This is a genomic window from Pseudomonas sp. P7759 (assembly GCF_013386445.1).
Lineage (GTDB): Bacteria > Pseudomonadota > Gammaproteobacteria > Pseudomonadales > Pseudomonadaceae > Aquipseudomonas > Aquipseudomonas azotoformans_A.
The window spans coordinates 1-41,407 of record NZ_JACART010000035.1; the positions used below are offsets into that span (position 1 = coordinate 1).

A 41,407-nucleotide genomic window follows, 5' to 3' on the forward strand; every position below is an offset into this window, starting at 1 on the left:
GTTATGCCCCACCCCCGGCACCTCCACCAACTGATGCCCCAACTGCGGATGCCGCTGCTTGAGGTAGTCAAAATAGTTGTGCCCACGAATCAGGCGATACGCGCCCTGGGTTTCGGCCTCACAGCCTTTGTCCAGCGCATGATGGTTTGGGTCGATGTCCTGTTGGCCCAGCAGGTAGGTGATGTCGCGTGACACATACGCCTGTTCAAGCTGTTCGGCGCTCTGGCCTTGGGCGTAGGCCGGCAGGTTTTGCAGGCCGTATTTCCAGTCGTTGAAACCAGGGCAACTGGCAATGTCGAATTTCACCGGACGCTGCGGGGTGAAGTAGGCGTAGGAGGACGGGTTGGCCACCACGTAACGCAGGCGGATGCCTTCGGTTTGCAGTTTCGGATGGTCGTGGCTGGTGAGGGCAAACCGCTGTACCACCTGGCCACCCCCGGAATGCCCGGCCACCACGATTTCTTTCAACGCAGGGAACAGTTTGCGGTTGCCCAGGTGCTTGATGATCTGGTCGAGGGCGCCGTACGAGCTGATTTGGCCTGGGCCGGTGGACGGCTCGCCGGCCATCCAGCCATTGTCGGTCCAGCGCAGTAGCTGATTGTCCAGATGCTCGTGCCGCGCATCCGACTCAATGAGAAACCTTGGCGCGATCACCAAGGTGTTGGCCGCTTGCCCGGCATCTTGGGCGGCTTTCTCGCCGCTCTCCAGATAGGTCTGCGCATCGCGCAGGCGCCCATGCACGATGATCAACGCACGGGTGACGTTGGGCAGTGGCTGGCGCCAATCCTGGCTCAACCCCAGGCTCAAATCCCCTGCCTTCAGGGGGAAGCGATCGAGATTGGCCTCGTTGACGTTGTGCCCGGCGGCCAAAGCGGAACCGGTGACCAGCAAACCCAGCAGCAATCCCAATCGTTTATTCATCTAAAGGCTCTTGGCGGTAAAAGTGTCGCATTGAGTGATCTGGCCCTGGGCAAAGCCGGTCTTGAACCAGCGAACCCGCTGTGCCGAGGTGCCGTGGGTAAACGAGTCCGGCACGACGCGCCCTTGACCCTGTTGCTGCAACCGGTCATCGCCGATGGCGTTGGCCGCATTCAGTGCTTCTTCAATATCGCCCGGCTCCAGCCAGTTCAGACGCTTTTGCGCACGGTTGGCCCAGACCCCGGCGAAGCAGTCGGCTTGCAGTTCCTGACGCACCAGCAGACCGCCGTCACCCTGCATCTGCCGACCTTGCTGGCGTGCCGCCTGGATCTTCGACGAGATACCCAGCAGCGTCTGCACGTGGTGCCCGACCTCGTGGGCAATCACGTACGCCTGGGCAAAGTCGCCAGCAGCCTGGAAGCGCTGTGACATTTCCCGGAAGAAGTCCAGGTCCAGGTACACCTGCTGGTCCGCCGGGCAATAAAACGGGCCGCTGGCCGAGGTGGCACCCCCGCAGGCGGAATTCACCCGGCCACGGAACAAGATCAGTTTCGGGTTCTTGTACGCCAAGCCGTTTTCCTGGAACACCTGGGCCCAGGTGTCTTCGGTATCGCCCAGCACTGCGCGCACGAAATCCGCTTGTTCATCGTTGGCCGGCGGCGCCTGGCGTGATTGCGTGCTCACTGACGGCGCCTGTTCCATCTGGCCGGTCAACTGGCCGAGGATCTGCAACGGGTCCTGGCCGGTCAGCCAGCCGATGCCGACGATCAGCACAATGGCCGTCAGGCTCAGGCCCTTGCCGCCACCAAAGCGCATGCCGCCACCGCCACCACCACTGTCATCGCGGGCATCCACCACGTTGTCGCTGCGTCGGCCTTTTTTCCATAGCATGGTGAAATCCTCTCGATGAACTGTGGAACAGTGTTGTTGGTGCGTAGGAATGGCGCCAGCCCGGCTGTCCGACAGGAACGAGAGCTGCGTAGTATCGCCGCTCTCGACCCTTGCCGGCAGGGGTGCCAGATGAAACTTGTGTCAGCAAAACCGGGTCAGTCGCGGCAGTAACCTTCGCCGGTATCCACCACCAGGCAATCCTTTTTATCTGCCAGCCATTTCAAACCGGTGGCTTCACCGTTGCCGGCGCTCAGCTGCTGTGGGCCGTCCGGGCGGGTAAAGGCGATGCCGTCTTCGTTCGCCTCCCCTTTGAAGGTGCCGGCGTCGTCGTCATCAAGGCCGTACTTCATGGTCAGCAGGTAGTGACCACGGCCGATGCTGTCGTCCTTGGCGATGGTGAGGTAGAGGCCTTCGACGCCGATCCATTTACCCACCCATTTGTCGGTGGGCGGGGTTTCTGGCACCAACGTGGCTTGTACGGAAGCCGGCGCGGGTTTGGGCGCTTCCTGGGTTTCCTGATTGCAGGCGGTGAGCAGGGCAAGGGCAGAAAGAGCAAAGATAATTTTTTTCATAGCAGCAAGGCCTTGGTTGAAAAGTGTGCAACTGGGCGGTCAACGTGCAGCGTTGGACTCGAAACCGGTGATTTAGTGCGCTGTTCGCACGGTGTTTGGTTATGCTCTTGGGGCAGGCTCCGACCCGGCTGCTAGATTACCGGGTTGAGCTCGACCGCGCGCCACACACGAGAATCCGATGACCGTCAGTACCCCTTTATCCGGCGTCAACCATCCCTTCAAGGGCATTTTGCTGATTGTTTTGGCGACGTTTCTGTTTTCCAGTCACGACGCCTTGTCCAAATACCTCGCGGGGTTCTACCCGATCGTGATGGTGGTGTGGGCGCGTTACCTGGTGCACACCTTGTTGATGGCCGGAATTTTCCTGCCGCAGTCTGGCCTGCGGGTATTGCGTAGCAAGCGACCGGGGATGCAGGTGGTGCGGGCGTTGTGCCTGTTGGGCACCAGTCTGTTTTTTACCGCGGCGCTGCATTACATCCCGCTGGCGGAAGCCACGGCGGTGAACTTCCTGGCGCCGATCCTGGTGACTGCATTGTCAGTGCCGCTGCTCGGTGAGCACGTGACCCGTGGCCAATGGCTGGCGGTGATCTGCGGGTTTGTCGGCGTGCTGATCATCATCCACCCCGGCGGCGAACTGTTCACCCCGGCGGTGTTGCTGCCGCTGTGTTCGGCGTTGTTCTTCTGCTTCTACCAACTGCTCACGCGCATCCTCAGCCAATACGACACGCCCACCACCAGCAACTTCTTTGCCGGCCTGTGCAATACCTTGGTGATGAGTGCGATGGTGCCGTTCTTCTGGCAGGTCCCCACGCTGTGGCATGGCGCATTGATGCTGGCCCTGGGCACTTGCGGGATGACCGCGCACTTGATGCTGACCCAGGCGTTCCGCTTTGCGGCGCCGGCCTTGCTGGCGCCGTTCGGCTATTGCCAGATCGTGTTTGCGGGGTTGTTGGGCTGGCTGGTGTTCAGCCATACCCCCGATGTGACCACAGTGGTCGGCATCGGGGTGATCTGCATGAGCGGGCTGGCCGCTGCCTGGCAGCAGCGGCGTAGGTAGAGTTAGACGTCTACGGTAGGAATCTTGCGTGGCGCCATGAAGTACATCCAGGTCAGCGCAATGAAGTACATCGCCGGGATCAGGGTGAACAACACGGTGTAGTTGTTGTTGGTCACGGTCAGGATGTGGCCGACGATCTGGGTCATGAACATGCCGCCGATGGCCGCGCACATGCCCCCGAAGCCAAACACCGTGCTCATCATGTGCTTGGGCGTGTAGTCCATCACCAGGCTCCAGATGTTCGCGGTCCAGGCCTGGTGCGCGCCGATGGCCAGGGAGATTGCAAACACCGCGACCCACAGTTGGCTGGAGCCGGCCGCCATGATCACGCCGACGATGCAGCAGGCAAACAGCAGCATCGACAGCAACCGCGCCTTGATCGAGTTCATGCCACGACCGATCAGGAACGACGACAGGATCCCGCCACCCACGCTGCCAAAATCCGCCGTCAGGTAGATGATGATCAGCGGAATGCCCATTTGGGTCACGTTGATGCCCAGGTTGTATTGCTGGTTCAGGAACGGCGGCAGCCAGTACAGGTAGAACCAGAACACCGGCGCGGTGAGCGCATAGGCGATGGCGAAGGCCCAGGTGCCGCGCATGCGCAGGATGCGGCTGAACGGTACGCCCGGTTGTTCCGGTTCGACTTGCTGTTGCACGTAGTCCAATTCGGATTGCTTAACGGTCGGATGATCTTCGGGGTTGTAGTACTTCAAGCCCCAGAACACCAGCCAGATCGCGCCAAGCGAGGCCATGCACAGGAACGCCGCCTGCCAGCCCCACACGTGCAGGATCAATGGCAGCAGCATCGGCGTCATCATCGCGCCGACGTTGGTGCCGGCGTTGAAGATACCGGTGGCCACTGCACGTTCACCGGCTGGGAACCACAACCGCGTGGTCTTGACGCAGGCCGGGTAGTTGGCGGCTTCGGTCAGCCCAAGGATAAAGCGGCACACCATAAAGCCGACCGCCGACGTCGCCAGGCCGTGGGCGCCGGTGGCCAGGCTCCACAACAGCACGGCGCAGAAGAACACACGTTTCACGCCCACCCGATCGATCAAACGACCCTGCAGCACAAAACCGATGGCGTAGCCGACCTGGAACCAGAAGTTGATGTTGGCGTAGTCCATCGCCGTCCAGCTCATCTCCTTGGCGAGGATCGGCTGCATGACGCCCAGCGCGGCGCGGTCGATGTAGTTGAGGGTGGTGGCGAAAAACACCAGGGCCAACATGCCCCAGCGCGTTTTGCCCACGGCGAGGGCGCCGCGGATCTTGTCGCCGATGCCGGCGTGCGGGGTGCCGTGGCGCGCGGCCAGGGCGGAGTTTTGCAGAGGCATGAGGTCGTACCCGTTTTTTGAAATTTTTATGGTGTGTTCTGGGTCTGTTACGTCATCGATGGTGCGCAGTGGCTAAAAAATCGTCAATTCGCCAAAGGGGCATAGTGTTCGATAATCGCACCAAAAACTAACTGGTTCGTACATTTTAATTGCTGCGGTTAGGCTAGGGGCGAATAATTTGCCACAAACAACAATTGCCGGGAGTCGCCCATGCAACGTTCCATTGCCACTGTTTCCTTGAGCGGCACCCTGCCGGAAAAGCTCGAAGCCATTGCCGCCGCCGGGTTTGATGGGGTCGAGATCTTTGAGAACGACTTGTTGTATTACGACGGCAGCCCCCGCGAAGTTAGGCAAATGTGCGCCGACCTCGGCATTGCCATCACCTTGTTCCAGCCGTTCCGCGACTTTGAAGGCTGCCGCCGTGACCGCCTGGCGCGCAACCTGGAACGTGCCGAGCGCAAATTCGATTTGATGCAGGAACTGGGCACCGACCTGGTGCTGGTGTGCAGCAATGCCTCGGCCGACAGCGTGGGTGACGAGCGTATTTTGCTGGATGACCTGAGCCTGCTCGCCGAACACGCTGGCCGGCGTGGCCTGCGCATCGGCTACGAAGCGTTGGCCTGGGGCAAGCATGTGAACACCTGGCAGCAGGTGTGGAACCTGGTGCGTCAGGTCGATCACCCCAGCCTCGGCGTATTGCTCGACAGCTTTCACACCCTGTCGCTCAAAGGCGACCCGAGTGGGATTGCCGAGATCCCCGGCGACAAAATCTTCTTCGTGCAAATGGCCGACGCGCCGATCCTGGCCATGGATGTGCTGGAGTGGAGCCGGCATTTCCGCTGCTTCCCCGGCCAAGGCGAATTCGACCTGGCGGGGTTCCTTGCGCCGATCATCAAGAGTGGCTACACCGGGCCGCTGTCCCTGGAGATTTTCAACGATGGCTTCCGCGCCGCGCCGACCCGCGCGAATGCGGCGGATGGCTTGCGCTCCTTGCTGTACCTGGAAGAGAAAACCCGCGAGCGCCTGAAGCAAGAAGCGCCGGCGCAGCCTGTTGAAATTCTGTTCGACACCCCGGCCGCCAGCGAGTACGACGGCATCGAGTTCCTGGAGTTCGCCGTGGATGAAAGCCTCGGCGCCAAGCTGACTCACTGGCTGGAACGCCTGGGGTTCGTCAAGGCCGGGCAGCACCGCTCCAAGAGCGTGAGCCTGTTGCGCCAGGGTGATATCAACCTGATCCTCAATTGCGAACCCTATTCCTTTGCCCACAACTTCTTCGAAGCTCATGGACCGTCGTTGTGCGCCACGGCGATCCGGGTCAAGGACAGCGCCAAGGCCCTGGAACGCGCGGTGGCCTACAAAGGCCAGCCCTATCGCGGGTTGGTCGGGCCCAACGAGCTGGAGTTGGCGGCGGTGCGTGCGCCGGATGGCAGCCTGATTTACCTGGTGGACCAGAGTGAAGGCGGCCTCTACGACACCGACTTCAACCTGCGACCTGCCGCGTCGTCCAGCGGCGGCTTGCTGCGCATCGACCATATGGCCATGGCGTTGCCGGCCGACAGCCTCGACAGTTGGGTGCTGTTCTACAAGAGCCTGCTGGATTTCGAAGCCGACGACGAAGTGGTGCTGCCGGACCCTTACGGTCTGGTAAAAAGCCGTGCCCTGCGCAGCCGTTGCAGTTCGATCCGCCTGCCGCTGAACATCTCCGAGAACCGCAACACCGCGATTTCCCACGCGCTGTCGAGCTATCGTGGCTCGGGCGTGCACCACATTGCCTTCGACTGCGCGGATATTTTCGCTGAGGTGCGCCGTGCCAAAGAGGCCGGTGTGCCGCTGCTGGATATCCCGCTCAACTACTATGACGACCTGGCGGCGCGTTTCGATTTCGATGATGAGTTCCTCAGCGAGTTGGCGTACTACAACGTGCTGTACGACCGCGACGCCCAGGGCGGTGAGTTGTTTCACGTGTACACCGAACCGTTCGAAGGGCGGTTTTTCTTCGAGATCATCCAGCGCAAAAATGGCTATGCCGGCTACGGCGCGGCCAATGTGGCGGTGCGCCTGGCGGCGATGGCCAAATCGCGCAGCGGTGCGGTGCGCCAGGCGCGTTTATAACGGTGGGTCAGGTGCTTTCTTTCAGGCCGCATCGCGGCCCATAATCACGGCCTGCATAACACTGGCCGTGAGCGCACCATGACCACCGAGGCACCTCGCAAGAGTCGTAAGAACAATCCGGAAAAGACCCGCGAAAACATACTCCAGGAAGCCATCGTCGAGTTTGTCCAGCAGGGCCTTTCCGGCGCTCGCGTGGACGCGATCGCCGAGCGTATCCACACGTCCAAGCGCATGATCTATTACTACTTCGGCAGCAAGGAGCAGTTGTACGTCGAAGTGCTGGAGAAGCTCTACGGCGACATCCGCAACACCGAAACCCGCATGAACCTCACGGCGCTGGAGCCGCGCGAGGCGATCCGGCGGCTGGTGGAATTCACCTTTGATCACCATGATCAGAACGTGGACTTCGTGCGCATCGTCAGCATCGAAAATATCCACAATGCCGAGTACGTGAAGCGCACCGACACCATCAAGGCGATGAACAGCAAGATCCTTGAAGGGCTGGGTGAAACCTTGCGCCGGGGGGCCGAGCTGGGCTTGTTCCGGGAAGGGCTGGAGCCGTTGGACGTGCACCTGCTGATCAACTCGTTCAGCTTTTACCGGGTGTCCAACCGCCATACCTTCAGTGAGATTTTTCAGATCGACCTGTCGGATGAGGCGGTTAAACAGCGGCATCGGGACATGATTTGTGAGTCGGTGATGCGTTACTTGCAGGCTTGAGCAAGCGCGGCTCTCAAAATTGAAATGCAATCAATGTGGGAGCGGGCTTGCTCGCGAATGCGGCGGGTCAGGCAACCATGTTGCGACTGATCCACTGCATTCGCGAGCAAGCCCGCTCCCACATTTTTTGATCCGGTTTCGGCAGTTAGGTATTCATGGCCTGGAAATGCGCCAACATACGCTGCGCATCCGGCACTTCCCCACTGAACAGCTCAAACGCCTTCACCGCCTGAAACACCGCCATGTTGCCGCCATCCAAGGTACGGCAACCCAAGGCGCGGGCATCGCGCAGCAGTTCGGTTTCCAGCGGGAAATACACGATCTCCGCCACCCACAATTCAGCGCGTAGCCAGGTGGCCGGAACGGGTGTGCCCGGCAGCTTGGCCATGCCCATCGGTGTGGTGTTGACCAAGCCATCGGCCTCGGCCAGGGCATTTTCCAGTTGGCTGCCCACTTGGGCCCGACCGGCGCCGAAACGCTGGGCGAGGTTATCCACCAGGTCGCGGGCGCGGCTGGCGTCCACATCGAAAATACTCAACTGCTGCACACCTTCCGCCAACAGCGCATGCGCCACCGCCGCGCCCGCACCGCCGGCACCCATCTGCACCACGCGTTGGCGTGCCACATCCTTCAGGTTGCGCCGAAAGCCTTCGGCGAACCCCAGGCAATCGGTGTTGTGGCCGATGCGCTTGCCGTCCTTGAACACCACGGTGTTGACCGCGCCAATGCCGCGGGCCTCGTCGGACAGTTCATCGAGCAGCGGTAGGATTGCCTGCTTGCACGGGTAGGTAATGTTCAGGCCGGTGAAGTGCATCAGCTCGGCGGCGTCGAGCAGGTCGGGCAGGGCGTTGGTGTCCAGGTGCAGGGGCTCAAGGTCGATCAGGTGATACAGGTAGCGCAGGCCTTGGGCATCGCCTTCCTGTTCGTGCAGGGCGGGCGTGCGGGAAGCCTGGATGCCGGCGCCAATCAGGCCGGCGAGGATGCGCGGTTTCATCGGGCCGACCCTTTGAGCAACTGGCTGAAATGTTCCAGGGCCAGGTGATAGCCGTGGCTGCCGAAACCTGCGAGGACAGCCTTGGCAATCGGCGACACAAACGAGTGATGCCGGAACGCTTCGCGGGCATGCACATTGGAAAGATGCACTTCGATCACCGGCACTTCACTGGCCACCAGCGCGTCGCGAATCGCCACGGAGGTGTGGGTCCAGGCCGCCGGGTTGATCACGATGCCGGCGCAACGGGCGCGGGCGCCGTGGATCCAGTCGAGCAATTCGCCTTCGTGGTTGGTCTGGCGAAATTCGATTTTCAGCCCGAGTTGTTCGGCGCTGCGGCCACACAGGGCGGCAACATCGGCCAGGGTTTCATGACCGTAGGTGGCGGGCTCGCGGGTGCCGAGCAGGTTGAGATTGGGGCCGTTGAGCACCAGCACGATAGGCGGCATTGGGAGTATCTCCACAGTTCTTGTTAGTTGTGCAGATAAAATGTACTGGTTAGTTAATTTGGTCAATTGATGGCGGCGGATGTGTTCGATTATCGAACTGTTAATCCGACCTTTCGCACGAGCGGATCAGATTAGATATCAATTGAAAATCATTCTCGACAACGCTTAATATGCCCGCCTGTTTCCTTTACATTCCAGGGAGTCGGTTTGTCGGACGTGGATCTCAAAGGCCTGTTTCTCAAGCATGCCGATACCCTGCGCGGGTATCTGGCGCGCAAGGTACGGGACCCGCAGTTGGCCGCAGACCTGGTGCAGGAGAGTTTCCTGCGCCTGGCCGAAAAGCCCGCCGGCGAGCGCATCGACAACTCCCAGGGCTATCTCTATCGAACGGCGAGCAATCTGCTGATCGACCATATTCGCCAGGAAGCGCGGCGCAAGACAGACTCCGTGCCCCATGAGGCGCTGGCCGAGATTGAAGATGAAGTGGCCGGGTTGGAGGCTCAGGCAATGGCGCAGCAACAGCGACAGGCATTGAAGCAGGCACTGGCGGAGTTGCCGGAACGCACCCAGCAGATTTTCCGCCTCAATCGTATCGAAGGCATGACCCACGCCCAGGTCGCCCGCCACCTGGACATCTCCGACAGCTCCGTACAAAAGCACCTGGCCAAGGCGTTGGCCTACGTGATGCAGCGCTTGCAGGACGGCGAAGTGGCGCCATCCGACGAATGAGTTACCGAAATTCGCCACGTCAGACGTCACAGCGTTACATAACGAAAAATTCGAGATTCACACGTGAATAGCCAGGGTCCGCAACAGCACAGCATTACCGAGGCGGCCGCCGAATGGGCGGTGCGCCTGCACGCCGGTGCCCTGACCGAACAGGAGCAGGCCGAGCTGCAGCATTGGATCGCCTGCGACAGCCGCCATGAAGCGGCCTTGCGTTTTGCCGAACAGACCTGGGCGGCGTTGGGCGATGTGTACAAGGACGAGCCCGTGCACCGCCAGCGTCCGTCAGCGGCAACGATGCCCGTGCGCCGCTCCAGGCGGCGAAGCCCATGGCAACGCGCGGCCGCCGTCGCATTGGTCGTGATCGTGGCCGGTGTTGGCTGGGTGCGCGGGCCGGACGTGTTGCTGCGCGTGCAAGCCGATTACATCACCGCGAAAGGCGAGGTGCGCACCGTGCACCTGGCCGACGGCAGCAAGGTCGAGCTGGATTCCGCCAGTGCCATCCGCCTGGACTACGACGGTGTGCAACGGCGCATCAGCCTGCTCCAAGGCTCGGCAATTTTTGACGTGGCGCCGATGGTCGGTGAGGAAACCCGGCCGTTTGTGGTGCAAAGTGCCGGCGGCCAGACCCGCGCGCTGGGCACGCGGTTTGTGGTAGAGCGCGAAGACGACAGTCAGGCGTGGGTTGGCGTGCTGGAACACAGTGTCGAGGTGTCCCTGAACGCGACGCCGAAAAAGGGCCCGTCCGACAGGGTGATCCAGGAAGGCCTGGCCGTACGCTACAGCCCTCAGCAAGGCATCGTGCCCTTGGACCAACTCGATGTTGCGCGCGCCACCAGCTGGCGGCGCGGTGTGTTGATCTTTGATCGCCAGCCGTTGGCCACTGTCATCCAACAGCTCAACCGCTACCGTCCCGGGCGCGTGGTGTTGACCGACTCGGCCCTCGGTGAGCGTGAAGTCAGCGGCGTGTTCCGCCTCGACATGCTCGACACTGCCCTTGCCACGCTCACCCAGGAACTCCAGGTGCAACGCCTGGACCTGGCTGGCCTCAGCCTGATCTATTGATGACCCGGTGGGGGCCTGCTCCCACCGCCTGAAATCCCCCTTCCTGAAAAACTTTCAAAAAATCTTACTGACTTCCTGCGCGTCGCACGTCTTGCTAGGTGAGAAGCATTCGCATAAACAAAAAACGCTCAGCGCAGGGAACAACAGAAATGTCAGCACTCAACAAGGGGCGTATCACCGTTAGCCGGTTAGCCCTGGCCATCCACTTGGGCCTGTTCGCCGTTGCGGCCCCGGTGTACGCCGCGCAACCCCAGGTGAAGGCTGCACAGCCAGCTGTGTTGATGATTGATATCCCTGCGCAATCCCTGGGCAGTGCCGTGCTGGCGTTTGCCGACCAAGCCGGCCTGCAAGTGCTGTTCGACAGCCAGCGCCTGGAAGGTCTGCAGAGTACGGCGGTGAAAGGGCAGTACAGCGTGCAGGAAGGCTTGGCGCGGTTGCTGGGCAACGCCCCGGTGGAGTACCGCTTCAACGGCGAGCGTCAGGTCACCCTGACCCGCGTTGAGCAGAGCGGCGCCGCTTTGGCGCTGGGCACCACCACGATCACCGGCCTGCACCCCAACGATTGGGTGTACTCGTCGCCCCGCTCGGTGAGTGTGGTCGGGCGCGAGCAACTGGATCGCAACCCGCCCCGGCATGCCGCTGAAATGCTGGAGGAGGCGCCGGGCGTCTACTCGGCGGTCAGCCAGCAAGACCCCGGTTTGTCGGTGAATATTCGCGGCATCCAGGACTACGGCCGGGTAAACATGTCGGTGGACGGCATGCGTCAGAACTATCAACAAAGTGGCCACCAGCAACGCAATGGCACGCTGTATGTCGACCCGGAGTTGCTGTCTGAAGTGGTGATCGAAAAGGGCGCCACTTCCACGATGGGTGGGGCAGGAGTGATCGGCGGGGTCGCCAACTTTCGTACCGTGGAAGCGGCCGACCTGCTCAAGGACGGCAAGGAAGTCGGCGGGCGTATCCGCTTGACCACGGGCTTGGGCGGGCGCAGCAACGGCACGCACTTTATCGGCAGCTCGGCGTTTGCGGTGGGCACCGACGTGTGGGACATGTTGGTGGCGGCCAGTGAGCGTCACCTCGGTGACTATAAGCCCGGCACCCAGGGCAGCATTGGCGAGTTGCGCACTGGCAGTTCCTTCCTGCCGGCCAGTGAAGACCGGATCAAGAACTCCACTGTGGAATACACCGGTTCGGTGATGCGCTCGCGACTGCTCAAGCTAGGCCTCAACCTGCCGGTGGATCAGCGCCTTCAACTGAGCTACCTGACCACCGAAGTCGGCTATGACGACGTCAACATGATGACCGCCGAAAAAGCCCAGCTCTGGGAGAAACTCGGCAGCAGTGACGTCACGGCACAGAACTTCGCGCTGGACTACAGCTACACGCCGGACAACCCGCTGATCGATTTCAAGGCCAAGCTTTATTACGTCGATACCCGCAACGATCAGTCCACGCTGACCCGTGGCAGCAGCAAGGGTTACGAGGTCACCTACCAGACCAACACCTATGGTTTCCAGGCACAGAACACTTCGACCTTTGCCTTGAGCGAACTGTCCGTGATCAAGGCCAACTATGGCCTGGAGTTTTTCTACGACAAAGTCCGCCCGGACTCCAACCAGATGGTGGCCGCCGACTCGGCCGTCACCGCCTCGGCGGCGGAAAGCATCACGCCCAAAGGTGACCGGGCGATGGGTAGCCTGTTCGCGCGCCTGGATTTCGACTACGACAACTGGCTGAACCTCAACGCCGGGTTGCGCTACGACCGCTATCGACTGCGGGGCGAAACCGGTTTGAACACGCGTACGTTCATCATTGGCACCACCCGGCAAGTGGGCTTGCCCATGACCTATGACGTGGATCGGGAAGAGGGGCATTTCTCGCCGACCTTTGGCCTGTCGATCAAGCCGGGCGTGGATTGGCTTCAACTCTTCGCCACCTACGGCAAGGGCTGGCGCCCGCCGGCAGTCACCGAAACGCTGGTGAGTGGCCGGCCACATGGCGGGGGCTCGGAGTCGATTTTCCCCAACCCCTACTTGAAGCCTGAGACGTCCACGTCCTGGGAGGTTGGCTTCAATGTGTTGAAGGAGGACCTGCTGTTCTCCGAAGACCGCGTGGGCATGAAAGTGTCCTACTTCAACACCCGTGTGGACGACTTTTCCTATATGGCCCTGGGCGTGCAGCCGCCAGGTTATGGCATCGCCAATATCGGTAATGCGGCGTATGTGAACAACCTGGAGACCACGCGTTTTCGCGGCCTGGAATACCAGCTGGATTACGACGCCGGGTTCGCCTACGGCCAGTTCAACTACACACGCATGCTCGGCAGCAATAAGTTCTGCAGCAAGACCGCATGGTTGGGCGGTGTGACCAAGATCCAGAAAGGGCCGGGTAGCCGGGCGCCGGTAGACGCGATGGTGCCGGATGACGTGGCCAATGCGGGGCAGAGTTGCAGCGCGATCCTGGGCTCCTCAGAGCACATGCCGATGGATCGCGGCACCGCGACGCTGGGCGCGCGCTTCCTTGAGCGCAAGTTGGATGTGGGCGTTCGCGCCCGTTACAGCGGTGGTTACTACGTCAAGGGCGGCGTCGGCGTGACCACTTCGCAAACCGGTGTGTACCCGGCCGACTGGAAGCCCTACACCGTCTATGACCTCTACAGCAGCTACCGCGCCACCGACCAGTTGACCCTGCGCCTGGCCATGGAAAACGTCACCGACCGCGCCTATCTGGTGCCGCTGGGCGACGTGTTGGCCTTCACCCTGGGGCGTGGGCGCACGTTGCAAGGCACCGTTGAATATCAGTTCTGACCGATTTTGCCCAGTGACGGGCAAAACCACAGCAGGCAGTGGCTTGCTGTGGAGATACCACCCCATGACTTGGAGTTTTGCATGAGCATTTCTATTTCATACAGCACGACCTACGCCACTAACACCGTTGCCGAGTACCTGAGCGACTGGTCGGCTTACTTTGGTGACCTGAACCACCGTGAAGGGTCGGTCAAGGAGGGTTCGAACACCGGTGGTTTCAATCCTGGCCCGTTCGATGGCACCCAATACGGTGTGTCGAGCACTGAAAGCAACGCGGCTGTGGTGGCTAATGGTGACCTGCATTACACCTTGTTCAACCCGCCGTCGCACACCTTGTGGGGTTCGATCGACTCCCTGAACCTGGGCACTATCCTGACCGGCGGCGGGGCCGGCGGTAGCTACAGCCTCGCCGAGCAGGAAGTCAGCTTCGCCAACCTGGGCCTGTCGAGCCTGCAATCCGAAGGCCGTGATGGCCAGGTGCACAAAATCGTATACGGCCTGATGAGTGGCGACAGCTCGGCACTGGCTTCGGCGATCGACTCCCTGCTCAAGGACATCGACCCAAGCCTGTCGATCAACTCGACGTTCGACCAACTGGCGGCTGCCGGTGTGGCTCATGTGGACTCGGCTTCGGTCGCAGCGTCCGACGTTGCCCTGGTGGGCGTGCAAGACGTGCCGCAGGACTTCGCCCTGGCCGCTTAAGCAAAAAAGCGAATGGAAGATCGCTCTCCCATTCGCCGTTTTACACACCGCTGTCGCCAAGCCTTCTAACTCTTCAGCGACGGCGGTGCCGAATTCTGCGCAGCGTCGCTTTGCCTGTCAACGCGGCGGCGCTGCCCGCTCAACCCCATGAGAACCCCCAGATGCGCCACGTCGGCAACGAAACCTTGGCCGCCCTCAAGGCCTATAAAAGTGGCTTCTTCAACATCGGCCTGTTCTCGGCGGTGATCAACCTGCTGATGCTCGCCCCGGCGCTGTACATGCTGCAGGTGTACGACCGGGTGCTGGCCTCGGGCAATCAGATGACCCTGTTGATGCTGACGCTGATGATCCTCGGCCTGTTCGGCCTGATGGGCGCGTTGGAATGGGTGCGCAGCCAGGTGGTGATCCGCCTCGGTACGCAGATGGATATGCGCTTGAACCAACGGGTGTACGACGCCGCGTTTGAAGCGCAACTCAAGGGCGGTACCCAAGCGGCGGGCCAGGCGCTGCATGACCTGACCACGCTGCGTCAGTTCGCCACCGGCCAGGCGTTGTTCGCGTTCTTTGATGCGCCGTGGTTTCCGGTGTACCTGCTGGTGATTTTCCTGTTCCACCCCTGGCTCGGTCTGTTGGCGCTGGTCGGCGCGCTGTTGTTGATTGTGCTGGCGTGGGTCAACCATCACGTCAGTCAGGCGCCGATGGCCCTGGCCAGCCAACTGTCCATCAGCGCCAGCCAGCAGGCCACGGCCAACCTGCGCAATGCCGACACCATCGAAGCCATGGGCATGCTCGCCACCTTGCGTGCGCGTTGGTTTGGCCAGCATCAGGCGTTTTTGGCGCAGCAGAACCTGGCCAGTGAAAAGACCGCGACCGTTACCGCCTGGTCCAAGGGCGTGCGTCTGGCGCTGCAATCCCTGGTGCTGGGCCTGGGCGCCTTGCTGGCGGTGCAAGGCGAGATCACGCCGGGCATGATGATTGCCGGCTCGATCCTGATGGGCCGCGTGCTGAGCCCCATCGACCAATTGATCGGCGTGTGGAAACAGTGGGGTTCGGCGCGCCTGGCCTTTGATCGGTTGTCGCAGATGCTGGAGGCCAATCCCGCGCGTCCGCAGCGTATGACGCTGCCGGTGCCCAAAGGCCAATTGAGCGTCGAACAGATCAGCGCCTGTGCCCCCGGCAGCCGTCGGCCCGCGTTGGCCAATCTGGGTTTCAACCTGGCAGCCGGGGAAGTCCTGGGCGTGATCGGGCCGTCGGGCTGCGGCAAATCCACCCTCGCTCGGATACTGGTGGGCGCCTGGGCGCCCCTGACCGGCAAGGTGCGGCTGGATGGCGCCGACTTGGCCTTATGGGACAAGCAGCAGTTGGGCCCGCACATCGGTTACCTGCCGCAAGACATCCAGCTGTTCGCCGGCAGCATCGCGCAAAACATCGCGCGGTTTGCTGAGGTCGACGCGGATAAAGTCCTCGCGGCTGCACAAATGGCCGGCGTGCATGAGCTGATCCTGCAATTGCCCCAGGGCTACGACACGCAATTGGGGGAGGGCGGCAGCGGGCTTTCCGGTGGCCAGAAGCAACGCGTTGCGCTGGCCCGCGCGCTGTACGGCCTGCCCGCGCTGATTGTGTTGGACGAACCCAACGCCAACCTCGATGAAGTCGGCGAGCAGGCTTTGCTCCAAGCGATCACCCAGCTCAAGCAGCAGCGCCGAACAGTGATCCTGATCACCCACAAACCCAACGTGCTGACCCTGACTGACCAGTTGCTGATCCTCAAGGAAGGTCAGCTGCAGGCCTTTGGGCCGACGGCGCGTGTGCTGGAGGCACGGCAGAAACCGGCAGCGCCCAAACCGGTATCGACCATGAGCATGAGTTACCGCCTCGGTGAAGGAAAACAGGCATGAACCAGAGCAAACCTGTATTGATCAGCGATGCGCCCAATAATGTGCTGGCGCTGGATGACAAAAAGTACTCGCGCCTGGGATGGCTGTTGGTACTCGGCGGTTTTGCTGGCTTCCTCGGATGGGCGGCTTTGGCGCCACTCGATAAGGGCGTGGCCGTGCCGGGCAAGGTCATGGTCTCGGGCCATCGCAAGACCGTGCAGCACCCGGCCGGGGGTATCGTCGAGCGTATCGACGTGCGCGACGGTGACGTGGTGAGCGCCGGTCAAGTGTTGTTGCGCTTGAAGGAAACCCCGTTGCGCGGGCAGATGCAGTCCCTGCGCAGCCAGTACCTGGCGTCCCTGGCCAGCGAGGCGCGCTTGAGTGCTGAAAGCGAAGGGTTGGCGGCGATCACCTTCAACGCTGAATTGCTTAACGATCCGCAGGCGGCGGGCACCTTGAGCCTGCAACGGCAGTTGTTCAATAGCCGCGCCCAGGCACTGGCCACCGAGCAACAAGGCCTGCGCGAAACCATCGCCGGGGCCGAGGCGCAACTGCGCGGTACACGGGATTCGCAAGCGAGCAAGGTCCAGCAGCGCGCAGCGTTGAACGAGCAGTTGCAAGGCCTGCGCGAGTTGGCGCGTGAAGGTTATATCCCACGCAACCGCCTGCTCGACAGCGAGCGACTGTACTCTCAGATCGACGGCGCCATCGCCGAGGACTACGGTCGCATCGGCCAACTGCAACGCCAGGTGATGGAACTGCGCCTGCGCATCCGCCAGCTCGGCGAAGACTTCCAGAAAGACCTGCGCGGCCAGTTGGCCGAGACCCGCACCCGCAGCGACGACCTTCGCAATCGCCTGGCGTCGGCCGAGTTCGAATTGGCGAACAGCCTGGTGCGTGCGCCCGCAAGCGGCGTGGTGGTGGGGTTGGACGTGTACACCGAAGGCGGCGTGATCAAGCCCGGCCAGCCGTTGATGGACATCGTGCCCCAGGGCGAGCCCTTGCTGGTGGAGGCGCGGGTGCCGGTGCAGATGGTCGACAAGGTGCATCCCGGCCTGCCGGTGGAACTGATGTTCTCGGCCTTCAACCAATCCACCACGCCACGGGTGGCCGGTGAGGTGACGTTGGTCTCGGCGGACCGTCAGGTCGATGAACGCACCGATGAGCCCTATTACACGCTGCGTGCCCAGGTGAGCGCGGCCGGCATGCAGCAACTGGACGGTGTGCAGATCCGCCCAGGCATGCCGGTGGAAACCTTCGTCAAGACCGGGGAGCGCTCGATGCTCAACTACCTGTTCAAACCCCTGATGGATCGCACCCATATGGCCCTGGTGGAAGAATGAAGGCGCTGGTGTTTACCCTGTGTTTCGGTTGTACCTCGGCGGCACACGCCCTGGGTTTGCTGGATGCCTACGACTTGGCCTTGCGCAATGATCCGACGTTTCAGGCTGCCATCCAGGAGCGTGAAGGCGGTGAAGAAAACCGCGCGATCGGCCGTGCGGCGTTGTTGCCGAATTTGTCGTGGAGCTATAACAACTCGCGCAACGAGTCCGAAGTAACGGCGGGTGATGTCAAAAGCGACCGTGATTACCGCAGCTATGCGTCGACCCTGACCTTGCAGCAGCCGCTGCTGGATTACGAAGCCTATGCGCGTTTTCGCCAGGGCACCGCTCAGGCATTGATGGCTGATGAACGCTTTCGCGGCAAGAGCCAGGAACTGGCGGTGCGGGTACTCAATGCCTACAGCCAGGCGTTGTTGGCCCAGGAACGCATCGAGCTGAGCCGTGCACAGAAGCGTGCGTATGCCGAGCGCTTGCAACTCAATGATCGTCTTCTAAAAGGCGGTGAAGGCACACGCACCGATGTGCTGGAAACCCAGGCGCGCCTGAGCCTGGCCCAGGCCGAAGAAATCGAATCGCAAGACGCCCAGGACAGCGCCTTGCGCGAGCTGGAAGCCATCGTCGGCCAACCGTTGCAGATCGAAGAACTGGCGCCGCTGACGCGCCAATTCGAGATTGCGCCCCTGGAGCCCAATCGTTTCGAAGCTTGGCGCGAGATGGCCATGGCCAACAACCCGGAGCTCAAATCCCAGCACCATGCCCTGGACGTGGCCTCCTATGAAGTGGAACGCAAACGCGCAGGCCACCTGCCCAAGGTCAGCCTGTACGCCACCAGCCGCCAGACCAACTCCGACTCGGAAAGTAGCTACAACCAGAAGTACGACACCAATACCGTCGGCATCCAGGTCAGTTTGCCGCTGTTTGCCGGTGGTGGTGTGTCGGCGTCGACCCGCCAGGCGGCGAACCAGCTGTCCCAGGCCCAATACGAGCTGGACGCGCAAACCTCGGCCACGCTGGTGGAGTTGCGCAAACAGTTCAACCTCAACACCAGTGGCGCGGCGAAAGTGCGTGCTTATGAAATGGCCGTCAGCTCTGCCACGGCTTTAGTCGCTGCGACGAAAAAGAGTGTGGCCGGCGGTGAGCGGGTCAACCTCGACGTGCTCGACGCCGAACAGCAACTCTTCACCGCCCGCCGTGATTTGGCGAATGCGCGACATGCGTATCTGCTGGCAAGGATTCAGCTGAAGTATTACGCGGGGTTGCTGAGCGAGCAGGACTTGCGGGCCTTGGCGGGGTATTTCCAGCCCTCGGCATGAGTGGTTACAACCCGGCATTCGCCGGGTTTTTTGTGCTTACTAATCTGTGAATCAGCTCTGGGAAATGGAGCCGGTTGTCGGGTGACAAGGGAAAATTGTTACCTGGCGGAAAATAACCTAACGGATGGGTTACGATGCGAGTAGGCACTTACAAAGGCTATGTGATTTCGGTGTTTATCAGGGATGAGCATTGCCCGCCCCATGTGCATGTGCGGGGGAACGAATGGGATGCGCGTTTTCGATTCAGCTTTCTGAATGGGGAAGTGGAGTTGTGGGACGTAGAGCCTGAGCGGTGGCAGCCACCCATGGCGGTTTTGAAAGAAATACGTGGGGCGATCATGCAGCGGCACTACTTGGCGCGGGCACGCAGGATCTGGTGGGAATACCTGCAAACGGTCTGCCTGGAGAATCATTCCTGGGATTGGGAGGCTCGCGAAGTGTTGCCTGGGCTGATCATTCAGCCGGGTGTTTATGTGATCGCGCGTGCCCGGCACGATGTCGTGGGGCAGAAAACCATTTTGAATCTGGTCAGAGCGCCGGGTTTCGTGGAGATTGAACTATGAAGCAAATCGTAAAAGCCAAAGCTGTACCCTATAAACCGCTCACTGAGGCCGACGTCGAAAAGGCGATAGCCCGAGGGCGCAAGACACGGCACCTTTATGCCCGTGCCAGCTCTGTGCGTTATGAAGACAACTGCATTTCCATCGGCTTTAGCGACGGCAGTCGTGTTGTACTGCCAGTGGCTGGTCTGCCCGAGTTCGAGGGGTTTTCCCTGGAGGACTTTGCGCAACTGGAAGTTGGCTTTGGCGGCAAGGCGCTGTGCTGTGAGGCCCAGGACCTGGACGTTTCAGTCACGGGCCTGATCGCCACCAGCAAACCGCTGATGGACCTGGCCACCAGCCTGGTGGCCTCGCGCAACGGCCGCAAAAGCAGCGCCGCCAAAGCCGCCGCCGCCCGTGCCAATGGCAAGAAGGGCGGGCGGCCGCGCAAGAAGGAACCGGAAGACGTTGAGTTACCGCCGGGTCAATAACACCCCGGACTCCATATGGTGCGTCCACGGGAACTGGTCAAACATCGCACACTGGGTGATCTTGTGCGTGTCATGCAGTTGCGCAATGTTCGCCGCCAACGTCTCCGGGTTGCAGGAGATGTACAGGATGTTGTCGAAGCGCCGGGTCAACTCGCAGGTGTCCGGGTCCATGCCGGCGCGCGGCGGGTCGACGAAGACGCTGCCGAATTCATAGCTTTTCAGGTCGATGCCGTGCAGGCGACGGAACGGACGCACTTCGTTCAGCGCTTCGGTGAGTTCTTCGGCTGACAGGCGCACCAGGGTGACGTTGTCCACCGCGTTTTCATCGAGGTTGCTCAGGGCCGCATTCACCGAGGTCTTGCTGATTTCGGTGGCCAGTACTTTGCGCACGCGGGTGGCCAGGGGCAGGGTGAAGTTGCCGTTGCCGCAATACAGCTCCAGCAGATCATCCGGGCGATCACCCAGGGCTTCATAAGCCCAGTTGAGCATCTTCTGGTTCACCGTGCCGTTGGGCTGGGTGAAGGCGCCTTCGGGTTGGCGATAGCTGAAGGTGCGGCCGCCCACGTCGAGTTTTTCCACCACGTAGTCATGGCCGATCACATCGCGCTTGCCCTTGGAGCGGCCGATGATGCTGACATTCAAGTCAGCAGCCAGTTGGTTGGCGGCGGTGTGCCAATGCTCGTCCAGCGGGCGGTGATAGCACAGGGTGATCATCGCGTCGCCGGCCAAGGTGGTGAGGAACTCCACCTGGAACAGCTTGTGGCTCAGGGCTGCACTGGCTTGCCAGGCGGCCTTGAGTTGCGGCATCAACTGGTTGATGCGCAGGCTGGCGATGGGGAATTCTTCGATCAGGATCGGCGTGCGCTTGTCGTCCTGGGAAAACATCGCGTAGTGGCGCTCACCGCCCTCGCGCCACAGGCGGAACTCCGCGCGCAGACGGAAGTGCTGCAGCGGCGAGTCGAAGACCTGCGGCGCTGGCGCGTCGAACGGGGCCAGCAGGTCACGCAAGCGCGTGACCTTGTCTTGCAGTTGAGCGGTGTAGCTTGCGGCGTCAAAAGTCATGCGTTGAACCAGCCCAGCTTGATCACAAACAGAATCGACAGAATCACCAGTGCCGGGTTCAGCTCACGGTAGCGGCCCGAAAGCAGCTTGATGGCGGTCCAGGCGATGAAACCGAAGGCGATGCCGTTGGCGATGGAATAGGTGAAAGGCATCGCCAGGGCGGTGATCACCACCGGCGCTGCAACGGTAATGTCGTCCCAGTCGATTTCAGCCAGGCCCTGGGTCATCAGCACCGCCACGAACAGCAGTGCCGGCGCAGTGGCGAAGGCCGGCACGCTGGCGGCCAGCGGCGAGAAGAACAGTGCCAGCAGGAACAGGATCGCGACCACGATGGCAGTCAAGCCGGTACGGCCACCGGCGCTCACGCCCGCAGCCGATTCGATGTAGCTGGTGGTGGTCGACGTACCCAGCAGCGAGCCGGCCATGGCGGCGGTACTGTCGGCAATCAGCGCACGGCCCATTTTTGGCATGTGGCCGTCCTTGCCCATCAGGCCCGCACGCTTGGCCACACCGATCAGGGTGCCGGAGTTGTCGAACAGGTCAACGAACAGGAAGGCGAAGATCACGCTGACCAGGCCGATATCCAACGCGCCTTTGATATCCAGTTGCAGGAAGGTCGGTGCCAGGGAAGGCGGCATCGAGACAACGCCGCCGAACGCGGTGACGCCCAGCAGGATCGAAACGATGGTCACCGCCAGGATGCCGATCAGCACGGCACCGCGTACCGCCAAGGCTTCCAGGGCGACGATCAGGATAAAGCCGAACGTAGCCAGGATCGGCGCGGGTTTTTTCAGGTCACCCAGGCCCACGAGAGTGTTGGGGTTGCCGACTACGATGCCGGCGTTGTGCAGGGCGATCAACGCCAGGAACAGGCCGATACCGGCGGCAATCGCCGAGCGCAGGGGCAGTGGGATGGCGTTGATGATCCATTCACGAATACGGAAGATCGACAGCAGGAAGAACAGCACCGCCGAAATAAACACCGCACCCAGCGCCACCTGCCAGGTATGGCCCATGTGCAGGACCACGGTGTAGGTAAAAAAGGCGTTGAGGCCCATGCCCGGCGCGAGGGCGATCGGGTAGTTGGCGATCAGGCCCATCACGGTCGAACCGATGGCAGCGGCCAGGCAGGTCGCGACGAACACCGCGCCCTTGTCCATGCCGGTCTCGCCGAGGATGCTCGGGTTCACGAACAGAATGTAGGCCATGGCCAGGAATGTCGTGATGCCCGCGAGAATTTCGGTGCGCACGTTGGTGTTGTGTGCCTTGAGTTGAAACAGCTTTTCCAGCATGCCGGCTCCCTGTGACGCTCTGTGGCGTCGTGATTTGTTGACCTCTAAGTCAAAGCACAAACTGCGCCAAGCGCCTGTGGTTTCAGAGAGGATCGGAAAAAGCGGCGCATCATACCAGCAGCCGAGGCCTTGAGGCATACTGCGCCGACGTTTAAACGAAGGTCACTTGCCGCATGAAAAACCCCAGCCCGTGGAGTCTAGCCCTGATCCCCTGTATCGGCCTGTTGCTCGGCGCAGCACCGGCCTGGGGCGCGACTGCACCGCCGTTGAGCGAAGTGCGTGTGTTCCAGGTCGAGTCATCAGCGTGTAAGGAAAGCATCCCCGAGCGCGCTCAGAGCACACAGATGTGTACGCACCGTGGGCCTACCAAGGTTTCCGTGATGGAGGTGGGCCTGGGTAACAACCCCATGGGCCGCTTCGATGGCGCCGAATTGAATGGGCAACGCACGGCGGTTTGCCAGGTCGGCAACATCAGCGAAGTGTGCAACGGCGTGGGCACACTGATGGGCTACATCTATGTGTTCGACCTGAATGTCGAGGCCCAAGGCTGGTTCCAGTACAGCAATTCCTCGATCAACCCGCCGCAAAACACCCTGACCACGCAGCTCAATATCCGCTGATCAATCAGCTTGAACGCTCAATACCCTGGGAAGTCGTACCCCTTAAGACGGCGACTTCCCTGAACGCCGCGGACGTACACCAACCCGTGAGGTGTTTATGAGCGCGACCCCCAATGGCGCGGCGGCCCAGCCGTTCGTCAGCCACTCGATACGCCTGCGCCTCAACGGCCAGGACCGCCAGCTGGATGTGTTGCCCTGGACCACGCTGCTTGACCTGTTGCGTGAACAGCTCGACCTGGTTGGCAGCAAAAAAGGCTGCGACCACGGCCAATGCGGTGCCTGCACGGTGCTGCGCGACGGCAAGCGCATCAATGCCTGCCTGACCCTGGCGGTGATGTGCGACGGCGCCGAGCTGACCACCATCGAAGGCCTGGCCGACGGCGACCAACTGCACCCGATGCAGCAAGCCTTCATCACACACGACGCCTTCCAATGCGGTTACTGCACCCCCGGCCAGATCTGCTCGGCGGTCGGCCTGGCCAATGAAGGCCGCGCCCACGACCCTGCCCAGATCCAGGAGCTGATGAGCGGCAACCTGTGTCGCTGCGGCGCCTACAGCAATATCCGCGATGCCATTGCAGACGTCGTGGGAGGTGAGCGATGAATCCCTTCCACTACAGCAAGCCGGCCGATGTTCAGGAAGCGGTACACCTGAGCAGCGCCGCCTCGCGTTTTATCGCTGGTGGTACCAACCTGCTGGACCTGATGAAAGAAAACATCAGCCGCCCCGAGCATCTCATCGACATCACAGGGTTGCCGTTAAATGAGGTTCAGGCAACCGCCGAGGGCGGACTGCTGATCGGCGCCCTGGTGAGCAACGCCGACCTGGCCTGGCACCCGCTGATCGAACAGCGTTACCCGCTGCTGTCCCAGGCCATCCTCGCTGGCGCCTCGCCGCAGCTGCGCAATATGGCCAGTACCGGCGGCAACCTGTTGCAGCGCACCCGCTGCTACTACTTTTATGACGCCACTGTGCCGTGCAATAAGCGCGAGCCCGGCAGCGGCTGCCCGGCACGCACGGGGTTGAATCGCATTCATGCCATCCTCGGCGCCAGTGAACAGTGCGTCGCGACCCATCCTTCCGATATGTGCGTGGCGTTGGCGGCGTTGGAAGCGCGGGTGCATGTCGAAGGTCGTGCAGGCGCTCGTGTTATCGAGTTTGCCGACTTCCATCGCCTGCCCGGCGATGCGCCGCAGCGTGACAACCAGTTGGCTGACGATGAGCTGATCACCGCCATCGAACTGCCCGCCGACAATCTGGCGAGCCACAGCAACTACCTGAAAATCCGCGACCGCGCCTCCTATGCGTTCGCCCTGGTGTCCGTTGCTGCAGCGTTGGAGCTGGACGGCGACCGCATCGTCGACGCGCGCCTCGCCCTTGGCGGTGTAGCCCACAAACCCTGGCGTGATCGTGCCGTGGAAGCCGCGTTGATCGGCCAGCTCGTCAGCCGCGAAACCTTCAGCCACGCCGCCGACGCGCTGCTGCAAGACGCAGAACCCCTGGAACATAACGGCTTCAAGATCAAGCTGGCACGCCGGGGGATTATTCGTGCCCTGAGTGATGCGGCTGTCGCAGGAGAACGCCCATGACCGCTATCGGCAAACCCTTGGACCGGGTCGACGGTCTGCTCAAGGTCACAGGTAAAGCGCGTTATGCCGGTGAGTTTCCCGAGGAAGGCCTGCTGCACGGCAGCGTGGTCTCCAGTACCGTCGCCAAAGGTCGTGTGCTGCGCATCGATGCCTCCAAGGCGCTGGCGCTGCCGGGCGTGGTGGAAGTGATCCATCACCTCAATCGCCCCACAATCGCCAGCTACGATGACGCGTTCCAGGATGCCGACGCCGCCGACGGCTCGCCGTTTCGTCCGCTCTACAACGATCGCGTGCTGTACAGCGGCCAGCCTCTGGCCCTGGTGATCGCCGACAACCTTGAACTGGCGCGGCATGCGGGTTCACTGGTGGACATCGAGTACGAAACCGAAGCCTTCGAAACCGACCTGCTGGCCATGCAGGATCAGGCCCACGCCTCGCCGCAAACCCCGCCTGAACCGCGTGGCAACTTCCAGGCCGAATGGACCGCTGCCGCCGTCAGCCTGGATGTGCACTACAGCACGCCCATCGAACACCACAACCCAATGGAGCCCCACGCCAGTACGGTGCTGTATCAGCCGGACGGCACCCTGCATATCCATGACAAGACCCAGGGCCCGCAGAATTGCCAGGCGTATGTGCAAAAAGTCTTCGGCCTGGATAAAAGCCAGGTGCGCATCTTCGCCGCGTTCGTCGGCGGCGCGTTTGGTTCCGGGCTGCGTCCGCAGTACCAATTGCCGCTGGCTGTGATGGCCTCGTTGGCGCTCAAGCGTTCGGTGCGGGTCACGCTGACGCGCCAGCAGATGTTCACGTTCGGCTATCGCCCGCGCACCTTGCAGCGCCTGCAACTGGGCGCAGCCGCCAACGGGCGCTTGCTGGCATTGGGGCACACCGCCATTGGTCAGACTTCGCGCTTCGAAGACTTCAGCGAACACGTCGTGGAATGGAGCGGCATGCTCTACCACTGCGACAACGTGCAGCTTACTTATAAGTTGGTGCCCTTGGACGTGTTCACGCCGCTGGACATGCGTGCGCCCGGCGCAGCGCTCGGCGTGATCGGCCTGGAGTGCGCCATGGATGAACTGGCCTGCACGCTAGGCATCGACCCGGTGCAACTGCGGCTGATCAACTACGCCGAGCGCAACCAGAACGAAGACAAGCCCTGGTCGAGCAAAGCCCTGCGCGAGTGTTACCGCGAAGGCGCCGAGCGTTTTGGCTGGAGCCAGCGCAACCCGGAACCACGCAGCATGCGCGACGGCCGCCAGTTGATCGGTTGGGGCATGGCCGGCGGCGTGTGGGAAGCCATGCAGATGAAGGCGAGCGCCAAGGCGCGCCTCGATGCGCAAGGCAAGCTGACCGTCAGCAGCGCCACCACCGATATCGGCACTGGTACCTACACGGTGATGACCCAGATCGCGGCCCAGGCCAGTGGTGTGGCGGTCGACGACGTGGCGTTTCTGCTGGGTGATTCATCATTGCCCACCGCGCCGTTGCAGGGCGGCTCATTCACGGTGTCCTCCGTCGGCACTGCCGTGCAGCAAGCCTGCGAGGCCTTGAATGCCAAGCTGTTGAACATCGCCCGGCAGACGTACCCGGTGTTCAAGGACGCCGAAACCGTGCGCTTCGAAGAGGGCCAACTGCATACCGGTGACGTGAGTGTGTCGCTGGCACAGTTGGTCAAGGACAGCGGCGAAGACGCCTTGGAAGTGCAGGTCGACAGTGAGCCCGACAAAAAGCGCGAGGGCTACAGCACCGCCACCCACTCAGCGGTCTTCGTCGAAGTGCAGGTGGATGAAGACCTGGGCACCATCAAGGTTCGTCGGGTAGTCAGCGCGATTGCCGCCGGGCGAGTGGTCAACCCGAAGATGGCCCGCAGCCAGATCCTCGGCGGGGTGGTGTGGGGCATCGGCATGGCATTGCATGAAGAAACCCAGATCGACCATCAGTTGGGGCGCTATATGAACCATAGCCTGGCGGAGTACCACATTCCGGTTAACGCCGATATTGGCGACATTGATGTGGTTTTTGTCGAAGAACCCGACGAGATCGTCAATGCCTTGGGGTCCAAGGGCGTCGGTGAGATTGGTATCGTCGGGGTCGCAGCGGCGGTGGCCAATGCGATTTATCACGCCACCGGCAAGCGGGTGCGGGAATTTCCCATCACCCTCGACAAGGTGCTCTAGACCTTCGCAGGTTCTTCCACGGGCACATGCATGCGGTCACGGTTGGCCAGGGTCGGGAACAGCTTGATCCAGACCCCGGTCACCACCAGCGTACCGATCCCGCCCATGACCACGGCGGGCACGGTGCCGAACCAGTGGGCGGTAATCCCGGATTCGAACTCGCCCAACTGGTTGGACGCGCCGATAAACAGGCCGTTGACCGCACTGACCCGCCCGCGCATTTCATCCGGCGTCTCCAACTGAACGAAGGACGCGCGGATCACCATGCTGATCATGTCCGCCGCGCCCAGCACCACCAGCACCGCCAGTGAGAACCAGAACGAGGTCGATAGGCCAAAGGCGATGGTCGCCACGCCGAACACGCCGACGGCGGTGAACATCACACGGCCCACATGGCGGTCCACTGAAAAGCGCGCGAGCCACAGTGACATCAACAACGCGCCCACTGCCGGGGCCGAACGCAGCAGGCCCAGGCCCCAGGCGCCCGTCAGCAGGATGTCTTTGGCAAACACCGGCAGCAACGCGGTGGCGCCACCCAGCAGCACGGCGAACAGGTCAAGGGAGATGGCGCCGAGGATGTCCGGGCGGCTGCGGATGAAGCGGATGCCGGCGAGCAGGGAGTCCAGGGTCGCCTTGCCTTTGTTGAGTGGCGTCTGGCGGGCGGGCAAATTCAGGGTCAGCACGCAGGCGATAAGGTACAGCACCACCGTGGGGCCATAGACCCACACGCTGCCAAACGCGTAGAGCAATCCGCCGAGGGCCGGGGCGACGATGGTTGCCAGTTGCTGGGCCGACTGCGACGAGGCCACCGCTCGCGGGAATAGTGCGCTGGGCACGATGCTGGGCAGCATCGCCTGGGTGGTCGGCATTTCAAACGAACGCGCGGCACCGAGCAGGAAGGCGAGGATGAAGATCATCTCGCGGGTCACATTGCCGGTCAGCCCGCCGATGGCCAGGCTTAGGGCGATCAACGCCTGCACAGTCTGGCAGATGGCTGCGACCTTGCGCCGTTCATAGCGGTCGGCCACATGCCCGGTGTGCAGCATGAACAATACACGCGGCACGAATTCCACTAGGCCGACCAGGCCCAGGTCCAGCACATTGCCGGTCAGTTGGTAGAGGTTCCAACCGATGGCCACTGTAAGCATCTGAAAGCCGCTGGCGGTGAAGATACGCGCCAGCCAGAACGCGATGAAAGGGCGGTGGTGACGCAACAGCAACGCGGGTTCACTAGGCATCGGGGGTTCAGGTCAGGGCCGGAGGGAACGCCGAGATTATCATCAAGTTGTAACAGATAGTTGCAAGAACTGATCTGAGGCAGTCTGTCACGCGGCAAAAGACCACGCCGTCCTACCTCGAAAATGGGACTACTCTTTCACCAATGCTTGATCCAGATCAATGTCCGCCCGGGCATCGACCTGGCGGCCGCAAGGCCAGATTCCCTACGCGTGTGGTTAAAAAAAGAAACGAATTGAAATTCGCCAGACTCCATATCCGTGGGGGCAGTGGGTGCAGGCTCCCGCCAGCAGCCGGTATTACCTGACAGAGGAAGACTTATGTTCGGTTTGGAGGCGCTAGATCTCGCCCGAATTCAATTTGCGTTCACCATCTCTTTCCACATCCTGTTCCCGGCGATCACCATCGGCCTGGCCAGTTACCTCGCGGTGCTGGAAGGCTTGTGGCTCAAGACGAACAACGACACTTACCGTGACCTCTACCACTTCTGGTCGAAGATCTTTGCCGTCAACTTCGGCATGGGCGTGGTCTCCGGGTTGGTCATGGCCTACCAGTTCGGCACCAACTGGAGCCGCTTCTCGGACTTCGCCGGCGCCGTCACCGGGCCGCTTCTGACGTACGAAGTGCTCACGGCTTTCTTCCTTGAGGCCGGTTTCCTGGGCGTGATGCTGTTCGGCTGGAACAAGGTGGGGCGCAACCTGCACTTCTTCTCCACCGTGATGGTGGCTGTCGGCACCTTGATTTCCACGTTCTGGATCCTCTCGTCCAACAGCTGGATGCAGACGCCCCAGGGCTTTGAAATCATTGATGGCCGCGTGATCCCGACCGATTGGTTCGCCGTGGTCTTCAACCCCTCGTTCCCTTATCGCCTGGCGCACATGGCCACGGCGGCGTTCGTAGCAACTGCGTTCTTCGTCGGCTCCTCGGCGGCCTGGCACTTGTTGCGCGGCAAGGACAACCCGGCGATCCGCAAAATGCTTTCGATGGCGATGTGGATGGCGCTGATCGTCGCGCCTATCCAGGCCGTGATCGGTGACTTCCACGGCCTGAATACGTTGAAGCACCAGCCGGCGAAAATCGCCGCGATTGAAGGTCACTGGGAAAACATCGGCAACGAACCGACGCCGTTGATCCTGTTCGGCTGGCCAGACATGAAAGAGGAAAGGACCAAGTACGCCGTCGAGATCCCGTACCTGGGCAGCCTGATCCTCACTCACTCCCTGGACAAACAGGTGCCGGCGCTCAAGGAGTTCCCGCCTGAGGACCGCCCCAATTCGACTATCGTGTTCTGGTCATTCCGGGTCATGGTCGGCCTCGGCTTCCTGATGATCTTCACCGGCCTGTTCAGCCTCTGGCTGCGCCGGGGCGACAAGATGTATACGTCCAAACCGTTCCTGTACCTGGCGTTGTGGATGGGGCCTTCGGGCTTGATCGCGATTCTTGCTGGCTGGTTCACCACCGAGATTGGCCGTCAGCCGTGGGTGGTCTACGGCTTGATGCGCACGGCGGATGCGTCTTCCGGGCATAGCCTGGCGCAGATGACGATCACCCTGGTGTTGTTCGTGGTGGTGTACTTCGCGCTGTTCGGCGCAGGCCTGGGCTACATGATGCGCCTGGTGCGCAAAGGCCCTGTGACCCACGAAAGCACCGAGCCAACCCACGGTGGCCCTGGCCAGAAACGCACACCGGCCCGTCCGTTGTCGGCTGCCGATGATGATGGCAACGATGACGACCACACCCACATCCAGCACAAGGGGCATTGAGATGGGTATTGATCTTCCGCTGATCTGGGCCGTGATCATCATCTTCGGCATCATGATGTACGTGGTCATGGACGGCTTCGACCTGGGTATCGGCATCCTGTTTCCGTTTATCCCCGGCAAGACCGACCGTGACGTGATGATGAACACCGTGGCCCCGGTCTGGGACGGTAACGAAACCTGGCTGGTACTAGGCGGCGCAGCATTGTTCGGTGCGTTCCCGCTGGCCTATTCGGTGGTGTTGTCGGCGCTGTACCTGCCGCTGATCCTGATGCTGATCGGGCTGATCTTCCGTGGCGTGGCGTTCGAGTTCCGCTTCAAGGCCAAGGACCATAAGCGTCACCTGTGGGACAAGGCGTTTATCGGCGGCTCGCTGGCAGCGACGTTCTTCCAGGGCGTGGCACTGGGGGCGTTTATCGACGGCATCCCCGTGGTGAATCGCCAGTTTGCCGGTGGTTCACTGGACTGGGCCACGCCGTTCACGATGTTCTGCGGCGTGGCGCTGATCGTGGCCTATGCCTTGCTGGGCTGCACCTGGCTGATCATGAAAACCGAAGGCCCGTTGCAGGAAAAGATGCACAACCTGGCGCGGCCATTGGCCTTTGTGGTGCTGGCGGTGATCGGCATCGTGAGCATCTGGACGCCATTGACGCACCCGGAAATCGCCTCGCGCTGGTTCACCCTGCCGAACCTGTTCTGGTTCTTGCCGGTGCCGATCCTGGTATTGGTGACCATGTACGGGCTGATCCGCGCGGTCGCACGTAATGCGCACTACACGCCGTTCCTGCTGACGCTGGTGCTGATTTTCCTGGGCTACAGCGGTTTGGGCATCAGCCTGTGGCCGAACATCATCCCGCCGTCCGTGTCGATCTGGGACGCCGCGGCGCCGCCGCAGAGTCAGGGCTTCATGCTGGTCGGCACCTTGTTCATCATCCCGTTCATCCTGGGCTACACCTTCTGGAGCTACTACGTGTTCCGCGGCAAGGTCACCCACGAAGACGGTTATCACTAGGAGGGTCGTTCCATGTCCGGCAAACCTTCGTTGCACGAGATCGAACAGGCCGAGAAGCAGCCGTTGTGGCGGCGCCTGGGGTGGCTGGCGATGATCTGGACCGGCAGTGTGCTGGCCCTGTTCGTCGTGGCCAGCCTGATGCGCATGTTCATGAATGCGGCAGGCCTGACCACGCACTGACATCCCGATCCGGGCCTTGCGGCCCGGTTTTTCAACCCTGCTTTTCGCGAGAGAAGCAGGGTTTTTTATTTGCGGGCTTTATTTACGGGCTTTGAGGATCACGAATTTTGGCGTGGTGGCGACTTGCTCGACACCCCGGAACAACCGCGCCAGCTTGGTGTGATACCCCAGGTGGCGATTGCCGACGATATAGAGGGCACCGCCGACCACCAGCGCTTCACGTGCCTGCTGGAACATGCGCCAGGCGAGGAAGTCACCGACCACCTGTTGCTGGTGGAAGGGCGGGTTGCACAGCACCACGTCCAGCGAACCGGGCTCCTGGCCAGCCAGGCCATCGGCGGCACGTACGATGACATCGCGATCACCGAGGGCGGCTTGCCAGTTTTCGGCCGCCGATTGCACCGCCATATAGGACTCGTCCAACAGGGTGTAGTGGGCGTCGGGGTTTTGCAGGGCGCTGGCAATCGCCAATACGCCGTTGCCGCAACCCAGGTCAGCCACACGGGCGTTGCCCAGGTTTTTCGGCAGGTGGGGCAGGAACGCACGGGTGCCGATGTCCAGGCTTTCGCGGCAGAACACGTTGGCGTGGTTCAGCAGTTCGATTGCCGGCGTATCCAGGGTGTAGCGGGTGGGGTAGGGCGAAATGGCTGCTGGGCGGTCTTCAACAGTGGCGATCAGCAGTCGTGCTTTTTTCACTGCGAGCGACGCCTGCATCGGTCCGATATAGCGCTCCAGCAACTCGCCTGCCGCCCGTGGCAGATGCTTGATCATTGCCCCGGCGATGACTTGGGCTCCTGGCGCGAGTTGGCCTTGCAGGCGGATGAGTTGTTCTTCCAGCAGCGCCAGGGTTTTAGGCACGCGGATCAACACACAGTCAAAAGGGCCTGCCGGAACCTGGCTGGCGGGGATGAATGCCACTGCATCAAACGCCTTGCCGTTACGTACCAGATTTTTCTCCAGGCCCTGGGCCGCCAGGAACGAGTCACCGCTGGACGCGACCTGCACCTGCCCCTGAAGGCTGGCGGCCAGGGCGCCGAAGCTGTCATTGAGCACCAGCACGCGGGTTACATTCGTCGGTTTCTGTTCGGCCAGATGATTGAGCAGGTATTCGTCGGCGGCATCGAAGGCTTGCAGCGGATCGTTATGTTGCTCTGGCTGGCGGATCAGATCGAGCTGGGCGAAGGGGCTTTCGAGCAGGGGCATGGCGGGGGAGGCTCTGGGTCAACGATGGGTGGGTCGGCAGTCATGGGCCGAACCGTCTGAGTGTACTGCGCGCGGCACCTGGGGGGCTGCTCAACACTCAGAATGGGTCGTAAATGTTACGTTTTTTTCAAATGGAATACATGCGGTGTTTCTTGGGCGGTTAAATAATCCCTTCTTGCGCTGCACGAAGCACGGCGGCGATCTTGTTGTTGACGCCCAGCTTCTTGAGGCAACTGCACACATGAAAACCTACTGTCCGTTCGGACAAGCACAGGATGGCCGCGATGTCCGCCGCTGTCTTGCCCATGCCCGACCACATGAGCACTTCTATTTCCCGTGGGGTCAATTTGCTGGTGGGGTTGACGCTTTGGCCCTCGGCATACTTTTGCGCCAGTACCGCGTGCATCGCATGACAGAGCCACAGCAGCATGCCCGCCTTTTCGTACAGTTCCTCCGGACTCACTTCGCCCTTGTCGCGGCTGAGGGGCAACATGCTGAACACGCCCCGGAAATCATGCACGGTGAGGGTTACCGCCCTGTGCACCCCCCACGGTTTGGGCTAAAGACCAAAGGCTTGGTATCTCTTTGAATAATTTCTCCTCCCAGACAATCGGCAATAAACTTGCTTTGCAGTGTTTAACAATGGGATCAACTTCAAAGAATTTTGCGTCGTCGTAGATTTTTTTCCACTCGTTTGAGTGGTTGGTGAATTCAATTGGCTTGATTTGGTTTTTGGGTAGTTGGGAACTCATCTTGAAAGAACAGTGTTTGAAACCCAGTTCATACGTCTTGTTGGTCACCATTTCAAACACACTGGTGACCTCATTTTCACCTTCCAGCTTGGGAAGGCGCGTGGTTTGCCATTTAAGCATAGGTCACTCTCCATGGGGTTCTCCTTGACTTGGGGTACGTCCTGAACCCCCAAAACTGCACGAAAATCAGTGTAGGACAACGGCTACACAGCGAGAGGAAAATTTTGCTCTTGCGAACTGATGTTTAATAGTTTTTTGCAAGTCTGTTCTTTAGCTCTTTAACGAGTTAGTTTAAAAAGTGGCGGTTTATTAGTCAGTTGTAGGCCGTGTAACGATCGACTAACAGTCGCCTTCACTCTTTTACGTGAAGGCTAATAGCGAATGAGTTGGCGGTGCGACTACATAGCCACTACTGCGTCTATTTGCCGATACCACTACCAATCGCAGGTGTTTCCCCACGCGACTTTGAGGGACACTAGGGCACCTGTAGAACGGAGCCCCCCATGACGGCCAGTGCTGAGAAATTTACCCGCCAGACCTTGCTCGACGTGCAATCGCTGACCCCCAGCCTGTTTACCCTGCGCACCACCCGCGATCCGGGCTTTCGTTTCACGGCGGGGCAGTTTGTGCGTTTGGGGGTTACCAAGGCGGACGGCAGCACCGTATGGCGCGCCTATTCGCTGGTGTCCTCACCGTTTGATGAGCATCTGGACTTCTTCTCGATCGTCGTCCCTGGCGGTGAATTCACCAGCGAGTTGAGCCGCCTGCGGGTAGGCGATACCTTGATGGTGGAGCGCCAGGCCACGGGGTTCCTGACCTTGAATCGCTTCGTCGATGGCCGCGATTTGTGGATGCTGGGCACTGGCACCGGGGTGGCGCCGTTTTTGTCGATCCTGCAGGACTTCGAGGTCTGGGAGAAATTCGAACGCATCATCCTGGTGTACAGCGCACGGGAAGCCAAGGAGCTCGCGTATCAAACGCTGATCAAGGAGCTGGGTGAGCGTGAATACCTCGCCGAGTACGCACACAAGCTTACCTACGTTCCCATCGTCACCCGTGAGCAGCATCCCGGCGCGTTGAATGGGCGCATCACCACGCTGATCGAAAATGGAGAGCTTGAGCGCGCAGCCGGCGTCGAGTTGACCCCGGAACATTCCCGCGTGCTGATCTGCGGTAACCCGCAGATGGTCGATGACACGCGCCAGTTGCTCAAGCAGCGTGACATGAACCTGAGCTTGAGCCGTCGCCCCGGCCAAGTCGCGGTGGAAAACTACTGGTAATAAAAAAGGCGCCTCTAGCAGGCGCCTTTTTTCTCAAGCCGGTCTTTACAGGCGCGGCTTGTCGTTCTGTGCCTTGAGCAGATCACGGATCTCACCCAGCAACACTTCTTCCTTGGTCGGCGTTGGCGGCAGGCTTGGCGCCACGGCCTCTTCACGCTTCAGGCGGTTGATCGCCTTCACACCCATGAAGATTGCAAACGCGACGATCACAAAGTCGATGACGCTCTGGATGAACTTGCCGTAAGCCAGCACCACCGCAGGCACATCGCCCTGTGCCGCCTTGAGCGTTATCGCCAGGTCACCGAAGTCCACGCCACCGATCAACAGACCGATTGGCGGCATCACCACGTCGCCTACAAACGAGGAAACAATTTTGCCGAAGGCGGCGCCGATGATGATACCGACGGCCATGTCGACCACATTACCTTTGACCGCGAAGGCCTTGAACTCACTGATCACGCCCATAGGTTATTCCTTGTTACAGATGAGAAGGGTGGGACTCAGTGTAAGTCAGTCGTAGCGGGCTTGCCCGACACAACCGTTAACACTGTTAGTTTTTATCGACACATTAAAACGCAAATAGTTTGCAAAGTGCTATCAATCGCGCGCGAAATACGCCTGATATCAGTGACTTAACAGATTATTTTATTAATCGGGTTGTTGTGGCTTTTCTATTTATCTTCTGACTCTTGGGTCACTAGCCTCTGGCAAGCACAACTGAATGTGCATTAAAAAAACCAGAGGAAACCTCGATGAAGAACCCAATGAGCCGCGGGCCTGTTTCAGCGCGATACGCGCTGGTACTGGCGACCGCCAGCCTGCTTTCCCTGTCCGTACACGCTGCCAACCTGACCCGCGATAACGGTGCTGCGGTGGGTGACAACCAGAACTCGCAGACCGCCGGCGCCAATGGCCCAGTGTTGCTGCAAGACGTGCAGTTGATCCAGAAGCTGCAGCGCTTCGACCGCGAGCGCATCCCCGAGCGCGTGGTGCACGCCCGTGGCACCGGTGCCCACGGTACGTTCACCGTCACCGACACCCTCAGCGACCTGACCAAGGCCAAGGTGTTCGCGGCCGGCGAAGCCACCCCGGTATTCGTGCGCTTCTCCGCCGTGGTCCACGGCAATCACTCCCCGGAAACCCTGCGTGACCCGCGTGGTTTCGCCACCAAGTTCTACACCGCTGATGGCAACTGGGACCTGGTGGGCAACAACTTCCCGACGTTCTTTATCCGCGATGCCATCAAGTTCCCGGACATGGTCCACGCTTTCAAACCGGACCCGCGTACCAACCTGGATGACGATTCCCGTCGCTTCGACTTCTTCTCCCATGTGCCCGAGTCCACGCGCACGCTGACCGAGCTGTATTCCGACTCCGGCACCCCGGCCAGTTACCGGGAAATGGACGGCAACGGCGTGCACGCCTACAAGCTGATCAACGCCAAGGGCGAAGTGCACTACGTCAAGTTCCACTGGAAGAGCCTGCAAGGCATCAAGAACCTTGATCCCAAGCAGGTCACCGAAGTGCAGGGCCGCGACTACAGCCACATGACCAACGACCTGGTCACCCATATCAACAAGGGCGATTTCCCCAAGTGGGACCTGTACGTGCAGGTGCTCAAGCCTGAGGACCTGGCCAAGTTCGACTTCGATCCATTGGATGCGACCAAGATCTGGCCAAATGTGCCTGAGCGCAAAGTCGGGCAGATGGTGCTGAACCGCAACCCCGCCAACGTGTTCCAGGAAACCGAGCAAGTGGCCATGGCCCCGGCCAATCTGGTGCCGGGCATCGAGCCGTCTGAGGATCGCCTGCTGCAAGGCCGCGTATTCTCCTACGCCGACACCCAGATGTACCGTCTGGGCGCCAATGCCCTGCAATTGCCGATCAACGCCCCACGGGTGACCGTCAACAACGGTAACCAGGACGGTGCGATGAACTTCGGCAAGACCACCACCGGCGTGAACTACCAGCCAAGCCGTCTGCTGCCACGGGACGAGCCGCAAACCGCGCGCTACAGCCAGTCGGCGCTATCGGGCAGCACCCAGCAGGCGAAGATCCAGCGCGAGCAGAACTTCAAGCAGGCCGGTGATCTGTACCGCTCGTTCACCAAGAAAGAGCGCCAGGACTTGATCGAGAACTTTGGTGGCTCACTGGCGACCACCGATGACGAGAGCAAACACATCATCCTGTCGTTCCTGTACAAGGCCGACCCGGAATACGGCACTGGCGTGGCCAAGGTTGCCAAGGGTGACCTGGCGCGCGTGAAGGCGCTGGCGGACAAACTGACTGACTGATCCGTTGGTTCTGGTCGGCGCCCTTGATAAGGCGTCGACCTTTGGCAGGAGAATACCCATGCGAGTTTCTATCGGATTGCTGATGGCCATGCTGGCCTTTGTCGCCCATGCCGAGTCTCCCGACCCGGTCGCGCTCAAGGCCCAGTTGCAGGACTACTATTTCGACGCCGCCCGCCGAGGCGACCTCGACATGCTCAACACCTTCATCGACTCCGGCTACAGCCTCAACACCCAGGACGACAAGGGCTACACCGCGTTGATCCTCGCCGCCTATCACGGCCAGGGCCCGTTTGTGGAGCGCTTGCTCAGCGCGGGTGCCGACGCCTGCGTGCAGGACAAACGTGGCAACACGGCGCTGATGGGCGCGATCTTCAAGGGCGAGCTGAAAATTGCCCAGCGCCTGCTGGCGACCGACTGCAACCCCGATCAACGCAACGGCGCCGGGCAGACGGCGGCCATGTACGCCGGGCTGTTCAAGCGCGTCGAGTTGCTCGATGAATTGAAGGCCAAGGGCGCCGACCTCAACGCGCAAGACCCGATCGGCAACAGCGCTTCACGATTGGCCAGCGGTGAAATCCGGACCCCGGCGTCGCGCTGAGCTATCATCGCGGTTTTTCGGTTGGAGGTTCTCAAATGGCAAAGGCCAAGCGCATGTACGGCTGCACGGAGTGCGGCGCGACCTTTCCCAAGTGGGCCGGCCAGTGCACCGAGTGCGGTGCGTGGAACACCCTGACTGAAACCATGATCGAAAGCGGCGGCGCTGCGGCCCCCACCGGCCGTGCCGGCTGGACCGGGCAACAGGCGCAGATCAAGACGTTGGCCGAAGTCAGCGTCGAAGAAATCCCGCGTTTCTCCACGGCCTCCGGTGAATTGGACCGTGTGCTGGGCGGCGGTCTGGTGGACGGCTCGGTAGTGCTGATTGGCGGCGATCCGGGCATCGGCAAATCGACGATCCTGCTGCAAACCCTGTGCAGTATCGCCAGCCGCATGCCGGCGCTGTATGTCACCGGCGAGGAATCCCAGCAACAAGTGGCCATGCGCGCCCGTCGCCTGGGGCTGCCCCAGGATCAACTACGGGTGATGACCGAGACCTGCATCGAAAGCATCATTGCCACGGCGCGTATCGAAAAGCCCAAGGTCATGGTGATCGACTCGATCCAGACGATCTTCACCGAGCAATTGCAGTCGGCGCCCGGTGGCGTATCCCAGGTGCGTGAAAGTGCGGCGCTGTTGGTGCGGTATGCCAAGCAGAGCGGTACGGCGATCTTCCTGGTGGGCCACGTGACCAAAGAGGGCGCACTGGCCGGGCCACGGGTGTTGGAGCACATGGTCGACACCGTGTTGTATTTCGAAGGTGAATCCGATGGCCGTCTGCGTTTGCTGCGGGCGGTGAAGAACCGTTTCGGCGCGGTCAACGAGCTGGGCGTGTTCGCCATGACGGACCGGGGGCTTAAAGAAGTCTCCAACCCTTCGGCGATTTTTCTCACACGCGCCCAGGAAGAAGTCCCTGGCAGCGTGGTGATGGCAACGTGGGAAGGCACTCGCCCGATGCTGGTGGAAGTGCAGGCGTTGGTGGATGACAGCCATCTGGCCAACCCGCGCCGCGTGACGTTGGGCCTGGATCAGAACCGCCTGGCGATGTTGCTCGCCGTATTGCACCGTCACGGCGGCATCCCGACCCACGACCAGGACGTGTTCCTCAACGTGGTCGGCGGGGTCAAGGTGCTGGAGACCGCATCCGACCTGGCGTTGATGGCGGCAGTCATGTCCAGCCTGCGTAACCGACCGTTGCCCCATGACTTGCTGGTGTTCGGTGAGGTGGGCCTGTCGGGCGAGGTGCGTCCGGTGCCCAGCGGCCAGGAACGCTTGAAGGAGGCCGCCAAGCACGGCTTCAAACGCGCGATCGTGCCCAAAGGCAATGCGCCGAAGGAGTCGCCGCCGGGGATAAAGATCATTGGCGTGACGCGACTGGAACAGGCATTGGATGCACTATTCGAGTAGGGCGCCCAGCTCGCGCTCCAACTCCTGCTGATCACCCAGGTTCAACTCGATCAGCCGCCGCAAATGGCTGATCGAGTCCAGGTCGATGTGCTGGCACACAAACCCAAGCTGCCCGTGATCGTCATGGGCCAGCTTTACCTGCATCTTTATATGCGCCCGTGGGTCCAGCCGGATGTCCACGTCAAATAGCCGCTTGCCATTACCTCGCCAGTCGTCAGGGCGCTCCACCAGCAAGCCCCGCAGCGATAAATCCAGCAGTTGCACCGGCCAATTCCAGCTGTCCTGGGCAATGGTCGTCTTGGCATCAAAGGCGATGCGACGGAAACGGCGGCGGTCAGACGGTTGTTCGGTCATGGTGAAACCCTCTGGAGATACGGGGATTGTAGCCCTGCGCCATCATTGGTCCGGTATTTCTGCTTTTTTTGTGCGCAGGAGGCTCTAGACCAACGTAGGGGGGTGGCCTTTGAGGCCAACAGCGCTAAACTCGGGATGGCTGTCCTTTCTGTCCACCCTGGCTGGAATATAAAAATGAAAAATAATAATAGCCTGCTACGCCACCTACCCTGGCTGGTGCTGGCAATCGTAGGAGCGTGCGCCCTGGGCGTAGTGGCTTTGCGCCGCGGCGAGGCGATCAACGCCTTGTGGATTGTGGTCGCTGCTGTGGCCATCTACCTGGTTGCGTACCGTTACTACAGTCTGTTCATCGCTAACAACGTGATGCAACTCGATCCACGGCGGGCCACCCCCGCAGTGCTCAATAATGACGGTCTGGACTATGTGCCGACAAACAAACACATCCTGTTCGGTCACCACTTTGCGGCGATTGCCGGTGCAGGCCCGCTGGTCGGCCCGGTGCTGGCGGCGCAAATGGGCTACCTGCCCGGCACGCTCTGGCTGATTGCCGGCGTGGTGCTGGCCGGTGCGGTGCAGGACTTCATGGTCCTGTTCCTGTCCACCCGTCGCAACGGCCGTTCCCTGGGGGACATGGTTCGCGAAGAGATGGGCCGTATCCCAGGGACCATCGCGCTGTTCGGCTGCTTCCTGATCATGATCATCATCCTTGCGGTGCTGGCGCTGATCGTGGTCAAGGCCCTGGCCGAGAGCCCATGGGGCATCTTCACGGTGATGGCGACCATCCCGATTGCGATGTTCATGGGCATCTACATGCGCTACATCCGCCCGGGCCGCATTGGTGAAATCTCGATCATCGGCGTGCTGTTGCTGCTCGGTTCGATCTGGCTGGGCGGGCAGATTGCCGCTGACCCGGTCTGGGCCAAGGCCTTCACCTTCACCGGCATTCAAATTACCTGGATGCTGATCGGCTACGGTTTCGTCGCTGCAGTGTTGCCGGTGTGGCTGATCCTGGCGCCGCGTGACTACCTCTCCACCTTCCTGAAAATCGGCACCATCATCGCCCTGGCGATCGGCATTCTGGTCACCATGCCCGACCTGAAAATGCCGGCCCTGACCCAGTTCATCGACGGCACCGGGCCGGTGTGGAAGGGCGGCCTGTTCCCGTTCCTGTTCATCACCATTGCCTGTGGCGCGGTCTCGGGTTTCCACGCGCTGATCTCCTCGGGCACCACGCCCAAGTTGCTGGATAACGAAACCAACGCCCGCTACATCGGTTACGGCGGCATGTTGATGGAATCGTTCGTCGCCATCATGGCCATGGTTGCCGCTTCGGTGATCGAGCCTGGCGTGTACTTCGCCATGAACAGCCCGGCCGCCGTGGTGGGCAGTGATGTGGTGACGGTGGCGCAAACTGTCAGCAGCTGGGGCTTTGCCATTACCCCGGAAGCGCTGACGGCCGTCGCCCATGACATTGGTGAAACCACCATCCTGGCGCGTGCCGGCGGTGCACCGACCCTGGCGGTCGGTATCGCGCAGATCCTGCACAGTGTGCTGCCGGGTGAAAACACCATGGCGTTCTGGTACCACTTTGCGATCCTGTTCGAAGCGCTGTTCATCCTCACGGCCGTGGACGCGGGCACCCGTGCCGGTCGCTTCATGCTGCAAGACCTGCTGGGTTCCTTCGTGCCGGCGTTGAAACGCACCGAGTCCTGGACCGCCAACCTGATCGCGACCGCCGGTTGCGTGGCGATGTGGGGTTACCTGCTGTACCAAGGCGTGATCGACCCACTGGGCGGCATCAACACCTTGTGGCCGCTGTTCGGTATCTCCAACCAGATGCTGGCAGGTATCGCACTGATGCTGGCTACCGTTGTGCTGATCAAAATGAAACGCCAACGCTACATCTGGGTGACCATGCTGCCGGCTGTCTGGCTGCTGATCTGCACCACCACTGCGGGCTTCATCAAGCTGTTCGACGCCAACCCGGCGATCGGCTTCCTGTCGCTGGCGAAGAAGTACAGTGATGCATTGGCCAATGGTCAGATCCTCGCCCCGGCGAAGAACATCGACCAGATGCAGCACGTGATCTGGAACGCCTACACCAACGCAACGCTGACGGCGCTGTTCCTGTTCGTGGTGTTCAGCATCCTGTTCTATGCGCTCAAGGTCGGCGTCGCCGCCTGGGGCAACAAAGAACGTACGGATAAAGAAGCCCCGTTCCAGGCTGTTCCGGACGCGTAATCGAGGATTGCAACCATGTTCAATGACATCAATCGCCTCGGTAAATACCTCGGTCAGGCCGCGCGCCTGATGGTCGGCATGCCCGACTACGATACGTACGTCGAGCATATGCAAACCAAACACCCGGACAAGCCGATGATGGACTACAAGGCGTTCTTCCGGGAACGCCAGGAAGCCCGTTACGGCGGCAAGGGTGGGCCCAAGTGCTGCTGACCCGGTAGTTCGGGTGGCGGCGATCCCTTGTGGGAGCGGGCTTGCTCGCGAAGGCGGTTTGTCAGTTGATGTATGTGCTGACTGATACACCGTATTCGCGAGCAAGCCCGCTCCCACATTTGTTTGTGTTCCTTCAGTTATAAGGAGAACTGCTTTTGTCCTCTCCCATTCCGGTTACCGTCCTCAGCGGCTTCCTCGGCGCCGGCAAGACCACCTTGCTGCGCCAC

At 61.1% G+C, this 41,407-nt stretch carries 38 protein-coding genes and 1 pseudogene; 26 read left to right on the forward strand and 13 right to left on the reverse strand.

Going from position 1 to position 41,407, the window contains the following annotated elements; translation table 11 throughout:
• From HX823_RS22935 to HX823_RS22945, 3 genes are all read right to left on the reverse strand, one after another.
• On the reverse strand, positions 1-921 hold a 921-nt coding region (locus tag HX823_RS22935; protein WP_177076880.1), incomplete at its 3' end, for an alpha/beta hydrolase.
• On the reverse strand, positions 922-1,809 hold the full coding sequence (locus tag HX823_RS22940; RefSeq protein ID WP_038847567.1) for a neutral zinc metallopeptidase: 888 nt from the start codon (positions 1,807-1,809) through the stop codon (positions 922-924).
• 155 nt (positions 1,810-1,964) lie between these two features.
• Positions 1,965-2,381, reverse strand: a complete 417-nt coding sequence (locus HX823_RS22945; protein WP_177076882.1) for a lipoprotein — start codon at positions 2,379-2,381, stop codon at positions 1,965-1,967.
• Positions 2,382-2,559: 178 nt separating this feature from the next.
• Between HX823_RS22945 and HX823_RS22950 the strand changes: the two genes are divergently transcribed.
• Entirely contained in the window at positions 2,560-3,438 is an 879-nt protein-coding gene (locus HX823_RS22950) for a DMT family transporter (RefSeq protein ID WP_033897907.1), read from the forward strand.
• A 2-nt stretch (positions 3,439-3,440) separates the two neighbouring features.
• Here the strand turns inward: HX823_RS22950 and HX823_RS22955 are convergent, their stop codons facing one another.
• Complete coding sequence (locus HX823_RS22955) at positions 3,441-4,775, reverse strand: MFS transporter (RefSeq protein ID WP_016976741.1); 1,335 nt, start codon at positions 4,773-4,775, stop codon at positions 3,441-3,443.
• 210 nt (positions 4,776-4,985) lie between these two features.
• On the opposite strand from HX823_RS22955, the gene quiC reads away from it, so the two are divergent.
• Together quiC and HX823_RS22965 are read left to right on the forward strand one after the other, a co-directional pair.
• Entirely contained in the window at positions 4,986-6,887 is a 1,902-nt protein-coding gene (quiC, locus tag HX823_RS22960) for a 3-dehydroshikimate dehydratase QuiC (RefSeq protein ID WP_177076884.1), read from the forward strand.
• Positions 6,888-6,965: 78 nt separating this feature from the next.
• The gene (locus HX823_RS22965; protein WP_028618034.1) at positions 6,966-7,607 is read left to right on the forward strand and encodes a TetR/AcrR family transcriptional regulator; all 642 of its coding nucleotides are present in this window, start codon (positions 6,966-6,968) and stop codon (positions 7,605-7,607) included.
• A 145-nt stretch (positions 7,608-7,752) separates the two neighbouring features.
• On the opposite strand, the gene HX823_RS22970 is transcribed toward HX823_RS22965, so the two are convergent.
• Together HX823_RS22970 and aroQ are read right to left on the reverse strand one after the other, a co-directional pair.
• Positions 7,753-8,601: a shikimate dehydrogenase gene (locus tag HX823_RS22970; protein ID WP_177076886.1), complete on the reverse strand. Its 849-nt coding sequence runs from the start codon at positions 8,599-8,601 to the stop codon at positions 7,753-7,755.
• Positions 8,598-9,047 carry a type II 3-dehydroquinate dehydratase gene (gene aroQ / locus HX823_RS22975; protein ID WP_010206717.1) on the reverse strand — a complete coding sequence of 150 codons (450 nt, stop codon included), beginning with the start codon at positions 9,045-9,047 and terminating at the stop codon, positions 8,598-8,600. The genes HX823_RS22970 and aroQ overlap by 4 nt, the downstream gene beginning before the upstream one ends.
• Positions 9,048-9,254: 207 nt before the next feature.
• Here aroQ and HX823_RS22980 point away from each other — a divergent pair, with 207 nt between their 5' ends.
• The 9 genes from HX823_RS22980 (at position 9,255) to HX823_RS23020 (ending at position 19,910) form a co-directional block, all read left to right on the forward strand.
• Positions 9,255-9,776, forward strand: a complete 522-nt coding sequence (locus HX823_RS22980; RefSeq protein WP_028618031.1) for an RNA polymerase sigma factor — start codon at positions 9,255-9,257, stop codon at positions 9,774-9,776.
• Positions 9,777-9,839: 63 nt separating this feature from the next.
• Positions 9,840-10,838, forward strand: a complete 999-nt coding sequence (locus tag HX823_RS22985; RefSeq protein ID WP_177076888.1) for a FecR family protein — start codon at positions 9,840-9,842, stop codon at positions 10,836-10,838.
• A 149-nt stretch (positions 10,839-10,987) separates the two neighbouring features.
• Entirely contained in the window at positions 10,988-13,645 is a 2,658-nt protein-coding gene (locus tag HX823_RS22990) for a TonB-dependent receptor (RefSeq protein WP_177076890.1), read from the forward strand.
• Between the two features lie 81 nt (positions 13,646-13,726).
• Positions 13,727-14,347 carry a heme acquisition protein HasA gene (locus tag HX823_RS22995; protein ID WP_033897897.1) on the forward strand — a complete coding sequence of 207 codons (621 nt, stop codon included), beginning with the start codon at positions 13,727-13,729 and terminating at the stop codon, positions 14,345-14,347.
• 161 nt (positions 14,348-14,508) lie between these two features.
• Positions 14,509-16,245 carry a type I secretion system permease/ATPase gene (locus HX823_RS23000; protein WP_177076892.1) on the forward strand — a complete coding sequence of 579 codons (1,737 nt, stop codon included), beginning with the start codon at positions 14,509-14,511 and terminating at the stop codon, positions 16,243-16,245.
• On the forward strand, positions 16,242-17,567 hold the full coding sequence (locus tag HX823_RS23005; protein WP_038847586.1) for an HlyD family type I secretion periplasmic adaptor subunit: 1,326 nt from the start codon (positions 16,242-16,244) through the stop codon (positions 17,565-17,567). Before HX823_RS23000 ends, HX823_RS23005 begins: the two co-directional genes overlap by 4 nt.
• The gene (locus HX823_RS23010) at positions 17,564-18,880 is read left to right on the forward strand and encodes a TolC family outer membrane protein (protein ID WP_177076894.1); all 1,317 of its coding nucleotides are present in this window, start codon (positions 17,564-17,566) and stop codon (positions 18,878-18,880) included. Before HX823_RS23005 ends, HX823_RS23010 begins: the two co-directional genes overlap by 4 nt.
• A gap of 134 nt (positions 18,881-19,014) precedes the next feature.
• Complete coding sequence (locus HX823_RS23015; RefSeq protein WP_177076896.1) at positions 19,015-19,443, forward strand: DUF4160 domain-containing protein; 429 nt, start codon at positions 19,015-19,017, stop codon at positions 19,441-19,443.
• Positions 19,440-19,910 carry a DUF2442 domain-containing protein gene (locus HX823_RS23020; RefSeq protein ID WP_033897885.1) on the forward strand — a complete coding sequence of 157 codons (471 nt, stop codon included), beginning with the start codon at positions 19,440-19,442 and terminating at the stop codon, positions 19,908-19,910. The genes HX823_RS23015 and HX823_RS23020 overlap by 4 nt, the downstream gene beginning before the upstream one ends.
• On the opposite strand, the gene trmA is transcribed toward HX823_RS23020, so the two are convergent.
• Together trmA and HX823_RS23030 are read right to left on the reverse strand one after the other, a co-directional pair.
• The gene (gene trmA, locus HX823_RS23025) at positions 19,893-20,972 is read right to left on the reverse strand and encodes a tRNA (uridine(54)-C5)-methyltransferase TrmA (protein WP_038847591.1); all 1,080 of its coding nucleotides are present in this window, start codon (positions 20,970-20,972) and stop codon (positions 19,893-19,895) included. The two genes, HX823_RS23020 and trmA, sit on opposite strands and share 18 nt — an antisense overlap.
• A complete protein-coding gene (locus HX823_RS23030; RefSeq protein WP_033897883.1) occupies positions 20,969-22,264 on the reverse strand; it encodes an NCS2 family permease in 1,296 nt (431 codons plus the stop codon). Before HX823_RS23030 ends, trmA begins: the two co-directional genes overlap by 4 nt.
• Positions 22,265-22,437: 173 nt before the next feature.
• On the opposite strand from HX823_RS23030, the gene HX823_RS23035 reads away from it, so the two are divergent.
• From HX823_RS23035 to HX823_RS23050, 4 genes are all read left to right on the forward strand, one after another.
• Positions 22,438-22,884 (forward strand): DUF4879 domain-containing protein, encoded by a 447-nt coding sequence (locus HX823_RS23035; protein WP_038847595.1) that lies wholly within the window; start codon positions 22,438-22,440, stop codon positions 22,882-22,884.
• 97 nt (positions 22,885-22,981) lie between these two features.
• Positions 22,982-23,488, forward strand: coding sequence for a (2Fe-2S)-binding protein (locus HX823_RS23040; RefSeq protein WP_256350226.1), 507 nt, complete (start codon positions 22,982-22,984; stop codon positions 23,486-23,488).
• Positions 23,485-24,474, forward strand: coding sequence for a xanthine dehydrogenase family protein subunit M (locus HX823_RS23045; protein ID WP_033897878.1), 990 nt, complete (start codon positions 23,485-23,487; stop codon positions 24,472-24,474). Before HX823_RS23040 ends, HX823_RS23045 begins: the two co-directional genes overlap by 4 nt.
• On the forward strand, positions 24,471-26,654 hold the full coding sequence (locus HX823_RS23050) for a xanthine dehydrogenase family protein molybdopterin-binding subunit (RefSeq protein WP_177076898.1): 2,184 nt from the start codon (positions 24,471-24,473) through the stop codon (positions 26,652-26,654). Before HX823_RS23045 ends, HX823_RS23050 begins: the two co-directional genes overlap by 4 nt.
• Here HX823_RS23050 and HX823_RS23055 read toward each other — a convergent pair.
• The gene (locus HX823_RS23055) at positions 26,651-27,892 is read right to left on the reverse strand and encodes an MFS transporter (protein WP_038847599.1); all 1,242 of its coding nucleotides are present in this window, start codon (positions 27,890-27,892) and stop codon (positions 26,651-26,653) included. The genes HX823_RS23050 and HX823_RS23055 overlap by 4 nt on opposite strands.
• Positions 27,893-28,210: 318 nt before the next feature.
• On the opposite strand from HX823_RS23055, the gene HX823_RS23060 reads away from it, so the two are divergent.
• From HX823_RS23060 to HX823_RS23070, 3 genes are read left to right on the forward strand one after another with little or no spacing between them, the layout of a single operon-like run.
• The gene (locus HX823_RS23060; protein WP_177076900.1) at positions 28,211-29,653 is read left to right on the forward strand and encodes a cytochrome ubiquinol oxidase subunit I; all 1,443 of its coding nucleotides are present in this window, start codon (positions 28,211-28,213) and stop codon (positions 29,651-29,653) included.
• A gap of 1 nt (position 29,654) precedes the next feature.
• On the forward strand, positions 29,655-30,662 hold the full coding sequence (gene cydB / locus HX823_RS23065) for a cytochrome d ubiquinol oxidase subunit II (RefSeq protein ID WP_015885994.1): 1,008 nt from the start codon (positions 29,655-29,657) through the stop codon (positions 30,660-30,662).
• 12 nt (positions 30,663-30,674) lie between these two features.
• Complete coding sequence (locus tag HX823_RS23070; protein ID WP_010206690.1) at positions 30,675-30,842, forward strand: DUF2474 domain-containing protein; 168 nt, start codon at positions 30,675-30,677, stop codon at positions 30,840-30,842.
• Positions 30,843-30,920: 78 nt separating this feature from the next.
• On the opposite strand, the gene HX823_RS23075 is transcribed toward HX823_RS23070, so the two are convergent.
• The gene (locus HX823_RS23075; protein ID WP_177076901.1) at positions 30,921-32,045 is read right to left on the reverse strand and encodes a class I SAM-dependent methyltransferase; all 1,125 of its coding nucleotides are present in this window, start codon (positions 32,043-32,045) and stop codon (positions 30,921-30,923) included.
• 160 nt (positions 32,046-32,205) lie between these two features.
• A pseudogene (locus HX823_RS23080) lies at positions 32,206-32,917 on the reverse strand (autoinducer binding domain-containing protein).
• 383 nt (positions 32,918-33,300) lie between these two features.
• Between HX823_RS23080 and HX823_RS23085 the strand changes: the two are divergent.
• On the forward strand, positions 33,301-34,077 hold the full coding sequence (locus tag HX823_RS23085; RefSeq protein ID WP_177076903.1) for a ferredoxin--NADP reductase: 777 nt from the start codon (positions 33,301-33,303) through the stop codon (positions 34,075-34,077).
• 45 nt (positions 34,078-34,122) lie between these two features.
• Here the strand turns inward: HX823_RS23085 and mscL are convergent, their stop codons facing one another.
• Positions 34,123-34,542 (reverse strand): large-conductance mechanosensitive channel protein MscL, encoded by a 420-nt coding sequence (gene mscL / locus HX823_RS23090; RefSeq protein ID WP_010206685.1) that lies wholly within the window; start codon positions 34,540-34,542, stop codon positions 34,123-34,125.
• 287 nt (positions 34,543-34,829) lie between these two features.
• Here mscL and katB point away from each other — a divergent pair, with 287 nt between their 5' ends.
• From katB to radA, 3 genes are read left to right on the forward strand one after another with little or no spacing between them, the layout of a single operon-like run.
• Positions 34,830-36,371 carry a catalase KatB gene (gene katB / locus HX823_RS23095; protein WP_038847608.1) on the forward strand — a complete coding sequence of 514 codons (1,542 nt, stop codon included), beginning with the start codon at positions 34,830-34,832 and terminating at the stop codon, positions 36,369-36,371.
• Positions 36,372-36,429: 58 nt separating this feature from the next.
• Positions 36,430-36,969 (forward strand): ankyrin repeat domain-containing protein, encoded by a 540-nt coding sequence (locus tag HX823_RS23100; RefSeq protein WP_177076905.1) that lies wholly within the window; start codon positions 36,430-36,432, stop codon positions 36,967-36,969.
• Between the two features lie 35 nt (positions 36,970-37,004).
• Positions 37,005-38,372: a DNA repair protein RadA gene (gene radA, locus HX823_RS23105; protein WP_016976768.1), complete on the forward strand. Its 1,368-nt coding sequence runs from the start codon at positions 37,005-37,007 to the stop codon at positions 38,370-38,372.
• On the opposite strand, the gene HX823_RS23110 is transcribed toward radA, so the two are convergent.
• Entirely contained in the window at positions 38,361-38,726 is a 366-nt protein-coding gene (locus HX823_RS23110; RefSeq protein WP_016976769.1) for a PilZ domain-containing protein, read from the reverse strand. The two genes, radA and HX823_RS23110, sit on opposite strands and share 12 nt — an antisense overlap.
• A gap of 174 nt (positions 38,727-38,900) precedes the next feature.
• Between HX823_RS23110 and HX823_RS23115 the strand changes: the two genes are divergently transcribed.
• The 3 genes from HX823_RS23115 to HX823_RS23125 form a co-directional block, all read left to right on the forward strand.
• On the forward strand, positions 38,901-40,967 hold the full coding sequence (locus HX823_RS23115) for a carbon starvation CstA family protein (protein ID WP_038847612.1): 2,067 nt from the start codon (positions 38,901-38,903) through the stop codon (positions 40,965-40,967).
• A 15-nt stretch (positions 40,968-40,982) separates the two neighbouring features.
• Positions 40,983-41,180, forward strand: coding sequence for a YbdD/YjiX family protein (locus tag HX823_RS23120; protein ID WP_033901562.1), 198 nt, complete (start codon positions 40,983-40,985; stop codon positions 41,178-41,180).
• 155 nt (positions 41,181-41,335) lie between these two features.
• Positions 41,336-41,407: GTP-binding protein (locus HX823_RS23125; RefSeq protein WP_177076907.1), on the forward strand; the 72-nt coding region annotated here is incomplete at its 3' end.

Coding starts and splice junctions, on each gene's coding strand:
- HX823_RS22940 (WP_038847567.1), bottom strand. CDS start 1,809: ATGCTATGGAAAAAAGGCCGACGCAGCGACAACGTGGTGGATGCCCGC.
- HX823_RS22945 (WP_177076882.1), bottom strand. CDS start 2,381: ATGAAAAAAATTATCTTTGCTCTTTCTGCCCTTGCCCTGCTCACCGCC.
- HX823_RS22950 (WP_033897907.1), top strand. CDS start 2,560: ATGACCGTCAGTACCCCTTTATCCGGCGTCAACCATCCCTTCAAGGGC.
- HX823_RS22955 (WP_016976741.1), bottom strand. CDS start 4,775: ATGCCTCTGCAAAACTCCGCCCTGGCCGCGCGCCACGGCACCCCGCAC.
- quiC (WP_177076884.1), top strand. CDS start 4,986: ATGCAACGTTCCATTGCCACTGTTTCCTTGAGCGGCACCCTGCCGGAA.
- HX823_RS22965 (WP_028618034.1), top strand. CDS start 6,966: ATGACCACCGAGGCACCTCGCAAGAGTCGTAAGAACAATCCGGAAAAG.
- HX823_RS22970 (WP_177076886.1), bottom strand. CDS start 8,601: ATGAAACCGCGCATCCTCGCCGGCCTGATTGGCGCCGGCATCCAGGCT.
- aroQ (WP_010206717.1), bottom strand. CDS start 9,047: ATGCCGCCTATCGTGCTGGTGCTCAACGGCCCCAATCTCAACCTGCTC.
- HX823_RS22990 (WP_177076890.1), top strand. CDS start 10,988: ATGTCAGCACTCAACAAGGGGCGTATCACCGTTAGCCGGTTAGCCCTG.
- HX823_RS22995 (WP_033897897.1), top strand. CDS start 13,727: ATGAGCATTTCTATTTCATACAGCACGACCTACGCCACTAACACCGTT.
- HX823_RS23000 (WP_177076892.1), top strand. CDS start 14,509: ATGCGCCACGTCGGCAACGAAACCTTGGCCGCCCTCAAGGCCTATAAA.
- HX823_RS23005 (WP_038847586.1), top strand. CDS start 16,242: ATGAACCAGAGCAAACCTGTATTGATCAGCGATGCGCCCAATAATGTG.
- HX823_RS23010 (WP_177076894.1), top strand. CDS start 17,564: ATGAAGGCGCTGGTGTTTACCCTGTGTTTCGGTTGTACCTCGGCGGCA.
- HX823_RS23015 (WP_177076896.1), top strand. CDS start 19,015: ATGCGAGTAGGCACTTACAAAGGCTATGTGATTTCGGTGTTTATCAGG.
- HX823_RS23020 (WP_033897885.1), top strand. CDS start 19,440: ATGAAGCAAATCGTAAAAGCCAAAGCTGTACCCTATAAACCGCTCACT.
- trmA (WP_038847591.1), bottom strand. CDS start 20,972: ATGACTTTTGACGCCGCAAGCTACACCGCTCAACTGCAAGACAAGGTC.
- HX823_RS23030 (WP_033897883.1), bottom strand. CDS start 22,264: ATGCTGGAAAAGCTGTTTCAACTCAAGGCACACAACACCAACGTGCGC.
- HX823_RS23035 (WP_038847595.1), top strand. CDS start 22,438: ATGAAAAACCCCAGCCCGTGGAGTCTAGCCCTGATCCCCTGTATCGGC.
- HX823_RS23040 (WP_256350226.1), top strand. CDS start 22,982: ATGAGCGCGACCCCCAATGGCGCGGCGGCCCAGCCGTTCGTCAGCCAC.
- HX823_RS23045 (WP_033897878.1), top strand. CDS start 23,485: ATGAATCCCTTCCACTACAGCAAGCCGGCCGATGTTCAGGAAGCGGTA.
- HX823_RS23050 (WP_177076898.1), top strand. CDS start 24,471: ATGACCGCTATCGGCAAACCCTTGGACCGGGTCGACGGTCTGCTCAAG.
- HX823_RS23055 (WP_038847599.1), bottom strand. CDS start 27,892: ATGCCTAGTGAACCCGCGTTGCTGTTGCGTCACCACCGCCCTTTCATC.
- HX823_RS23060 (WP_177076900.1), top strand. CDS start 28,211: ATGTTCGGTTTGGAGGCGCTAGATCTCGCCCGAATTCAATTTGCGTTC.
- cydB (WP_015885994.1), top strand. CDS start 29,655: ATGGGTATTGATCTTCCGCTGATCTGGGCCGTGATCATCATCTTCGGC.
- HX823_RS23070 (WP_010206690.1), top strand. CDS start 30,675: ATGTCCGGCAAACCTTCGTTGCACGAGATCGAACAGGCCGAGAAGCAG.
- HX823_RS23075 (WP_177076901.1), bottom strand. CDS start 32,045: ATGCCCCTGCTCGAAAGCCCCTTCGCCCAGCTCGATCTGATCCGCCAG.
- HX823_RS23085 (WP_177076903.1), top strand. CDS start 33,301: ATGACGGCCAGTGCTGAGAAATTTACCCGCCAGACCTTGCTCGACGTG.
- mscL (WP_010206685.1), bottom strand. CDS start 34,542: ATGGGCGTGATCAGTGAGTTCAAGGCCTTCGCGGTCAAAGGTAATGTG.
- katB (WP_038847608.1), top strand. CDS start 34,830: ATGAAGAACCCAATGAGCCGCGGGCCTGTTTCAGCGCGATACGCGCTG.
- HX823_RS23100 (WP_177076905.1), top strand. CDS start 36,430: ATGCGAGTTTCTATCGGATTGCTGATGGCCATGCTGGCCTTTGTCGCC.
- radA (WP_016976768.1), top strand. CDS start 37,005: ATGGCAAAGGCCAAGCGCATGTACGGCTGCACGGAGTGCGGCGCGACC.
- HX823_RS23110 (WP_016976769.1), bottom strand. CDS start 38,726: ATGACCGAACAACCGTCTGACCGCCGCCGTTTCCGTCGCATCGCCTTT.
- HX823_RS23115 (WP_038847612.1), top strand. CDS start 38,901: ATGAAAAATAATAATAGCCTGCTACGCCACCTACCCTGGCTGGTGCTG.
- HX823_RS23120 (WP_033901562.1), top strand. CDS start 40,983: ATGTTCAATGACATCAATCGCCTCGGTAAATACCTCGGTCAGGCCGCG.